Annotated in this window: 58 protein-coding genes, 1 pseudogene and 1 riboswitch (1 of these 60 only partly in view); of the genes and pseudogenes, 19 read left to right on the top strand and 40 right to left on the bottom strand. The window is 69.1% G+C overall.

Annotation, left to right across the window (positions count from 1 at the left end; translation table 11 throughout):
- The 8 genes from hppD to VNE62_05900 form a co-directional block, all read right to left on the bottom strand.
- Positions 1-792 carry the 5' portion of a 4-hydroxyphenylpyruvate dioxygenase gene (gene hppD, locus VNE62_05935; protein ID HVE91821.1) on the bottom strand. Its footprint begins 306 nt before the window's first position, so the window shows 792 of its 1,098 coding nt (coding positions 1-792); it begins with the start codon at positions 790-792; its stop codon lies beyond the left edge, outside the window.
- A 114-nt stretch (positions 793-906) separates the two neighbouring features.
- A complete protein-coding gene (purH, locus tag VNE62_05930) occupies positions 907-2,442 on the bottom strand; it encodes a bifunctional phosphoribosylaminoimidazolecarboxamide formyltransferase/IMP cyclohydrolase (protein ID HVE91820.1) in 1,536 nt (511 codons plus the stop codon).
- Positions 2,443-3,099 (bottom strand): phosphoribosylglycinamide formyltransferase, encoded by a 657-nt coding sequence (gene purN / locus VNE62_05925; protein HVE91819.1) that lies wholly within the window; start codon positions 3,097-3,099, stop codon positions 2,443-2,445.
- Positions 3,100-3,136: 37 nt separating this feature from the next.
- Positions 3,137-3,538, bottom strand: coding sequence for a VOC family protein (locus tag VNE62_05920; protein ID HVE91818.1), 402 nt, complete (start codon positions 3,536-3,538; stop codon positions 3,137-3,139).
- A gap of 1 nt (position 3,539) precedes the next feature.
- Positions 3,540-4,412, bottom strand: coding sequence for a succinate--CoA ligase subunit alpha (gene sucD / locus VNE62_05915; GenBank protein HVE91817.1), 873 nt, complete (start codon positions 4,410-4,412; stop codon positions 3,540-3,542).
- Between the two features lie 3 nt (positions 4,413-4,415).
- Positions 4,416-4,796, bottom strand: a complete 381-nt coding sequence (locus VNE62_05910; GenBank protein HVE91816.1) for a hypothetical protein — start codon at positions 4,794-4,796, stop codon at positions 4,416-4,418.
- Positions 4,789-5,925 (bottom strand): ADP-forming succinate--CoA ligase subunit beta, encoded by a 1,137-nt coding sequence (gene sucC / locus VNE62_05905; protein HVE91815.1) that lies wholly within the window; start codon positions 5,923-5,925, stop codon positions 4,789-4,791. Before sucC ends, VNE62_05910 begins: the two co-directional genes overlap by 8 nt.
- Before the next feature lies 1 nt (position 5,926).
- Complete coding sequence (locus VNE62_05900; GenBank protein HVE91814.1) at positions 5,927-6,352, bottom strand: cobalamin B12-binding domain-containing protein; 426 nt, start codon at positions 6,350-6,352, stop codon at positions 5,927-5,929.
- A gap of 92 nt (positions 6,353-6,444) precedes the next feature.
- Here VNE62_05900 and VNE62_05895 point away from each other — a divergent pair, with 92 nt between their 5' ends.
- On the top strand, positions 6,445-8,031 hold the full coding sequence (locus VNE62_05895; GenBank protein ID HVE91813.1) for a carboxyl transferase domain-containing protein: 1,587 nt from the start codon (positions 6,445-6,447) through the stop codon (positions 8,029-8,031).
- A 37-nt stretch (positions 8,032-8,068) separates the two neighbouring features.
- On the opposite strand, the gene VNE62_05890 is transcribed toward VNE62_05895, so the two are convergent.
- Entirely contained in the window at positions 8,069-9,136 is a 1,068-nt protein-coding gene (locus VNE62_05890) for a ribonucleotide-diphosphate reductase subunit beta (protein ID HVE91812.1), read from the bottom strand.
- A 181-nt stretch (positions 9,137-9,317) separates the two neighbouring features.
- On the opposite strand from VNE62_05890, the gene VNE62_05885 reads away from it, so the two are divergent.
- Complete coding sequence (locus VNE62_05885) at positions 9,318-9,884, top strand: hypothetical protein (GenBank protein HVE91811.1); 567 nt, start codon at positions 9,318-9,320, stop codon at positions 9,882-9,884.
- Positions 9,885-10,069: 185 nt separating this feature from the next.
- The gene (locus VNE62_05880) at positions 10,070-10,636 is read left to right on the top strand and encodes a hypothetical protein (GenBank protein ID HVE91810.1); all 567 of its coding nucleotides are present in this window, start codon (positions 10,070-10,072) and stop codon (positions 10,634-10,636) included.
- A gap of 47 nt (positions 10,637-10,683) precedes the next feature.
- On the opposite strand, the gene VNE62_05875 is transcribed toward VNE62_05880, so the two are convergent.
- The 8 genes from VNE62_05875 to groL all read right to left on the bottom strand — a co-directional run bounded on the left by VNE62_05875 (position 10,684) and on the right by groL (position 20,991).
- Positions 10,684-12,882 carry a UvrD-helicase domain-containing protein gene (locus VNE62_05875; GenBank protein ID HVE91809.1) on the bottom strand — a complete coding sequence of 733 codons (2,199 nt, stop codon included), beginning with the start codon at positions 12,880-12,882 and terminating at the stop codon, positions 10,684-10,686.
- Between the two features lie 58 nt (positions 12,883-12,940).
- Positions 12,941-13,759, bottom strand: coding sequence for an alpha/beta hydrolase (locus VNE62_05870; protein ID HVE91808.1), 819 nt, complete (start codon positions 13,757-13,759; stop codon positions 12,941-12,943).
- Positions 13,760-13,778: 19 nt separating this feature from the next.
- Positions 13,779-15,353, bottom strand: coding sequence for a glutamine-hydrolyzing GMP synthase (gene guaA, locus VNE62_05865; GenBank protein ID HVE91807.1), 1,575 nt, complete (start codon positions 15,351-15,353; stop codon positions 13,779-13,781).
- A 49-nt stretch (positions 15,354-15,402) separates the two neighbouring features.
- Positions 15,403-16,386: a hypothetical protein gene (locus VNE62_05860; protein ID HVE91806.1), complete on the bottom strand. Its 984-nt coding sequence runs from the start codon at positions 16,384-16,386 to the stop codon at positions 15,403-15,405.
- The gene (locus VNE62_05855; GenBank protein HVE91805.1) at positions 16,383-17,522 is read right to left on the bottom strand and encodes a GuaB3 family IMP dehydrogenase-related protein; all 1,140 of its coding nucleotides are present in this window, start codon (positions 17,520-17,522) and stop codon (positions 16,383-16,385) included. The genes VNE62_05860 and VNE62_05855 overlap by 4 nt, the downstream gene beginning before the upstream one ends.
- Before the next feature lie 95 nt (positions 17,523-17,617).
- Positions 17,618-18,085 carry a hypothetical protein gene (locus tag VNE62_05850; GenBank protein ID HVE91804.1) on the bottom strand — a complete coding sequence of 156 codons (468 nt, stop codon included), beginning with the start codon at positions 18,083-18,085 and terminating at the stop codon, positions 17,618-17,620.
- A 45-nt stretch (positions 18,086-18,130) separates the two neighbouring features.
- Positions 18,131-19,174 carry a ClpX C4-type zinc finger protein gene (locus tag VNE62_05845; protein HVE91803.1) on the bottom strand — a complete coding sequence of 348 codons (1,044 nt, stop codon included), beginning with the start codon at positions 19,172-19,174 and terminating at the stop codon, positions 18,131-18,133.
- Between the two features lie 167 nt (positions 19,175-19,341).
- On the bottom strand, positions 19,342-20,991 hold the full coding sequence (gene groL, locus VNE62_05840) for a chaperonin GroEL (protein HVE91802.1): 1,650 nt from the start codon (positions 20,989-20,991) through the stop codon (positions 19,342-19,344).
- A gap of 131 nt (positions 20,992-21,122) precedes the next feature.
- Between groL and VNE62_05835 the strand changes: the two genes are divergently transcribed.
- From VNE62_05835 to VNE62_05825, 3 genes are read left to right on the top strand one after another with little or no spacing between them, the layout of a single operon-like run.
- Positions 21,123-21,818: a hypothetical protein gene (locus VNE62_05835; protein HVE91801.1), complete on the top strand. Its 696-nt coding sequence runs from the start codon at positions 21,123-21,125 to the stop codon at positions 21,816-21,818.
- Positions 21,815-22,762 carry an ABC transporter ATP-binding protein gene (locus tag VNE62_05830; protein HVE91800.1) on the top strand — a complete coding sequence of 316 codons (948 nt, stop codon included), beginning with the start codon at positions 21,815-21,817 and terminating at the stop codon, positions 22,760-22,762. Before VNE62_05835 ends, VNE62_05830 begins: the two co-directional genes overlap by 4 nt.
- On the top strand, positions 22,759-25,308 hold the full coding sequence (locus VNE62_05825) for an FtsX-like permease family protein (GenBank protein ID HVE91799.1): 2,550 nt from the start codon (positions 22,759-22,761) through the stop codon (positions 25,306-25,308). Before VNE62_05830 ends, VNE62_05825 begins: the two co-directional genes overlap by 4 nt.
- 27 nt (positions 25,309-25,335) lie before the next feature.
- On the opposite strand, the gene VNE62_05820 is transcribed toward VNE62_05825, so the two are convergent.
- Both VNE62_05820 and VNE62_05815 read right to left on the bottom strand, forming a co-directional pair.
- A complete protein-coding gene (locus VNE62_05820) occupies positions 25,336-26,130 on the bottom strand; it encodes an ABC transporter permease (GenBank protein ID HVE91798.1) in 795 nt (264 codons plus the stop codon).
- Between the two features lies 1 nt (position 26,131).
- Entirely contained in the window at positions 26,132-26,866 is a 735-nt protein-coding gene (locus tag VNE62_05815) for an ABC transporter ATP-binding protein (protein HVE91797.1), read from the bottom strand.
- A gap of 66 nt (positions 26,867-26,932) precedes the next feature.
- Between VNE62_05815 and rpiB the strand changes: the two genes are divergently transcribed.
- From rpiB to VNE62_05780, 7 genes are all read left to right on the top strand, one after another.
- Entirely contained in the window at positions 26,933-27,382 is a 450-nt protein-coding gene (gene rpiB, locus VNE62_05810) for a ribose 5-phosphate isomerase B (protein ID HVE91796.1), read from the top strand.
- A gap of 64 nt (positions 27,383-27,446) precedes the next feature.
- A complete protein-coding gene (locus tag VNE62_05805; protein ID HVE91795.1) occupies positions 27,447-28,658 on the top strand; it encodes a putative glycoside hydrolase in 1,212 nt (403 codons plus the stop codon).
- Positions 28,659-28,747: 89 nt separating this feature from the next.
- Positions 28,748-28,900: riboswitch (cobalamin riboswitch) on the top strand.
- Positions 28,901-28,930: 30 nt separating this feature from the next.
- Positions 28,931-29,383: a hypothetical protein gene (locus tag VNE62_05800; GenBank protein ID HVE91794.1), complete on the top strand. Its 453-nt coding sequence runs from the start codon at positions 28,931-28,933 to the stop codon at positions 29,381-29,383.
- Complete coding sequence (locus VNE62_05795; protein ID HVE91793.1) at positions 29,359-30,963, top strand: prenyltransferase/squalene oxidase repeat-containing protein; 1,605 nt, start codon at positions 29,359-29,361, stop codon at positions 30,961-30,963. Before VNE62_05800 ends, VNE62_05795 begins: the two co-directional genes overlap by 25 nt.
- Complete coding sequence (locus tag VNE62_05790) at positions 30,960-31,826, top strand: energy-coupling factor transporter transmembrane component T (protein HVE91792.1); 867 nt, start codon at positions 30,960-30,962, stop codon at positions 31,824-31,826. The genes VNE62_05795 and VNE62_05790 overlap by 4 nt, the downstream gene beginning before the upstream one ends.
- On the top strand, positions 31,823-33,379 hold the full coding sequence (locus tag VNE62_05785; protein HVE91791.1) for an ATP-binding cassette domain-containing protein: 1,557 nt from the start codon (positions 31,823-31,825) through the stop codon (positions 33,377-33,379). The genes VNE62_05790 and VNE62_05785 overlap by 4 nt, the downstream gene beginning before the upstream one ends.
- Entirely contained in the window at positions 33,376-34,158 is a 783-nt protein-coding gene (locus tag VNE62_05780) for an ECF transporter S component (GenBank protein HVE91790.1), read from the top strand. The genes VNE62_05785 and VNE62_05780 overlap by 4 nt, the downstream gene beginning before the upstream one ends.
- Here VNE62_05780 and VNE62_05775 read toward each other — a convergent pair.
- Positions 34,155-34,601, bottom strand: coding sequence for an Rrf2 family transcriptional regulator (locus tag VNE62_05775; GenBank protein ID HVE91789.1), 447 nt, complete (start codon positions 34,599-34,601; stop codon positions 34,155-34,157). The genes VNE62_05780 and VNE62_05775 overlap by 4 nt on opposite strands.
- 186 nt (positions 34,602-34,787) lie before the next feature.
- Positions 34,788-36,050 (bottom strand): AI-2E family transporter, encoded by a 1,263-nt coding sequence (locus VNE62_05770; protein ID HVE91788.1) that lies wholly within the window; start codon positions 36,048-36,050, stop codon positions 34,788-34,790.
- Between the two features lie 119 nt (positions 36,051-36,169).
- On the opposite strand from VNE62_05770, the gene VNE62_05765 reads away from it, so the two are divergent.
- Both VNE62_05765 and VNE62_05760 read left to right on the top strand, forming a co-directional pair.
- The gene (locus VNE62_05765; protein ID HVE91787.1) at positions 36,170-37,420 is read left to right on the top strand and encodes a glycosyltransferase; all 1,251 of its coding nucleotides are present in this window, start codon (positions 36,170-36,172) and stop codon (positions 37,418-37,420) included.
- Positions 37,413-38,840 (top strand): trehalose-6-phosphate synthase, encoded by a 1,428-nt coding sequence (locus VNE62_05760; GenBank protein ID HVE91786.1) that lies wholly within the window; start codon positions 37,413-37,415, stop codon positions 38,838-38,840. The genes VNE62_05765 and VNE62_05760 overlap by 8 nt, the downstream gene beginning before the upstream one ends.
- Before the next feature lie 9 nt (positions 38,841-38,849).
- Here VNE62_05760 and VNE62_05755 read toward each other — a convergent pair whose 3' ends face one another.
- The 10 genes from VNE62_05755 to VNE62_05710 form a co-directional block, all read right to left on the bottom strand.
- Positions 38,850-40,163, bottom strand: a complete 1,314-nt coding sequence (locus tag VNE62_05755; protein ID HVE91785.1) for a glutamate-1-semialdehyde 2,1-aminomutase — start codon at positions 40,161-40,163, stop codon at positions 38,850-38,852.
- Positions 40,160-41,131, bottom strand: coding sequence for a porphobilinogen synthase (gene hemB, locus VNE62_05750; protein ID HVE91784.1), 972 nt, complete (start codon positions 41,129-41,131; stop codon positions 40,160-40,162). Before hemB ends, VNE62_05755 begins: the two co-directional genes overlap by 4 nt.
- 5 nt (positions 41,132-41,136) lie before the next feature.
- On the bottom strand, positions 41,137-41,889 hold the full coding sequence (locus VNE62_05745; protein HVE91783.1) for a uroporphyrinogen-III synthase: 753 nt from the start codon (positions 41,887-41,889) through the stop codon (positions 41,137-41,139).
- An 11-nt stretch (positions 41,890-41,900) separates the two neighbouring features.
- Positions 41,901-43,151, bottom strand: a complete 1,251-nt coding sequence (locus VNE62_05740; protein ID HVE91782.1) for a hypothetical protein — start codon at positions 43,149-43,151, stop codon at positions 41,901-41,903.
- A gap of 22 nt (positions 43,152-43,173) precedes the next feature.
- Positions 43,174-44,106 (bottom strand): hydroxymethylbilane synthase, encoded by a 933-nt coding sequence (hemC, locus tag VNE62_05735; protein HVE91781.1) that lies wholly within the window; start codon positions 44,104-44,106, stop codon positions 43,174-43,176.
- 31 nt (positions 44,107-44,137) lie between these two features.
- A complete protein-coding gene (locus VNE62_05730) occupies positions 44,138-44,839 on the bottom strand; it encodes a redox-sensing transcriptional repressor Rex (protein ID HVE91780.1) in 702 nt (233 codons plus the stop codon).
- A gap of 82 nt (positions 44,840-44,921) precedes the next feature.
- Positions 44,922-45,629, bottom strand: coding sequence for a cytochrome c biogenesis CcdA family protein (locus VNE62_05725; protein HVE91779.1), 708 nt, complete (start codon positions 45,627-45,629; stop codon positions 44,922-44,924).
- Positions 45,630-45,638: 9 nt separating this feature from the next.
- Positions 45,639-46,358 carry a hypothetical protein gene (locus tag VNE62_05720; GenBank protein ID HVE91778.1) on the bottom strand — a complete coding sequence of 240 codons (720 nt, stop codon included), beginning with the start codon at positions 46,356-46,358 and terminating at the stop codon, positions 45,639-45,641.
- The gene (locus VNE62_05715; protein ID HVE91777.1) at positions 46,359-47,858 is read right to left on the bottom strand and encodes a long-chain fatty acid--CoA ligase; all 1,500 of its coding nucleotides are present in this window, start codon (positions 47,856-47,858) and stop codon (positions 46,359-46,361) included.
- Positions 47,859-47,883: 25 nt separating this feature from the next.
- Entirely contained in the window at positions 47,884-48,612 is a 729-nt protein-coding gene (locus VNE62_05710) for a DUF2993 domain-containing protein (GenBank protein ID HVE91776.1), read from the bottom strand.
- A gap of 209 nt (positions 48,613-48,821) precedes the next feature.
- On the opposite strand from VNE62_05710, the gene VNE62_05705 reads away from it, so the two are divergent.
- The 3 genes from VNE62_05705 (at position 48,822) to VNE62_05695 (ending at position 50,436) form a co-directional block, all read left to right on the top strand.
- Positions 48,822-49,556 carry a sugar phosphate isomerase/epimerase family protein gene (locus VNE62_05705; GenBank protein ID HVE91775.1) on the top strand — a complete coding sequence of 245 codons (735 nt, stop codon included), beginning with the start codon at positions 48,822-48,824 and terminating at the stop codon, positions 49,554-49,556.
- Between the two features lie 65 nt (positions 49,557-49,621).
- Entirely contained in the window at positions 49,622-49,762 is a 141-nt protein-coding gene (locus VNE62_05700; GenBank protein HVE91774.1) for a hypothetical protein, read from the top strand.
- Positions 49,759-50,436 carry a Crp/Fnr family transcriptional regulator gene (locus tag VNE62_05695; GenBank protein ID HVE91773.1) on the top strand — a complete coding sequence of 226 codons (678 nt, stop codon included), beginning with the start codon at positions 49,759-49,761 and terminating at the stop codon, positions 50,434-50,436. Before VNE62_05700 ends, VNE62_05695 begins: the two co-directional genes overlap by 4 nt.
- Positions 50,437-50,441: 5 nt before the next feature.
- Here the strand turns inward: VNE62_05695 and VNE62_05690 are convergent, their stop codons facing one another.
- Complete coding sequence (locus tag VNE62_05690; protein HVE91772.1) at positions 50,442-50,633, bottom strand: hypothetical protein; 192 nt, start codon at positions 50,631-50,633, stop codon at positions 50,442-50,444.
- 179 nt (positions 50,634-50,812) lie between these two features.
- Positions 50,813-51,229: pseudogene (locus VNE62_05685) on the bottom strand (LLM class flavin-dependent oxidoreductase).
- A 109-nt stretch (positions 51,230-51,338) separates the two neighbouring features.
- Here VNE62_05685 and VNE62_05680 point away from each other — a divergent pair.
- Positions 51,339-51,836 carry a hypothetical protein gene (locus VNE62_05680; protein ID HVE91771.1) on the top strand — a complete coding sequence of 166 codons (498 nt, stop codon included), beginning with the start codon at positions 51,339-51,341 and terminating at the stop codon, positions 51,834-51,836.
- 9 nt (positions 51,837-51,845) lie between these two features.
- Here VNE62_05680 and VNE62_05675 read toward each other — a convergent pair whose 3' ends face one another.
- The 7 genes from VNE62_05675 to VNE62_05645 form a co-directional block, all read right to left on the bottom strand.
- Positions 51,846-52,853: a lysophospholipid acyltransferase family protein gene (locus VNE62_05675; protein ID HVE91770.1), complete on the bottom strand. Its 1,008-nt coding sequence runs from the start codon at positions 52,851-52,853 to the stop codon at positions 51,846-51,848.
- Entirely contained in the window at positions 52,853-53,914 is a 1,062-nt protein-coding gene (locus VNE62_05670; protein ID HVE91769.1) for an NAD-dependent epimerase/dehydratase family protein, read from the bottom strand. The genes VNE62_05675 and VNE62_05670 overlap by 1 nt, the downstream gene beginning before the upstream one ends.
- Before the next feature lie 17 nt (positions 53,915-53,931).
- Positions 53,932-54,030 carry an AURKAIP1/COX24 domain-containing protein gene (locus tag VNE62_05665; protein ID HVE91768.1) on the bottom strand — a complete coding sequence of 33 codons (99 nt, stop codon included), beginning with the start codon at positions 54,028-54,030 and terminating at the stop codon, positions 53,932-53,934.
- Between the two features lie 60 nt (positions 54,031-54,090).
- Positions 54,091-55,008: a Clp1/GlmU family protein gene (locus VNE62_05660; GenBank protein ID HVE91767.1), complete on the bottom strand. Its 918-nt coding sequence runs from the start codon at positions 55,006-55,008 to the stop codon at positions 54,091-54,093.
- A 40-nt stretch (positions 55,009-55,048) separates the two neighbouring features.
- Positions 55,049-55,243, bottom strand: coding sequence for a helix-turn-helix domain-containing protein (locus VNE62_05655; protein ID HVE91766.1), 195 nt, complete (start codon positions 55,241-55,243; stop codon positions 55,049-55,051).
- An 86-nt stretch (positions 55,244-55,329) separates the two neighbouring features.
- On the bottom strand, positions 55,330-56,160 hold the full coding sequence (locus VNE62_05650) for a phosphatase (protein HVE91765.1): 831 nt from the start codon (positions 56,158-56,160) through the stop codon (positions 55,330-55,332).
- Positions 56,157-56,415: pyrroline-5-carboxylate reductase dimerization domain-containing protein (locus VNE62_05645; protein HVE91764.1), on the bottom strand; the 259-nt coding region annotated here is incomplete at its 5' end. The genes VNE62_05645 and VNE62_05650, both read right to left, overlap by 4 nt.

Below are 56,415 nucleotides of genomic sequence, written 5' to 3'. Positions count from 1 at the left end.
CTTCACGATGTCCTCGGTCCGCATCGCGATGTGCTGGACCCCCGGCCCCCGGTAGAAGTCCAGGTACTCCTCGATCTGAGACTTGCGCTTTCCCGTCGCCGGCTCGTTGATGGGCAGGACGATCTTGCCCCCGCCGCCCTCCACGACCGTGGACATGAGAGCCGAGTACTCCGTGGATATGTCGTCGTCTGTGAACTTGGTCATCTCGCCGAAGCCCAGCACCTTTTCGTAGAAGGCCACCCACGGCTTCATGTCCTGGACGTTGGCGACGACATGATCGACGTGCTTGAGCCCCACATCCGGACCGCAGGGCCGCGTGTGCCGCGGCTCCCCGAACCCGGGGAGGAACCGGCCGGAGTAGGCGGAGCGCTCGACGAAGGTGTGGCGGGTGTCGCCGTAGGCGCATATGGAGGCCCGGACGATCTTGCCGGTGTCGTCTTCGATCACCTCGGGTTCCCGGGCCGCCGTCGCGCCCCGCTCCAAGGCGCCGCGGAATGCGGCCTCCGCATCGGTGACCAGGAAGGCTACGTCTCGCACGCCGTCGCCGTGCAGCCTGACGTGCTCGGCAATCTCCGACTCGGGGGCCATGGCGCCCGTGAACACGAACCTGATCTCTCCCTGCTCGAGCAGGTACGAAGCGCGGTCCCGAACGCCCGTCTCGGGCCCGCAGTAGGCGGCGAGGTCGAACCCGAAGTGCGAGGCCAGAAAACCGGCGCACGCGCGGGCGTTGCCCACCCAGAACTCGAGATGGTCGATTCCCTGCAGTCCGAGAGTCGTCTCAGGCGGCTTCACGGTATGTATCCCTTCCGTAGTTGAACCTGGCCATATGGTCGCAGATCGCGGCGGTCCCGGCGCCGGCGCGCCCGGTGATCAGCAGAGTCGCCCACGAAGTCCTCGGGAAGTACGTCAGTGCAGAAAGTGACGGACTCCCGTGAACACCATCGCCACGTCGGCCGCGTCCGCGGCGGCGATCGACTCCTCGTCGCGCACGGCTCCGCCAGGCTGGATGATCGCGGTGACTCCCGCCGCGGCCGCCGTCTCCACCGAGTCGCCAAAGGGGAACAGGGCATCGGACGCCGCCACGGAGCCCTTCGCGCGGTCCCCGGCGCGCCGGATCGCGATCTCCATGGACTCCACCCGGGACATCTGGCCGGCCCCCACCCCGACCGCCTGTCTGAGGTTGGCCAGGACGATCGCGTTGGACTTCACGTGCCAGCAGATCGTCCAGGCGAACAGCAGGTCCTCCCACTCGACGTCGGACGGCTCTCGCTTGGAGACCACGCGCATGTCGTCGCGGCGCTCGGAGACCTCGTCGGTGGTCTGCAGCAGAAGGCCCCCGCTGACGCTGGTTACCGACACCGGATCCAGCTTCCACTCGTCCGGGGAGACGTCGATCAACCTCGCGTTCTTCTTGCCTGACAAAAGCTCCAGCGCTGCCGGGTCATACCCAGGAGCCACCACGCACTCCAGAAGCGGGTGGTCCTTGAGCCGCCCCGCAACCTCGGCTGTACACGGCCTGTTCAACCCGACGATGCCCCCGAAGGCCGATCTGGGGTCGCACTCGAAAGCCAGGCGGTAGGCCTCCTCCGCGTCCTCGCCCACGGCCGCGCCGCAGGGGTTGGTGTGCTTCACGATGCAGGCGGCGGGCTCGCGGAACGACGCGACGATCCTCATGGCGGCATCCAGGTCCAGGTAGTTGATGAACGAAAGCTCCTTGCCCTGCAGCTGCCTGCCGGCTGCCACACCGCGTCGGGCGCCGGGGAGCCTGTATAGCGCCGCGCTTTGGTGTGGGTTCTCTCCGTACCGCAGCGTCGACACCCGCTGTGCGCTGAGCGTGAGCTGCTCCGGGAGCGGCTCCGGCCCCGACAACCATGACCCGACGGCCGCGTCGTATGCCGAAAGCCGGGTGAAAGCCTTGGCGGCCAGCCGTTTGCGCGTCTCGAGGGTCGTGCCCCCCGCGCCCGCGGCGGACGCGACCTCTCCGTAGTCCTCCGGGTCGACCACCACCGCGACCGACGAGTGGTTTTTGGCCGCCGCGCGCACCATCGTCGGTCCGCCCACATCGATGAGGGAGACCGCCTCGGCCTCCGGAGTACCAGGCCCGACCTGGATATCGAAGGGGTAGAGGTTGGAGACCACCAGGTCGATGGGCTCGATGCCGTGCTCGGCCAGGGTCCGCAGGTGCTCCGGCTTAGAGCGGTCGGCGAGGATCCCGCCGTGCACGGCGGGATGCAGCGTCTTGACCCTGCCGTCGAGCATCTCCGGAAACGATGTCAGCTCCGACACGTCGCGCACCGTCAGGCCGGCGTCGCGCAGGGCCGAAGCGGTGCCCCCGGACGAGACAAGCTCGGCCCCCGAGTCGCTCAGGGCCCGGGCGAGCTCGACCAGACCCGTCTTGTCGTAGACGGACAGCAACGCGCGCTTGATCGGGATGCGGTCCATCTAGGCGCTCCTCAGTCCGGGCGGCAGGGACCCGGCCCACGGCGGGTCCTCGACGTCTCCGCTCACCTCGACCCGCCGGCCGTCTACCCTCACCATCCCCGACGCCCACAGCTTCAGGGCCTTGGGATACAGGGCGTACTCCACGAGGTGCAGCCGGCTGGTCAGTGACTCCACCGGCTCGCCCGCGAGGACGTCCACCGCCCGCTGGAGAAGGACCGGTCCCCCATCGAGGTCGTCGGTCACCACGTGCACGGTCACCCCCGTCACCCGGACGCCGTGCTCCAGGGCCTGTCGAACCGCGTGCAGGCCGGGAAACGACGGCAGGAGGCTCGGGTGGATGTTCAGGGCCCTGTCGCGGTACTCCGAGACGAACTCCGAGGACAGGATCCTCATGTACCCGGCGTTGCACACGAGCTCGACGCCGTGCAGCTTGAGCTGCTCGAGCAGCATCCGGTCGTATTCCTCGCGGGTGGGGGCGGCCTTCGGGTCCACGAACACTCCCGGCACCCCGGCCCGGGCCGCCCTGTCCAGGACAAGGGCATCGGCCTTGTTCGTGAGCACGGCAACCACCTCGGCGGGCGCGTAGCCGCTGCGGCAGGCGTCCACCAGGGCCTGGAAGTTGGTGCCCGAACCCGTGGCAAGCACTCCGATGCGCATGGGGGCCGAGCCTATCAAGGCGATCCGACGAACTCGTTCACGCTCCCGACAGAGGAGCCATGAACTCCAACTGGATGTTGTCGGGGTCACGGAAGACCAGGACGTGGCCGTACGGCGCGTCCGCCACGGGTGAGTGCTCCACCCCGAGCTCCTCGAGCCGCTCGGCCCACTCCACGACGTCCGCTCGGGTCTCGCAGCAGAACGACAGGTGGTCCAGGCCGATCCGAAACTCGCTGAATCTGTCGCCGTCGGGGCTGTTCGGGTAGGCGTGGAGGCTAAGCAGCACCCCGCCCGGAGTCATCAGCATCGCGAGTGAAAAGTCCTCCTCTTTCATCTCCATGAACCGCGTGCCGCCGAACACTGACTCGTACCACTGCACGCTGCGGTCGATGTCCGACACCGTCAGCGCGATGTGGCTCATTCCGTTGCACGAGGGCATCTCACACCACCTCCCGAACCAGGTCCGCCACCTGCGTCGGGGTCCTGCCGACACGGACGCCCTTGGCCTCCAGCGCTGCGGCCTTGGCCTCGGCAGTCCCCGAGGAGCCGGTGATGATGGCGCCGGCGTGTCCCATCCGCTTGCCCGGCGGGGCGCTGAACCCGGCGATGTACGACACGACCGGCTTCGACATCTCGGATCCGATGAACTCGGCCGCGCGCTCCTCGGCGTCTCCGCCGATCTCGCCGATCATCACGACGGCCTTTGTCTCGGGGTCGGCCTCGAAACGCCGCAGGACGTCGATGAAGCTCGTCCCCACGATCGGGTCCCCGCCGATGCCCACGCAGGTGGACTGCCCGATTCCACGGACCGTCATCTCGTTGATGATCTGGTAGGTCAGGGTCCCCGACCTGGACACAAGTCCCACGGGGCCGGGGGTGCAGATGTCCGGCGCGATGATTCCCATGTTGCCCTTGCCAGGTGAGATCAGACCGGGACAGTTCGGGCCGATCAGGACGGCATCGCGGCCGCGAAGGTAGTCGGCCACGATCATCATCTCGCGCACCGGCACCGGGTCGGTGATGCACACGATCAGCCCGCACCCCGCCGCCTCCGCCTCCAGGACGGCGTCCGCGGCTCCGGCTCCCGGCACGAAGATCAGGCTGGCGTTGGCCCCGGTCTCCTTCGCCGCCTCGATCACCGTGTCGAAGACGGGGACCCGGTCGTCCAGCACCCGGGTGCCGCCCTTGCCCGGACGGGTCCCCGCGACGATCTTCGTCCCGTAGTCGAGGTTGCGTGTGGCGTGAAAGGTGCCTTCGCGACCGGTGATCCCCTGGACCACCACGCGCGTCGTTTCGTCGAGCAGGATCGCCATTGCCTATCGCTCCTCGGGTCTCAGTGGTTTCCATTCCTCGAGATCATCGGGCTCGGGGGGCCGGATCGACCTCGGCGGGGGCACACGGTCCTTGAGCCTGCTCCAGGGGTCCTCGCGCTCACGCCACGGCTTGCCGACCCACTGGATGACGCTGCGCCGCACCTGCGTGAGGACCGGCGTCCGGCGCTCGGTCCGGCCGACCAGGTCGACGATCACGTCGGCCCGGGAACGGCCCCCGCGCCCGGCCGCCGTCTCGATGATCGTCTCCACGTCCTCCCAGGGCGAACCAAACAGGTCCTCGAGCCGTCGCTGCACGGCCTCGAAACTACGGCCCAGCCGCTGCTCCACCTCCGCCGCGGCTGCTTCGTCGTAGCCGTCAGCCACGCGCCCGCTCGACCGACAGCTCTGCGGCCTCCCACATCGTGGGGGTCGCGGTCACGCCGGGTAGGTTCGCCTCGGCCAGGATCTTGCGGCCCTGCTCGGCGTTGGTCCCGTCAAGGCGCACGACCATCGGGACCTTGAGGTCCACCCGGCCCAAGGCATCGATGATCCCGCGCGCCACCAGGTCGCAGCGGACGATGCCCCCGAAGATGTTGACGAAAACCGACCGGACCTTCGGGTCGGACAGGACGATCTCCAGCCCGGCGGCGATCTGCTCACCGGACGCGCCTCCGCCGACGTCCAGGAAGTTGGCGGCCTGGCCCCCGGCCAGCGCCACGAGGTCCAGCGTGGACATCACCAGCCCCGCGCCGTTGCCCATGATGCCGACCTCACCGTCGAGCTTGACGTAGGCGATGCCCTTCTCCTTGGCGATCTTCTCCTGGGGATCGGTGGTCAGGATCGTGCGGTACTCGACGTACTCGGGGTGGCGAAACAGCGCGTTGTCGTCCACCGACACCTTCGAGTCCAGGGCATGGACGGTTCCGTCCGGCGTCAGCACGAGCGGGTTGATCTCCACCAGGTCGCAGTCGCCGTCCATGTAGCACCGGAACATCGACTGCAGGATCGATGACGCACCCCCGCGCGCCTCGGGGTGGAGCGTGGAGGTGAGGTAAGTCGCGTGAAAGGGCTTGAAGCCCACAAGGGGGTCGACGTGCAGCTTGAGCAGAGCGTCCGGGTCGCTGGCCGCTACCTCCTCGATGTCCACACCGCCCTTGGCGGAGACCATCGCGAGAGGCAGTCCCTCCCGGCGGTCCAGGGTGATCGACGCGTAGTACTCGTGGGCGATGTCGGTGGCTGCCTCCACCAGGACCCGCTCCACCCTGTGGCCCTTGATGTCCATCCCCAGGATCTGTCCGGCTGCCGCGCGCGCCTCGTCCGGCGAGTTGACCAGCTTGATGCCCCCGGCCTTGCCCCGGCCCCCCACCTGGACCTGGGCCTTCACCACCACCTGACGACCCACCTCCGCCGCTACGGCGTGGACCTCGTCGGGAGTCGTGCAGACGCGTCCCTGGGAAACCGGGATGCCGTGCCGGGCAAAGACCTCTTTGCCCATGTACTCGAGAAGATCCACCTCAGCCCCCCTCGCCCGCCGGTGCCTGCGCGGGCTCCTCGGACAGTGCCTCGCGAAGCCAGTCCACGATCGTCTGCGTCGTCGTCCCCGGGGTGAAGATCTCGGACATCCCCTGGGCCTTCAGCTCGTCGATGTCCGACCGGGGGATGATCCCACCTCCGAAGACGACCACCGAATCGGCCCCCTTGTCGCGCATCCCCTTCAGGATCTTCGGGAACAGCGCCATGTGGGCGCCGGACAGCGACGAAAGCCCTACCGCGTCCACGTCCTCCTGGATGGCCGCCTCGACGATCTGCTCCGGGGTCTGGTGCAGCCCCGAGTAGATGACCTCGAACCCCGCGTCGCGCAGGGCACGGGCCACCACCTTCGCGCCACGGTCGTGGCCGTCGAGTCCGGGCTTGGCGATAAGGATGCGGTGGCGCTTCACGGGGCCACATGCTACCGGCCCCCGTTGCGGACGGGCGACCCGCGCCGCGGACCGTGCGTCACACGGTACCGGCGGGGGCCGATACTACTGCCGTGTCATCACACGACGGGGCCTGCCCCAGGTGCGGGCGCGAGACCGACGAGTTTCTGGTCTGCGGCTCGTGCGGCCACCACTCGCGAATGGACGCGCGGTCGCGCATCGAGCTGCTGACAAGCGCCTTCAACGAGCAGGACGGGCTCCTGGAAGGCCGCGACCCGCTCGGGTTCGACGGCTACCCGGAGGCGGTCGTCAGAGCACGTGCGGACACAGGCCTGCGTGAGGCGGTTGTGTGGGGCCGCGCCTCGATAGACCACGTCGAGTGCGCGCTGATCGTGCTTGATTTCGCCTTCTTGGGCGGGTCCATGGGGGCCGCGGCCGGCGAGAAGGTCGCCCGTGCCTTCGACGCTGCAACCGCGCGCTGCCTGCCGGTGGCCTGCGTCACGGCCTCCGGCGGGGCGCGGATGCAGGAAGGGATGGTTGCTCTGGTCCAGATGGCCAAGGTCGCGGAGGCCCGGCGGCTGCACGCAGCGACGGGCCTGGGCCAGGTGACGCTGCTGACTTCGCCGACCACCGGCGGCGTCTACGCGTCGTTCGCGTCCCTCGCGGACGTGATCCTGGCGGAGCCGGGGGCCCACGTCGGTTTCGCCGGCCCCCGCGTCATCCGCGACCTGACCGGGCAGACACCGCCCCCCGAGACCCACACGGCAGAGTGGGCCCACCGGCAGGGCCTCGTGGACGCGCTGGTTCCGAGGGCGCAGCAACGGGCGTCATTGGGGCGCGTGCTGCGCGCCTTCACCCGACGGCAGGGACCGCGCGGCGAGGGGTCGTTCCGCAGCCTCCACGGCGGACCCCACCGTTCGCCCTCGGAGCGGCTCCTGCTGGCGCGGGACCCGTCACGTCCAAAGGGGCCGGCGCTCGTGGACGCGCTCCTGGACGACCAGGTCGCGCTGCGTGGTGACCGCAGCGGCGGCGGCGACGACGAATCGGTGCTGGTCCGGATGGGATCGCTGCGGCCGACGGGACAAAGAATCACCGTCATCGCACAGGACTGCACGGGCGGCAGGCGGCTCCGTCCCGCCGGCTACCGGAAGGCGGTGCGGGCGCTGGAACTGGCGGGGCGGCTGGGCCTGCCGGTGGTGACGGTCGTGGACACGCCCGGCGCCGAGCCGCTTCCCGACTCCGAGGCCGGCGGTGTGGCTCAGGCGATAGCCGCGACCTTTGTTGCGCTGCTGTCGGCTCCCGTCCCCACGGTTGCCGTCGTCACCGGAGAAGGAGGCAGTGGAGGGGCGCTGGCCATGACCGCCGCCGACAGGGTCCTGATGTGGGAGAACTCGGTCTTTTCGGTGATCTCTCCCGAAGGAGCGGCCTCCATCCTGCACAGGGACGCTTCTCGGTCGGCCGACCTCGCTGAGCGCCTCCGGATAGAGCCCAGGGACATGGTCGAACTCGGCGTGGCCGACGCAGTCGTCGCCGAGCCGCCGCAGGGGGCCCAGTCCGAGCCGGAGCCGGCGCTTCGCGCGCTGGCCGGCGTGGTGGCGGACCACTTGCACGGCCTGGAGGCCCTGAGCCCGGACGAACGTTTATCCGCCCGCAGCCGCCGGTGGCGCGAAGCGGGAAATCGGTGGCTCACCGACGGCTGAATCAGGCTCGGTGACGCTGAGGCAAGGGCGCGGTGAATCAGGCGACGCGCGCAGGTCCCAGTGCGTGGTCCTTTTCGTACAGGCGGGCGTAGTGCGTGCCGCCGGTGCGCGCCTCCCACTCGCCCAGTGCCTTCTCGAACTCCGCCCACGCGAACTCGCCCAGCTCGTTGACCTCATCGGTGCCGAAACCGACCGCCGACAGCCGCTTGAGGATGTGCGTGAACGCGTAGCGGTGCGCCTCCTGAGGCCCGATGACGAACTCCGCCGGGATGACCTCGAGCAGCTCGAGGTTGTGATCCTGGTCCGGCGGGTGGGTGAGGCGGACGACGTCCGGGATGCTCTCGCGCATGACGTCCATGATCCGGGGGCCGAGCGACGGGTCCGCCTCCCGCAGCTCTCTCAGGACGCGCACGCCGAACCCGACGTGGCGTGACTCGTCGCGGGTGACGGCCATGAACCCCTTGTAGAACCCCGGCAGGACGCCGAGGTTGCGGCACAGGTCCAGCAGGAATCGCTGTCCCAGAAGCGCCAGGCCCGCTTCCAGGACCAGGTGGTACAGCGTGACCGTCTCGACGAAAAGGCCGATGTCGGACGGATTCTTCCGCAGCGCGTCACCCCGGCCGTCCAAGCCGCGGGGCCCGAAGAACAGGTTGGTGTACCAGCGGCCGTAGTAGGGACGGAACCTCTCCAGGTGCTCCTGGGTGCCGCCCTCCAGCTTGATGACGTCGTTGAAGAACCTCCTGAAGAACACGACGTGGCGGGCCTCGTCGACCGTCTGCGTGGTCAGGAAGATCTCGTGATCGATCCGCGGAGCCGCCATCATCAGCGGCGCCAGGTTCTGAGTCACCGACTGCTCGCCCTGGTAGAAGGCCGCCATCGTGCCCAGCATCTCGTTGCGCAGGGCCTGCGGCAGCTTCGGCCACTGCTCGGCGTCCACCGAGAAGTCGATCCCGGTCGCCAGCCAGTGCTGGCTCTCCCACCGCTGGTAGAAGTCGTCGTAGGTGTAGCGACGCTCCGCGACCGTGAGAACGTTGTCCAGCAACTCGTCGGGGGTGTGGCGGGCGAGGCCCTCGATGTCCATCGACTCGAGCTCGTGCGTGTCCACGGTTCCTCCCGCCTCGAACCCCGCAACTGTCGCACGGGGGCCGGGGCAGCACAAGGTCATCCAGCGATCCAAGCGGCCGAAAGGGTCGCCGCGTGGCCTGAGCCCCAGCCGCAGGTGGCGGATGCAGGAGATTGGACGGTGCTCCAGAACCTAGAGAGCAAGTCATCCACAAAGGGGAATCATGCGGCGACTCAGAGGCTTGGCAGGCGCACTGCTCTTGCTTGGCGTGACGTTCTTGGGTGCGCCTGCGCAGGCCGCCGACGTATCCCACGAAAGCGACATACCACGCCTGGAAATGTCGGCGTACTTCAGCGACGACAACTACGAGGTCTGGTTCACCGCGTCCTCCGGGTTGGGGGTGCGTGGGTCTGCGAATCCGCCCTCGGTCACTGTTGGCAATCCCGTGAACGTCAGCTTCTCGGTGCTCCACCGCGAAACCAACACCACCACCGCCGCCCACGGCCCAGCGGTGGTGGCAATCGACCCGGCGCTCAACGCCGGTCAGGCCTCGGGAACGATCACCAACGGCTATGGAACCTTCGTCTTCTCGGTCACAGCCGCGGGGACGGGAGCTCCCAGCCCGACGATGGGAACTCACGGCAGTCCCGAGGCGGGCGCATGGGTCTACCTCACCAGGCAGGCCACGACTGCGGCGAGCATCTCGGCCCCCAACGGGACGTACACCGGCGTCGGCAGTGGCTACATGTCGAACAGAATCGGAACCTACGTCCGTCCCGAAGTCCCCTGACGCGCCACCAGCTCTAAGCCCGGGCGGCCGCCCGGCAACTGCCGCACGGGGGTCGGGCGGCGCGAGAGGAAACCGGCGGAGTGACGTGCGCCACACCGCGCAGGCTCGAGCCCCGAAACGATGGGGCAGGAGAACCGCCCCCGGCGGAGAACCTTTGAGCGGGGCATTGATGACTGGAGGCACCTATGAAGCGGGTCAGAGCAATCGCGGTGGCAGCGGCGGTGCTGTCGGCGACTTTCGTGGGCACCCCGGCGCGAGCCGCCAACGTCTCCTACGGAGCTAGCGTCCCGGCTCTCACGATGTACGGGTACTTTTCGGACGCCACCTACGACATCACCCTGACGGGGTCCTCGGGTCTCTACGTTCAGGGGTCTGGCGTGCCGCCCTCCGTCTACTCGAACCCTAGTGAGTACGTTTCGATGTGGATCCACAACAAGACGACGGGAGTCTCAGCCTATGCGGGAGGCGACGCAGCCGTCGTCATAGATCCCGCCCTGAACGCGGCCACCGCCTCGGGCCTGATCACCAACCACTACGGGACCTTCGTGTTCAGCATCGTTGCCGCGGGCACGGGAACCCCCCAGCTGTCCACGTCCAGCGGCGGCCCGCCATACACGCACGCCGGCGCCAATATTTATCGCGAGGCCACGACTGTGGCGACCGTCAGGACGCCGATCGGAGATTTCACCGGCGTCGGCACCGGCAGCCTGCGCACAAACGTTTCTACCACGGCCTCAGTGACGGCTCCCTGAGCCATCCGATCTAGAGAAAAGCCCGGCCCCCGGCCGGGCTTTTCTCTTTACCGGGCCTTGGACAGGTTCGCGTAGGCCAGCAGCAGGACCTTGTCGCCTTCGTCGTCGAACCGGACTGTGACCTCGGTATCCGAACCGGACCCCGACACCTGCAGGACCTCGCCGACACCGAATGCCTCGTGCATGACGGCATCGCCCGGCGAGACCGCCACCACGAACCTCTCGGCCCCCGGACGCGGCGCCTGCGCCTGCCTGGCGGGGGCCGGCGAGTCCCATCCCCGCAGGCGCGGCGACTCCGACTTCCCCCGGACCTCCACCAGTTCCTCGGGGATCTCGCCCACGAACCGCGACACCGGGTTGTAGTTGGTGCCGCCCCACAGCGACCGCGACCAGGCGTGGGAGATGTGGAGGCGGTCCTGCGCGCGGGTGATGCCGACGTAGGCCAGCCGCCGCTCCTCCTCGAGGTCGTCGGGGTCGTCCAGCGACCGGATATGCGGAAAGACCCCCTCTTCCATCCCCGTGAGGAACACGATCGGGTACTCGAGCCCCTTGGCGTTGTGCAGCGTCATGAGCGTGACGATCTCGTTGGCGTCGGAAAGGACGTCCACCTCCGCAATCAGCGACGTCCGCTCCAAAAAGTCGGCTAGGCGGGCGTCCCCGGCGTCCTCCCGGTTGGAGAACTCCTCGGCCACCCCGGCCAGCTCCTGCAGGTTCTCAATCCGTCCCTCGGCCTCTGGGGTCTGCTGGGCCTGGAGCTCGTCCAGCAGGCCCGACTCGGTCCAGGCCGTACGGACGATGTCCGACAGCGGGGCCCCCGCCGCGTCGCGCTCCCGAATCAACCTCAGCACCCGGGCCACCTCGGCGCAGCCGTTGCGCGCGCGTCCGGACAGTCCCGGGACCTCGTCGGCCCTCGCCAGCGACTCGCCGAGCGGGGTCTCGTGGGACCGCGACCACAGCTCGAGCTTGGCCATGGACCCGTCGCCGACACCACGCTTCGGCGAGGAGATTGCTCGCTGGACCGACACGGAGTCCGCCGGGTTGTGCGCCGCCCGCAGGTAGGCGATCGCGTCGCGGATCTCCTTGCGTTCGTAGAACTTGAGGCCACCCACGACCCGGTACGTGATGCCGTATCGGAAGAAAATCTCCTCCAGGACCCGGGACTGCGCGTTGGTGCGGTAGAACACGGCCACGTCCTTGCCCGAATAGCCCTCGGGGGCCAGCTTCCCGATCTCGCCGGCGACAAAATGCGCCTCGTCGTGCTCGTCGTCGGCGCGGTACCGGACGATTCCCGCTCCGCCCCCGCGCTCGGTGAACAGACGCTTGTCCTTGCGTTGCCGGTTGTTGCGAATCAGGCCGTTGGCCGCATCCAGGATCGTCTGGGTGGACCGGTAGTTCTGCTCGAGCTTGAACACGCGCGCATCGGGGTAGTCGCGCTCGAACTCAAGGATGTTGCGGATGGTCGCTCCCCGGAACTTGTAGACCGACTGGTCCTCGTCGCCGACCACGCACAGGTTGCGGTGCTTGCCGGAAAGAAGCGCCAAGACCCTGTACTGCGCGTGGTTTGTGTCCTGGTACTCGTCCACCACTACGTACCGGAAGCGGTTCTGCCAGCGCGCCAGGGCCTCCGGGTGCTCCTCCAGCAGCCGGACGGCCTCGGCGATCAGGTCGTCGAAGTCCAGGGCGTTGGCCCGCCGCAACGCTGCGGCGTAGCCCTTGTACACGTCAGCCGCCACCCGCTCGGGAAACGACGCCGCCGCCGACGCAAAGGCTTCCGGTCCCAGACAGGCGTTTTTGGCGTTTGAGATGACCGCCGACATGGACCTGGGAGTCCACCGCTTGGCGTCGAGGTTCAGCTCCTTCAGGCAGGCGGAGATGACCCGCTGCGAGTCCCCGTCGTCGTAGATCGTGAAGTTCTTGCCCAGCCCCAGGCGCTCGGCCTCCATGCGCAGGATGCGGGCGCAGGCGGCGTGAAAGGTCATCACCCACATCTCGCGCGCAAGGCCCGTGCCCACCAGGCGCTCGATCCGTTCCCGCATCTCACCGGCTGCCTTGTTCGTGAACGTGATGGCCAGGACGTTGCGCGGCGACACCCCGTGGCGCAGCAGGTTGGCTACTCGGTGCGTTATGACGCGGGTCTTGCCCGACCCGGCCCCCGCGACGATCAGGACCGGGCCGTCGAGCGCCTCGACGGCCTCCCGCTGGACGGGGTTCAGCCCCGATACGACGTCGGCGAGGGAATCCTGCACCCCCTCAGTATGTGGCGGGGGCCGACGGACCACAGCGGCGACGACACGGGGGGGCCGCCTAGGACAGAGCGCGCGCCTCCACCGACAACAAATGCTCGAGGATGGCCTCGTTGACCTCGTCGGACCGCTCGTGGATGAGCGCGTGCCCCGCGTCCGCCCACACCCGCAGCTTTGCGTCCGGGATGCGGTCGGCGATCATCTCCGCGTTGCGGACCGGACTCATCTCGTCCGCGTCGCCGTGGAGAACGAGAGCCGGCTTTCTCATGGACGACAACCCCTCGCCTGAACTGTCCTCGGCCAGCCACGACGCGCACCCGCCGAGCTGGCTGAAAACGGACAGCGACCGCGGGGGGTTGGCCAACGCGAAAGCGACAAAGCCCTCGAACAGGTCGGGGTTGCGTTCGCGGTAGGTCCGCCCGAAGGTCGCCTCGGCCCCCGCGCGGATCCTGGCCGCCGGCTCTCCGTCCACGAAAAGCCGGGCCGCGACGTCTTCGTCCATAAAGGCGCGGTCCGGGCCTCCGCAGTACGTGGAGATGAGGGTCAGGCTCCGGACCCGTTCCGGATGCTGCATGGCGATGGCCTGGGAGATGATGCCGCCCATCGACACACCGACCAGGTGGGCGTTCGTGTAACCCACGGCGTCCATGATCCCCAGGGTGTCGGAGACCATCTCGGGCATGCTCCACCAGTCACCCGGGACTTCGCTTTCGCCGATGCCGCGGTTGTCGAAACAGGTGACGTCGAAGTGGCGCGCCAGGACCGGCATCTGGTTGACCCATGACAGTCGGGGGGTGGCCAGCCCCGGCACCAGCAGGACCGGCTCGCCGGACCCGGCCCGGTCGTAGCCGAACTCCAGTCCGTTTACACGGACCTTCATGCGGACGGCTCGGGGCCGTCTACTCCCACTCGATGGTGCCGGGGGGCTTGGAGGTGATGTCGTAGACGACCCGGTTGACTCCCGGGACCTCCGAGGTGATGCGCGAGGAAATTTTCTCCAGCACCTCGTGCGGCAGCCGCGCCCAGTCGGCAGTCATGGCGTCCTCGGACGTGACGGCCCGGACGACGATCGGATAGGCGTACGTCCGCTCGTCTCCCTGGACACCCACGGACTTCACGGCCGGCAGGACGGCGAGCGCCTGCCAGATCTCCCTGTCGAGGCCGGCCTTGTGAAGCTCCGTCCGCACGATCTGGTCCGCGCGCCGCAGTATGGACAGCCTCTCCGGCGTCACCTCGCCGAGGATCCGCACAGCCAGTCCGGGCCCCGGAAACGGCTGACGCCACACAATCTCCTCCGGCAGGCCGAGCTCCATGCCGACGCTGCGGACCTCGTCCTTGAACAGATTGCGCAGCGGCTCGACCAAAGAAAGTCCCATCCGCTCCGGCAGGCCTCCTACGTTGTGATGGGTCTTGATGGTCGCCGCGGTGGACGAGCCGGACTCGATGACGTCGGGGTACAGCGTCCCCTGGACCAGGTACTTCGCATGCCCGACCCCGCGGGCGACGTCTTCGAAGACGCGGAAATAGTGCTCGCCGATGATCCGGCGCTTTTGCTCGGGGTCGTCGACTCCTTTGAGCGCGTCCAGGAACCGCTCCGTGGCGTCGACGTGGATCAGCTCCACGTGGAAGTGGCTCTTGAATGTCTCCACCACCTGCTGCGCCTCGCCCTCGCGCATGAGCCCTGGGTCCACGAAGATGCACGTCAGCTGGTCCCCTACCGCCTTGTGGACGAGCAGAGCGGCGACCGCCGAGTCCACCCCCCCGGACAGCCCGCACACGACCTTCTCCGTGCCCACCTGCTGCCGGATCGCGTCCAGCGCCTCGTCGATGATCGAAAGCGGCGTCCACGACGGCAGGACCTCGCACGCGTGATACAGGAAGTTCTTGAGGAGTTCCGTGCCCCGCGGGGTGTGTGCGACCTCCGGGTGGAACTGAACTCCGAACAGCCCGTCGTCCGGATCCTCCATCGCCGCGACCGGCGACTCGGGCGTTGCCGCCGTCACGGTGAACCCGGGGGGCGGCGACACCACCGCGTCGCGGTGGGACATCCAGACCTCGGTGCGCTCCGGGAGCCCCGCGAACAGAAGCGAATCCGAGGAGCGGACCGACAGCTCCGCGCGTCCGTACTCCGCAGCGTCCGTGCGGGCGACCTCCCCACCCAGCACCGACGTCATCAGTTGCTGGCCGTAGCAGATGCCGAGCACCGGGACGCCGAGCCGGAACAGCCGGATGTCGCACTGGGGGGCGCCCGGTGCGTAAACCGACGCAGGGCCCCCGGACAGGATCAGGCCGCCGGGGTTGCGTCTCGCCAGCTCGGACGGGTCGATGGTGTGCGGCACGATCTCGGAGTAGACGTGGCATTCGCGTACACGCCGGGCGATCAGCTGCGAGTACTGGGCACCGAAATCGACGACAAAGACAGGCTGGGTCACGGAAGACCTCCTGTGGGCGGGGTCACGCCGACAACAATGCAGAGTCCCGGCGCCGCGCGTCCAACCCGCGGGGCGCCGGGACTCGCCAAGGTCAGACGCGTCTGTGCTTGAGGTCCTCGAGGTCGGCTTTGTCGTCGGCGTCGAACTGGATGGGCTTGGTGCCCAGCGCCTGGGCGACGAGGTCCCCCTGCTCCGCCTTGTAGTACATGATCGAGTCCCTGTTCCGCGAGTGATTCGAGGGCTGCTGTGGGTCCTCGGGGTCCGTCCGCTTTCTTGGTGACTCCCATCCGATGTCGAGCAGGGCCATGATGTGACCCATCTCGTGCGTCAGCACCCCCGTCTCGATCTTGGTCCGCCCGACCGCGGGGGCATTGGCGGCGGCTCGCTTGACGGTGTCCGGGAACATCGCGATGCGGCTTCCGGAGGCGTAACCCAGCGTCCCGGGCTTCGGCCCCTGGCGGGTGCCCGGCACGTAGATGACGTACACGCTGGCCGTGTCCCCGGTGTTCTTCGTGCCCCGGTTCGTCCGCACGAACTCTTCGATCTCACCGTCCGAATAGCTGCTTTTCCCTCCGGGAATGGTCTCCCTTCGGACCTCGATGCCCCTCGGCTTGTCTGCGATCCCATCAAGGATCGCCTTGAACTGCGCCAACGCCTGCGCGTCGGGCTCGGCCTCGCCCACCACGTCGACCTCGATGACCATCTTCGGTGTGGCCTGGTTCAGGATCCGCCACGCCTGCTCCGTCGGCCCCAGGTCTCCGCCCGACAGGTCCGGCGGCACTCCCGGGTGGCTGGCGGGGGCACCGCCGCCCGCCTTCGGCTTGGCGGTGACCTTTGCCTTGGCCTGTCCCGGCTTGGCTGCGCCGCCCGGCTGCTGGCCGGGCGCCTGTGTGGCCTGCACCTCGGGGGCGGGCGTCTTCTCGGACGTGTCGACTTCCGACCCGTAACTCTTGGGCCCCTGGGAGCCCTTGGGCTTCTGGCCGCTGCGCGAAAGCCCGCACGACGACAGGACGAGGCACATGACCGCCGTCAGCGCGACGACCGTCACCTTGCGAATCGGTCTGTGGCTTTTCATGCCATCCCTACTTTCTGGGCGCGTTGCAGGTCCTTGCCCTCAGTCTTGATGGCCGGGGCCACCACGATCTCGGATTTCTGGAACTCCTTGATGGAGCCATACCCGGATGTCGCCATTGAAAAGCGCAGCGCTCCGAAAAGGTTCAGGGTTCCGTCGTTCACGGCCGCGGGCCCGGTGAGGATCTCCTTCAAAGTCGCGCCCTGGCCCGTCTCAACCCGCGCCCCTCTCGGCAGCTCCGGGTGGAACGTCGCCATGCCCCAGTGGAAGCCGCGGCCGGGCGACTCAAAGGCCCCCGCCAGCGGCGACGCGATCATGACCGCGTCGGCTCCGCACGCAATGGCCTTGGCCACCTCGCCGCCGGTGCGCATCCCTCCGTCGGCGATCACGTGGCAGTAGCGGCCCGTCTCCTCCAGATGCCGCATCCGCGCCGCGGCCGCGTCGGAGACCGCCGTGGCCTGCGGGACCCCGATCCCGAGGACCTGCCGCGAGGTGCAGGCGGCCCCCGGGCCGACGCCCACAAGGACGCCCACCGCGCCGGTGCGCATGAGGTGGTGCGCCGTGTCATACGACGCGCATCCTCCGACGATGACCGGCAGGTCGAAGGTGCGGATGAACTCCTTGAGGTTGAGCGGCTCCCGGGTCAGCGACACGTGTTCGGCGGAGACCACCGTCCCCTGGATCACCAGGATGTCCAGTTCCGCGGCGAGGATGTCTTTAGCGAACTCCTGGACCCTCTGGGGCGTCAGGGAGGCCGAGGCGACGACGCCCCCGGCCTTGATCTGCCGGATCCGCTCCTGGATCAGGTCGCCACGGACCGGCTCCGTGTACACGTCCTGGAGGACCTTTGTCGCCTCCTCGACCGGGGTTGCCGCGATCCGCTCGTACACTTCCAACGGGTCCTCGTACCTCGTCCACAGTCCCTCGAGGTTCAGGACCGCCAGGCCTCCGAGCCGCCCGATCTCGATGGCGCTTGAGGGGGAGACGACGGCGTCCATGGCCGAGGCCATCAGCGGCAGGCCGAACCGCCAGGCGTCCATCTGCCAGGAGATGTCCACGTCGTCGGGGTCGCGGGTCCGCCGGGACGGCACGATCGAGATCTCGTCGAAACCGTAGGCGCGGCGCGCCTTCTTGCCCATCCCGATGTCTATCTCCAAAGGAAGTACCTCCCGGCGCGGTCGGCTGTCTCCAAAGGATACCCGAGGCCCCGGACGCGGGTTCCCGGGCGCGAGCTCTAGGAGGCTTGGCCCAGCAGCGTCTCGGTCACGACCAGCTGCCAGGCGAAGTGACGCTGCATGATCTCGCGCACCTGCTGCGAGGCCTCAAAGCCGGTCCCTCCCTCGTGGGCGGCGGGGACGAAGAACCGGAACAGCTTTCGCATAAAAACTCCCTCCACGAAGGCGCGGTGGATCTCGGGAGGCTCGGGGGCTAGAACGCGCACGACCAGCGTCGGACAGGTGAACACGACGCGGTCGCCCGCGAGGGCGAGGACGGGATCGCGCAGTTCCTGCTTGATCTCCGTGATGAAGCCCGTCTCGACGGCGAACCGGATGTCGGGGTCCTCCAAGGCGGCGTCGAAGTAAGGGTCCGGGTCGAGGTGGCGCACGTGCACACCGCGCGACACGTGCTGGAAGTCGGCCATCTTGCGGTCGATGATCTCCCTCACGTCACCGGGTGCGACAGGCTGTGCTCCGAGGCTCATGCCTCAAGTATCGGCCCGAAACCGCCGGGGGGAAACACTTTCGCGTCAGGCCGTGGGCAGCTCCTCGGCCAGGATCTCCCCGCAGAGGTCGATGCATTCGTTGCAGATCACGGACTCGCCGGACACCGCCATGGCCTTGACCTGCTTCAGTCTCTTGCCGCAGAACCGGCACGAGTCGACGAAGCCCACGGGCGCGGAGGCGATCGACGTCCGTTCGTCCACCGCCACGGGCGCTCCGGCCAGCACCGGCCGCGTCAGCTCCACGCACTGGTCGCAAATGTAGATTCCCGGGCCCGCGATGAGCTTCTTCACGTCCTTTTGGTGTCGGGAGCAGAAGGAGCAGCCGAGCGCTTCGCCGAAACCATCGGAGCCCTTGCCGGACGAGGGCCCGGCCCCCCCGGCTTCGCGGCGGCCACCGAGCACGCCCAACAGCACGTGAACCGGCTCCACCTCCGCCGCCCCGCTCATCACCGCCTCGGTCCGGGCGGCGTCGACCACGGCCTCGTAGCGCGCATTGCCGGCCGCGGTGGTCGTCGGGTCGGTCCGGCCGATCAGGTCGGCCAGCTTCTCCCGGGCCTTCTCCAGGGACGCACCGGACTTCGCCAGGAAAGCCACCGTCTGGTCCTGTTCTTCGGTCAGGACGGCGAGCACGAGGTGTTCCGGCCCGAGGTGCCCGTGCCCGAGACCCATCGCCTCCCGGCCCGCGCGGGAGACCAGCCGCGAGAGCCTGGCGCCCGCCGCGCCCGCGCCCGGACCCGGGGCGGGACCGGCTCGGCCAATCTCATCCAAAAGCGCCCCGCGCAGGTCGCCCGGCTCCTGTGACGTCACCCGTCTCAACAGCTCCACGGCCACATCGTCTCCGACGATCTGGTGGACCCTCTGATGGCTGATGGAAAGCGCAGACGCAATCTCCCGAAGGGACCCGCCCATCGCGTTCAAGCGCCGGACGGTCCGGTGGAGTTCCAGCGTCAGCCCTTCCGCCCGGGCCTGCAGCTCGGAAGCCTCGGCTCGCAGGGCGGCAGCGGCTTTCACGAGCTTCTCGTCCAGGACCATGGGCTCCTCCCTCGTGTCAAAGCGGGTTGCTCTCATCAGAGCCTATAGACACTCTGTGAGCATGTCAAGAGGTATAGACAAGAGGCAGAACGTCTACCCGGTCGCCTAGTACAAGGAGTGCACAGGTTCGGACACGCCAGGCAAACGGAGCGGCGGGCCCCCGGAGGGGCCCGCCGCTGGAAGTGCTCGAAAGGCTGGGGAGACTAAAAGTCGTCCATCCCGCCCATGCCGCCCATGCCGCCACCCGCGCCGGCGCCGGCCATGGCCGACGCCTTTTCCGGCTTTTCGGTCACGACGGCCTCGGTGGTGAGGAACAAGGCCGCGATCGAAGCCGCGTTCTGCAGTGCCGAACGGGTGACCTTGGCCGGGTCGATGATTCCGGTCGCGACCATGTCGACGTAGTCGCCCGTGGCGGCGTTGAGTCCGAAGCCCTGCTTCTGCGACCGGACCTTCTCCACCACGACGCCGCCTTCGAGTCCGGCGTTCACCGCGATCTGGCGGACCGGCTCGTCCAGAGCCTTGCGGACGATCAGGGCACCGGTCCTCTCGTCGCCCTCGAGCGACGAGACGAGCGCGTCCACGGCCTTGGTCGTGCCGATCAGGGCCACGCCACCGCCGGCGACGATGCCCTCCTCGACGGCCGCCTTGGTGGCGCTGACGGCGTCCTCGATTCGGTGCTTCTTCTCCTTGAGCTCGACCTCGGTTGCCGCGCCGACCTTGATTACCGCGACACCGCCGGACAGCTTCGCCAGCCGCTCCTGCAGCTTCTCGCGGTCGTAGTCGGAGTCGGTACGGTCGATCTCGGCCCGGATCTGGTTGATCCGCCCCTTGATGTCGTCGGCACCGCCGGCGCCCTCCACGATGGTGGTCTCGTCCTTGGTGACCACGACCTTGCGGGCCCGACCGAGCATGTCGACCTTCACGTTCTCGAGCTTGATTCCCAGCTCCTCGGAGATGACCTGTGCGCCGGTGAGCACGGCCATGTCCTCGAGCATCGCCTTGCGGCGCTCTCCGAACCCGGGAGCCTTGACGGCAACCGAGCGGAACGTGCCGCGCATCTTGTTGACCACCAGGGTCGCCAGGGCCTCGCCCTCAACGTCCTCTGCGATCAACACGAGGCTCTTGCCGGACTGCATGACCTGCTCGAGAAGCGGGAGCAGGTCGCGCACCGACGAGATCTTCTGGTTGGCGATCAGGACGTACGGGTCGTCCAGGATCGCCTCCATGCGCTCGGCGTCGGTGACGAAGTACGGCGAGATGTAGCCCTTGTCAAAGCGCATGCCCTCGACGGTCTCCAGCTCCATGCCGAATGTCTGGGACTCCTCGACGGTGATGACGCCGTCTTTGCCGACCTTCTCGATGGCTTCGGCGATGGTGTCGCCGATCTCCGGGTCGGCGGCGGAGATTGCCGCTACGTGGGCGATCTCCTCCTTGGACTCGATCTCGCGGGACTGCTTGCGGATCGACTCCACGGCCTTCTCAACGCCCTGCTCGATGCCCCGCTTCAGAGCCATCGGGTTAGCGCCGGCGGCGACGTTGCGAAGTCCCTCACGGACCATCGCCCACGCCAGGACCGTTGCGGTCGTGGTTCCGTCACCGGCGACGTCGTTGGTCTTCTTCGCCACTTCCTTCACGAGCTCGGCCCCGATCTTCTCGTACGGGTCCTCGAGCTCAATCTCCTTGGCGATCGTGACTCCGTCGTTGGTGATCGTGGGGGCTCCCCACTTCTTCTCCAGAACGACGTTGCGTCCCTTCGGGCCGAGCGTCACGCGAACCGCGTCGGCCAGCTTGTTCATGCCCTCCTCGAGGGCGCGTCGCGCCTCTCCCGAGTAGGCGATGAGCTTGGCAGGCATTTACCCTTCCTTTCGTCTGATGATTAGCACTCTTACCCTTAGAGTGCTAGCACGCTGCCTCTCCGACTGTCAACCGCAAGGCGGCGATATCCTCCTGGTACAGGGCTTTTCGAGGCGAAAGGTGACATCTGATGAATCGACCGACGGCGGCTCTGGGCGCGGCCGGGCTCTCGCTGGTGCTGCTGCTCGGATCGTGCGCTACCACCGACGACGACGACCGCGATACGACCTCCGCCCCCCGGACCACCCCCGGTCCCCGGGGAGACTGCTCGGCCGCTTCCCTGAGCGCGAAGATCAAGGAGCAGCCCGAGGTGGACGATGCCGCGCAACTCATGCGCCGCGACATCGTCGAGGCCGCGGTCTCCTGCGACTACGGCAAGCTCGAGCAGCTGGCGCGGGGGCAGGGCGGCCGCTTCACCTACGCACAGGGGGAGCCGACCTCCGGTCCGGGCGTGCAGCCGGCCAGGTACTGGCGCACCCGCGAGACCCAGGGCGAGGACGTCCTGGCCGACCTCGTGAAGCTGCTGGACATGCGCTTCATCAAGACCGACGACGTCCTGGGCGGCGAGGGCAATGAGCAGGACGTCGTCACGACGTTCGTCTGGCCGCGCCCCTTTGACGTCGGTGAAGCCTCCGACGAGGACTGGGAGGCCCTGGAACGGGTGGCGTCGGAGGTCGAGGTGGCCGAGTGGCGGTCGTCGGGCAAATACCGGGGGCCGCGCGCAGGGATCACCGACAAGGGCAAGTGGCTGTTCTACGTCCCCGACGACGACGCCCTTCAGTCCTCCGCACGGGACCCGGACGCACCCGGCACACCCAAGCCGTGAACCCGGCGGAGCCCTCGGGTCCGATCGTCGAGCTCTCGGACGTCTACAGGTCCTACTTCCGGGGGCGGGAGGAGGTCCGGGCGCTGCGGTCGGTGTCGATGGACGTCCGCCCCGGTGAGTTCGTGGTGGTGACGGGGCCTTCCGGCGCCGGCAAGTCGACCCTGCTTCACGTGATGGCCGGACTGGACCTGCCCGACGAAGGGGCCGTCCGACTCGAGGGGACGCCCGTCGACGAGATGACGGACGACGAGCTCACGCTCTACCGTCGGCGCCGGGTCGGCTTCATCTTCCAGTTCTTCCACCTGCTGCCCACGATGAGCGCGGCGGAGAACGTGATGCTCCCGCTGCTGCTGGACGGCCACGACCCGAAGGATGCCGAGGGTCCCGCTCTGGAGACCCTGCGGCGGCTGGGCCTGGAGGCCCGGGCGGCCCATCGGCCCAGAGAGCTGTCGGGCGGGGAGCAGCAGCGGGTGGCGATAGCCAGAGCCCTCGTGACGCGTCCGGCGCTGCTCCTGGCCGACGAGCCCACCGGAAACCTGGACTCGCAGGCGGGGGCCGAGGTGTACCGGATCCTGCACGACGCCCCGAAGTCGCTGGGGACCGCCGTTGTGCTCGTGACTCACGACCCGGCGGCGGCGGGGCCTGGGGACCGCCGGCTTTACCTGCGCGACGGGCTTCTTTCGGACCAGCCTCCCGTCGACCTGCCGCAGCAGCTCGTTCGCGACGAAACCGACCGGCCAGAGTTTCGGACGTCGTTCCCCATGCCCGCGGCTCCCGGGAGAGTGGACATTCCGGCAGCTCCGGCTGCGTTCGAGAGGGTGGACATCGCGCCGGCCCCCGAAAGGGCCGCTGTTCCAGCGCCCCAGCCCCAGCCCCCGCTGACCCCCGCGGATGCCGAGGTGGCCGGCGCCCCCATTCCCCCGGAGGAGGACCCCCGGGGATGAGGTCATCCCTGCGCCTGGTCGCGGCGCTGGACGCCAGGCACCTGACGTCCCACCGCGTCCGCGCCCTGCTCGCGGTAGCCGGCGTCGCGTCGGGGGTGGCTCTGGCGGTTGCCGTCTCCGCGCTCGGGTCGTCCATCAACCGCTCACTCCACGGGATATCGGAGGCCGCCGCCAGCACGGCGAATCTGGAGGTAAGGGGCAACACGCACCTGGGACTGCCCCACGCGCTGATAAACGAGATCTCGAAGGTGAAGGGGGTCCAGGAAGTCGGGGCGACCGTGGAGTCCTACACGAAGCTCCGGTCCGGGAAGGGCGAGGAGCGGGCCCTTCTGGTGGGGCTGGACTCGGGCGTCCTGAAGATGGCGCCGGAGGCCATCCAGCCCAAGGACTTCCGGCGCGTCAGCCCGCTGTCGCTCGTGCTGCCCAAGGGACTGGCGCAGGACCTCGACGTGGGGGCCGGCGATCACGTGGATGTGGCTACGGCCAATGGGTGGCAGCGCCGTCCGATCGGGGCGATCATCCGCGGCGACGGCGCCGGTGGCCGCATCGCGGTGGGGTCGCTGAACCTGGTCCAGTCCCTGGTCGGGCGCTCCGGCGGGGTCGACGCGTTCTACATCAGGGCCGCCGACCCGGACGCCGTCCAAAAGCGGCTGGCCGACGTGGTTGGCGACCTCGGCCGTGTCGGGCCGGTGGCACTTCGGACCGGGGACGTCGGCGAGATGCTCGCCAGCACCACCGCCAGCCTCAACGTCGCGTCGATCGTCGCTTTGTTCGTCGGCGGCTTCCTCGTCTTCAACACGATGGCGATGGCGGCGGTGGAGCGGACGGGGGAGGCCGCGCTGCTGCGGGCCGTGGGAGCGACACGCCGCCAGGTGTTCTCGCTTTTCGTGGCCGAAGGGGCCCTTCTGGGGGTGGTCGGCAGCGCGATCGGCGTCTTCTTCGGGATCGTCCTGGCCCGGATCCTGCTGGCGACCAGAGGCGCGGCCGTCGAGGACGTGTTCCCGGTCGACATCACGACCGTCGTCCTGGACGACCTGTCGGTGCTGCTGGCCTTCGCCGCCGGAATCGCCGTGTCGGTCCTCGCTGCCTGGCTCCCGGCCCGGCGAGTCTCAAGGGTTCAGCCGGCATCCGCGCTAGCCCCGGCGGGCGCACTGGAGGAGTCCGCTGCCGGGCCTCGCGCACTGACCGCGGCGGCGGGGGTGGTGCTGTTCGCCGCCGGAGCGTCGCTGACCGTGTGGGATCTTCTCGGGCGCGCGGACAAGGCGTCCTCGGTGTCGACAGCGGGACTGGTGCTGGCGCTGTCCGGCGCGGCGTTGCTCGTGCGGGTCGGCGTCCCTCTGGTGGCGCGGCTGCTGCTCGGCCGCCTCGCCCGCGGCGGGACATCCCGCGGCGCGCCGGTGTCGCTGGCCGCCGGCGAGGTCCTGCGGTCGCCGGGACGGACCGCGTTCACCGCCGGGGCCGTCCTTCTTGCTCTGTCTCTGGTGGTGGGCTTTTCGATCGCGCTGGGCTCGTTCACACGGTCCTTCCAGTCGGGGATGGACCGCATAGTGCGCGCGGACATGTACGTCCGGACCGCCACCTGGAGGCCGTTCGGATCCGACGTGCCGCTCAACGCGTCGATGGGACAGGCCATCGAGGAGGTGCCGGGGGTTGCGGCGGCCTATCCGTTCCGGATGGTGCTCGGTAATTTCCGCAACCGCGTTGTCGTCTTCAACGCAATCGACTACCCCAACTACGGCAAGCTGCCCGGCCTCGACCCGTCCTGGCGGCGGGAGGTTCGCGAGCTGGCCCGGAAGCTCGCCAAGCAGGACACGGTCGTGATCACTCCGTCGGTGACGTCGGTGATGGGCATCAGGGTCGGCGACCGGGTGAAGATGCCCACGCCGTCGGGGGTGAAGACGCTGGAGGTGGTCGGATACTTCCCGGATCCGTCCGCGGTCACGCCGACGTTCTCGTTCGACTTCAGGCAGTTCACGTCCACCTTCCGTACGGCCACGGCCGACTCCTTCGGCGTGGGGCTTGATCCGGGCGCCGACCCGGAGCGCGTGCGGGGGGAGATCCTGAAGCGCCTCCGGGGGCCGCTGGGAATCGAAGTCGACAGCCGGGCCCAGTTCGTCGACCGGATCAACGGGATCGTGGGGTCCATCCGCGACCTGATCTCCTCAGTGCAGTTGGTGGCCGTCGTGGTCGCGGCTCTCGGATTGGCGAACACCCTTCTGATTTCGACCCTCGAACGCCGCCGCGACCTCGGCGTGCTGCGCGCCGTCGGGATGCTGCGAGGTCAGGTCAGGCGGATGGTGACGGTCGAGGCCCTGCTGGTGGGGGGCGTCGGCGTCCTGCTCGCGTGGGTCTTCGGGTCGCTGATCGGGCTTTTCATGTTCAGGGTGATGCAGGAGCAGTCCGGGATCGACCTCAGGCTCGCCTTCCCCGCCTCGGCCTACGTAGGCTCCGCAGTCCTGGGCCTGGCGGCTTCGGGCCTCGCCTCCCTGTACCCCGCCGCTCGCGCCGCCCGGATGGACGTGGTCGACGCGCTTCAGTACGAGTAGGAGCGGCGAACCACGCTCGGGGCGGACTCACTCTCCGAATTTTGTGAGCAGCCCCTTTGTGCGCACCAGATCGAACATCCACGCGAAAAACAGCGTCGCCGCCAGGACGTAGACCACGTTGAGCCCCACCGCCCAGGCAAGCTCGTCCAGTGGCAGGCCGCGCCCCGCGAGCACCGACCTCATTCCCTCGAAGACATGCGAGGCCGGGATGCCGTGCGCTATCGCCCTGAACGGCTGCGGCAGGACCGAGACGGGGTAGAAGACGGCCGACAGCGGCTGGAAGGCGAACGACAGCGCCCACGCCAGCACCTCGGCCCCCTCGCCGAAGTACAGGATCAGCGCCATCGTGACGATGCCGATCGCCCAGCCCATCACCAGCAGGTTCGCAACGAACACGAACAGGTGGAGACCGATGGACAGGATGTTGAAGCCGATCAGGCCCCAGGCGATCAGGGCCGCGACCGCCGCAGCCCCCGTGACCTTGATGATCCCGGCCACGATCCCGCCGACGACGTACTCCGCCGGGCGGATCGGCGACGCGAAGACGTTGAGCAGGTTGCGGGACCAGACGTCTTCGAGAAAGGCCATGGCCACCGACTGCTGGGAGCGGAACAGGATGTCCCACAGGATCAGCGCACCGACGATCGCCGCCCCGGCCCGCACTCCCGCTCCTGGATTCTCCAGGCGTCGCAGGTACAGCGACAGAAAGCTCCAGACCAGCACGTCGATGACCGGCCAATAGAACATCTCCGCGAGGCGGGGGCCGGACCGCCTGTACAGCAGCCCCTGGCGCAGGACGATCGCTCCCACGCGGGTCCACATCTCAGCCGCCCTCCCGTGCGAGCCGCACGAAAGCGGTTTCGAGGTCGCGTGTGCCGACTCGCCGGACGACCTCTCCCGGCTCCCCGTCGGCGACCATCCGGCCCCCGAAGACGAACCCGATGCGGGTGCAGATGCGCTCCACCTCGACCATGTTGTGGGACGTGATCACCAGAGTCGTCCCCTCGGCGCGGACCACGCGCGTGAGGATGTCGCGAGTCCGGCCGGCGACGTCCGGGTCAAGTGACGCCGTCGGCTCGTCGAGCAATAGAAGTCGCGGACGGTTGAGCACCGCCTTTGCGAGGTGGACGAGAGTCCCCTGACCGCTGGACAGCTGCCGGGCCGGACGGTCCGCCCACTGGGACGCTCCGAACAGCTCCAGCACCTCGTCGATGCGTGTCCGAGCCTGCGGCACACCGTAGAGCCCGGCGAACACGCGCAGGTTTTCGCGGACCGTGAGACGCGCCGGCAGGCTCACGTAGGAAGCGGAGAAGTTGACGTCCTTCAGGACGCGCTGGCGGTGTCTGCCCAGGTCCATCCCGAAGACCTCGATGCTGCCGGACGTCGGCTTTATCAACCCGAGCAGCATGTGCAGGGTCGTCGTCTTCCCGGCGCCGTTGGGGCCGAGCAGGCCGAAGATCTCGCCGGGCGCGACGTCAAACGAGATGCCGTCGACGGCGGTCACCGCACCGAATTGCTTGCGAAGGTCGCGCACGCGCAGGACCGGCGGATCGGACATCCGCGTATCGTACGGTGGCCCGGCTCCGGGGGAGCCGGGAACCGGCGCTGCTAGGATGCCCGCGCCATGAGAGTCGCGATAGCAGCCGACCACGCGGGGTTCGAGCTCAAAAACGAACTCGTCGGGCTGCTGAAGGCGTCAGGACACGAACCGATGGACCTCGGCACCCACTCGGCCGAGCCCGTCGACTACCCGGACCAGTCGGCCGCCGTGGCCAGGTGTGTGCTGGACGGCACAGCGGACCGGGGCATAGTCGTGTGCGGCTCGGGCGCCGGGGCCGGCATCGCGGCCAACAAGTTCGAAGGCATCCTCGCTGCGCCCGTATACGACACCTACACGGCCCGGCAGTGCGTCGAGCATGACGACGTGAACGTGCTCGCCCTGGGCGCCAGGGTCACGGGGGTCGAGCTGGCGCGGGAGATCGTCATCGCCTTTCTGGGGGCCCGGTTCAGCGGCGAGGAACGGCACGCGAGGAGGCTGTCCAAGCTGCGGGCCCTGGATCGCCGGGGCCACTGACCAGCGGTCATTCACAAGGTTTCCACAGGGCGGCCCCCGGCGGGTAGTCTTTCTGACTCGGCCCATGCTCTATCAGCGCGCCCTCGTCCTGACAGCCCTCGTGATCGCGGCCTTTATGGTCGCGCCTCCGACGTCGCCCCTGTTCTCCTCCGGACGGACGCCGGCGGCTGGGGCGCCCGACCGGGCGCCGGGTCGCCGGCCCAGCGCTTCACCGCGACCCCGCGTCCTGGCGGCGCGGGCGACTCCCAAGCCAACCCCCACCCTGAGGCGCGAGCGCCCCGCTCCCACAAAAGCCAAGGGGATCACGATGACCGGCTACTCGGCTGGGGGGGAGAACTTCAACAAGTTGCTGGGCCTCCTGGACCGCACCGAGCTCAACGCGGTCGTCATCGACATAAAAAACGAGTCCGGCGAGGTCTCCTGGATCCCGACGTCGCCGAGGGCCGTGGCAATCGGCGGGGGACGCCGGAAGATGAAGGACCCCCGGGCCACCCTGCGCACGCTCAAGGAACACGGCGTCTACGTCATCGGCCGCATCGTCACCTTCAACGACACCGTGCTGGCCAAGGCCCGGCCGGACCTGGCGGTGCAGGACCTGCGCGGGGGCGTGTGGAAGGACCGGAAAGACCTCAGCTGGGGTGACCCGTACTCCCGTGAGGTTGTGGAGTACAACCTCGAGCTCGCACGGGAGGCGGTCACACTGGGCTTTGACGAGATCCAGTTCGACTACGTCCGCTTTCCGACCGACGGGGCCGTGGACAACATGTGGTACCGGCACCGCGACGTCCGCGAGCCGCCCCAGGTCATCAGGGACGTGTTGAGACGCGCCAAGTCGGAGCTGGCGCCGATGGGAGCGTACGTGTCCGCCGACCTCTTCGGGTTCGTGACGCTGGTGGAGGACCCGGGTATCGGTCAGACGCTGAGCGTCATCGCCGCCGAGGTCGACTACGTGTCGCTGATGATCTACCCCTCCCACTACTCCCGCGGCAACTACGGCCTCAGGGACCCGGAATCCAGCCCCTACGAGACGATCAAGAACGCATTGGAGAAGGGGAAGGAGCAGATGGCGGGGACGCAGGCGCGGCAGCGCCCGTGGCTTCAGGACTTTTCCCTGCGCGTGAAGTACTCGCCCCGCCACGTCCAGGATCAGATCCGGGCCGCCGAGGAGGCCGGGGTGGACCAATGGCTGCTGTGGAACGCCGACAACGAGTACACCGAGGCTGCCCTGAAACCGGCGCCCAAAGCGTCGCGGCCCGCCTCGACCCCCGGGCGCTGACCCCCGCGAACCACTCCGCGCCCCGCCCGCGGGAGGATCAGCGGCCCACGCGTCGAACATCCTAGGCGGACGGGGCGTATCCTCGTCCGGCAGTAGAGCTGAGTGGCGGCGTTCCGGGTCCGGATGCCCGGGACGCAAGTGGCGAAGCCGGTGAGAGTCCGGCGCTGACCCGCAACTGTGAGCGGGGGACCCAGTGGTCTCCCCGCAAGCCAGGACGACCCGCCGTCACAAGGGCTCCAGTTACTCCTTCGAGGAACGAGGAGGTGGAGCGCGTGACCCGCGCATTTCGTCGTGCCCTGTCAGTTGTCACTGCTTTGTTGCTGCTTGCCGCCTTTATGGCGGCTCCCGCCCACGCGTCGTCGTCCGTCCAGATGACGGTGACGGCATCGGGACCCGGCCCCGCCACCCATGGGTCGGGCAAAGCCGCCGCGGTCTGTGCGGTGTCCGTAGCCGACGGCGCCGACGGCGTCGCGGTTCTTGACGCGGCGGTCGATTCGGGGTGTCTGGACTCCTACCGGCTGTCGGCGTTCCCCGGACTGGGCAATTTCGTCGACTGCGTCGACTCCGTCTGCGGCGGCGGCGACCCGCTGGGCGCCGGATGCTGGTACTGGGCGATGCACGAAAACGGGCTCCCGTCTGAGCAGGGTGTCGACTTTTTCCGCGCGTCCCAGGGCGACGTGCTGTCGTTCGCCTACACGCCATGGGGTCCCGGCGTCCTCTGCTGAGGATCGCGATCGCGGTCTGCTGTCTGACGGCAACGGTCCTCCAGCCGGTTCCCGCCGCCGCCTCACCCGGCTCTGAGGCGGCGGCAAGGGGCGCGGGCTACCTGTCCGCGAGACAGCAGGACAGTGGCGCGTTCTTCACGCCCGACCACCCGGCCGACGCGGTGGCGGAGGTCGTGGTCGCGCTCGCCGCGGCCGGGACATCCTCCGACTCACGGGCCCGCGCCCTGGACTATGTGGAGTCGCGGGGGCCGGAGCGCGCGACAAAGGCGGCGTACGCAGGCCGCATCGTCCTGGGGCTGGTCGCCGCCGGTCGCGATCCTGCGTCCTTCGGGGGCTTCGACTACGCGGCGCGGCTGGAGTCGTCGATCGACTCCTCCACCGGGTCCTACGACCGGGAGTCGCTGTACGGGCACGCCTTGGCGGTGCTCGCGCTGGCGGCCGCCCGGCGGCCGGTCCCCGAGCAGGCTCTGCGTTACGCGCGGGACAACCGGTGCGCGTCGGGCGGGTGGTCCCACCGGCGGGCGTGCGCGGCCGCGCCCGACGCGGACACGACGGCCACGATGCTGGCGGCGCTGCTGGCCGCCGGGCTCAGCCGGCAGGACGACGCCGTCTCCGGCGGACGTGGCCACCTCATGCGCACCCAGAACCCGTCCGGCGGCTGGGGCCTGGAGGTGGGCAAGCCGACCAACGCGAACTCGACCGCTCTCGTGCTGTCCGCCGTGGCGACCCTGGGAGAGGACCCGTCGGATGCGCCCTGGCAGGCGCCCGGAGGAGGCGACGGCGTGAAGGCGCTGCTGTCGCTGCAGCACCCGTCGGGCGGCTTCCGTTACGTCGCGGGCGAAGGCCCGAACGACTACGCCACCGTCCAGGCGGTGACGGGCGTGTCCGGCGCAGCGCTGCCGGTGAGGGGAACGGCCGGCCGGGACCAGGCCGGCGGAACCGGATCGGGGGCCGCCCCGGGCGCCCGGGCGTCCGTGGCTCCCGCGGGAGGACGCAAAGCGACAGCGAGCGCCGCCCCGGGTGCGTCGCCCACGGCAAAGGCTGCCGGCCGCAACAGGGCGGGGCTGGTCCTGCGGGACCCGGACGGCCGGGTCCGGCGGTTGTGCCTGGTGTTCGACGAGGCCGAGATCACGGGACTGGACCTGCTGTCCCGGCTGGCCCCGGACCTCGTGGTGGAGTCCGGGCAGATGGGGTCCGCGATCTGCCGAATCGGCCCCCACGGATGCTCAAAGTCGGACGGGTGCTTCTGCCGATACCCCGAGTTCTGGGGCTACTGGACCCGCGACCGTGGATCCGGCTGGACATTCTCTTCGCAGGGAGCCGCGGCCCGCGTCGTCCGCGACGGATCGGTCGACGCATGGACGTGGGGCCGCGACGGCAAGCCGGAGCCGCCGGATGCAGGTGTCGAGGAGGTCTGCTCCGGGGGCCCGGGCACGCCCCCCGCCGGCCGCGACGCACAGCCGCCACCGGAGCGTCGCTCCGCGGTCGCGCCGGTGCTGTTCGGAGGTGCGCTGGCAGCGGTGGCCGCCGGTCTGTCGGCCCGGCGCCTGCGGATCAGACGGGCCGGCGGGCACTCGTGAGGGTCCACACGCTGGCCTGGGCCGGTTGGCTCACAGCCTGCTCCGTCTACGCGTTCGCGGTCTCCAACCCCTATGCCCTGGCGACGGCGCTGAGCGCGGTCCTGCTCGTGCACCTGTCGGCCCCCGAGGATCCGGCGGCGCGAGTGCGGCCCATGAGGACGTTTCTTGTCGCGGCCATCGTCGTCCTCGGGTTCCGTCTGGTGTTCACCGCACTGCTGCCCAATCCGGGCCAGACGACACTGTTCTCGCTTCCCCGCCTCGCGCTGCCCTCGTGGGCGGGAGGCTTCGGGCTCGGGGGCCGGGTGACCGCCGAGGTGGTCGCGGAGAGCGCGCTGGAAGGACTGCGCCTGGTGCTGGTGCTGGCCGCCTTCGGGGAGTTCAACTCGCGCATCGACTTCTCGGCCGCCGTACGCGCCGTGCCGGCGGTGACCCGTGAAGCGGGGCTGGTCGTGGCGATCGCGCTGGCGTTCGTGCCGGGCGTGCTCGCCGCGGCGGCGGACGTACGCGACGCACAGAAGATGCGCGGCGAGCGGGGGCGGACCCGCCTCGCGCCGTCGCTGGCCGTCCCGATCCTTGCATTGAGCCTGGAGCGTGCCTTTCTGCTCGCGGAGTCCATGGATTCCAGGGGCTACGGACGGCGCCGCCCGCGGGTGACCCGGATGGCCCCGGCGCGGTTCAGAACCGCGGACGTCGCGATCGTCTCGGCGGCCGTAGGTGCGGTAGTCGCGGCACGCGTCGTCGCCCCCGGCGCGTGGACCGCCTATCCCCGAATCACAGCTCCAGTGTTCGCGCTCACCGCCTGCCTGCCCGCTCTGCTTTTCGCGGCACCGGTTGTGGCGGACCTCGCCCGGACCCGCCGATGATCCAACTGGAACGCGTCACCTTCTCCTACCCGGGCGGCTCACCCGTCCTGGAGGACCTGGAACTGGAGGTGGCGGACGGCGAGTTCCTCCTCGTGTCCGGAGCGTCCGGGTCGGGGAAATCGACCCTGTTGCGTGTGCTCAACGGACTCGTCCCCCACTACTCCGGCGGGCGGTTCAGCGGCAAAGTCCGGATCGGTGGCGTGGACGTGACGGGGCGGCCTCCCCGCGAGCTGGCCGACACCGTCGGCTTCGTCCCGCAGGACCCGGAGTCACACGCGACGGCCGACCGCGTGGTCCCGGAGCTGGCGTTCGCGATGGAGAACCTGGGGGTGGCCCCCATCTCGATGCGGAAGCGAATCGAGGAGGTGTGCGACGCCATGGGAATCGCACACCTGCGCGACCGAAGGCTGGACACGCTGTCCGGAGGGGAGCGCCAGCGCGTGGCCGTAGCCGCCGTCCTGGCCGCCCAGCCGAAGGTGCTGGTACTGGACGAGCCGACGTCGTCGCTGGACCCCCAGTCCGCCGAGGACGTCCTGTCGTCGCTGGTCCGGTTGCGGGACGAGTTCGGGCTCACGATCGTGTGCTCGGAGCACAGGCTGGAGCGGGTCGCGGGGTTCGCCGACCGTGTCTGCCACCTCGCCGCCGGGCGCCCTCCGCTGGTGGCGGATCCCCGCAATGCGTTCGCCCAGACGGAGTTCGCGCCGCCGGTGACGGTCCTGGGCCGGGCGCTGGGCTGGTCGCCGCTACCGCTCACCGTCCGCGAAGGGCGCCGGTTCGCAACCGCCGTCCGGACCAGGCCGGCCGCGGCACCGCACCGCTCGCCCGGCCGGACGATCCTGCGCGCCGGACGTCTGCGCGTGCGCGCCGGGGGCCGGGACGTCATCCACGACCTGTCGATTGACCTGGAACGCGGACGCATCGCCGCGCTGATTGGACGCAACGGGTCCGGCAAGACCACTTTGCTGCGGACCCTCTGCGGACTCGCGACGCCGGCCGCGGGCCGGGTCGAGGTGGACGGGCGCCCGCCGACGTTCGACCGGGTCGCCTTTCTGCCCCAGCGGGCGGAGGCTCTGCTGTTCAGGGAAACGGTGCTGGCGGAGATAGCTTCGGCGGCCGGGTCCGGCGACGCCGCCCGCGCATGGATGAGCCGCCTGGGCCTGGCCGACCTGGCCTCGCGTCATCCCTGGTCGCTGTCCTCCGGGCAGCGCCTCCGGACCGCGCTCGCCACGGTTCTCGCGCGGTCTCCCGACGTCCTGCTGCTGGACGAGCCCACCCGGGGGCTGGACCCACCGGCCAAGTCGCTGCTCGGCCAGTTGCTGGCCGAGGCCTCCGCTCGTGGGACGGCGGTGCTGCTGGTCACGCACGACGTGGAGCTGGTCGCACGGGTGGCCGACCGGGTCCTGCTGATGTCAGACGGAGCGATCGTCGCGGACGGTCCGACGGGACAGGTCCTGGGCGACTCGCTGCTGTTCAGCTCGCAGACGAGCAAGGTGATGAGCGACCCGCGGTATCTGACACCGGAGGACGTCCTGGCCGCGATGGCAGCGTCATGAGGGCCGGCGCCCAGCGGTGGGTCCGCAGACTGGCCTTTATCGTCGTGAACGCCGCGGGGGTGGCTGCCTTCTGCTGGCCGCTGCTCCTGGGAACCCGCATCAGCTCCGAGCGCGGCGCCCATGCGGGCGACGCTCCCGTCCTGCTGGCGCTCGCGGTCCCGCTATTGATCCTGGTGGCCGTGACGACCGCGCGCAGATCCGGCGACGCCCGGCTCGTGGCGCTGCTCGGCGCCCTCGTGGCCGTGAACTCGGTGCTGCGCATCCCCAAAGGCCCCAGCGGCGAAAGCCTCGTGTTCGTGCTTCCGGTGCTCGCGGGATGGACGCTCGGGGCCGGGCTGGCCTTTTTGCTGGGCGCGTTCACGATGCTGGTCTCGGGGGTGATGACGGGCGGAGTCGGACCCTGGCTGCCGTTCCAGATGTTCGCCCTGGGTTGGGTCGGGGCAGGCGCAGGAATCCTCGCCGGGGTCCTGCGGGGCCGGATGGAGCGTACGGCGCTGGGGGTGTACGCGGGGGTGTCCTCGTTCGCGTACGGCCTGGTCATGACGCTGTGGTTTTGGCCGTTCCTTGCGGATGTGGGCCCCGTCTCGTTTCAAGCGGGCGCTGGGATGGGGGAGACGCTGTCCCGGTTTCTCCGCTTCTACACCTTGACGTCGCTGCCGTGGGACGTGGGCCGGGCGATCCTCGTGAACGTTCCGCTGGTGGTCCTTCTCGCCCGGCCGGTGGGGATCTTGTTCGCACGGACCCGCGAGCGGCTCACCCCGCAGATCGCGTCCGGCTAGATCTGGAAGACGAGGTACGACGACCGGTCCAGCTCGTCCTGGCGCCGCACGAGGTCCTCAAGGGTCACCTGCGACAGGCGGTCGCGGATCGTTATCTGCAGGTCGAGCCACAGCTCCTGCACGGCCGAATGAGCCTGGACCCCCGCCCCGTCGTCAAACGGGTCGAGGCAGGCCTGCTTCACCACAGGCCCCTCCACCACATCCACCACCTCGGCCACCGTGATGAGCGCCGGGCCGCGCGAGAGCCATGCACCACCCGCGGCTCCACGCTGGCTGTTGATGAGACCGGCCCTTTTCAGCTCCTGAAGCACCTGCTCCAGGAACCGGACCGGAATCTGCTGGGCGCCGGCAATCTCGCGAGCCGTCGTGGGGCCCGTCCCTGCCTGTCGCGCCAAGTGGAGCATCGCCCTGACGGCGTACTCGGTGCGTTGCGTGAACCTCATCCTCTTTCCCGCCGTTCGCCGTATTTTGATTGTCCACAAGTTTAGGGCAATTCCACTGGAGGAATTCGTATCTCAGAGGTACAGTATTTTGGAGGCGGTTGGCTAAAACACAAGCCTCCGCACAGGTTTCTCGGGGGAGAGAGGCAGAAGGGGCCGGTTCGCCGGCCCTTTCTGCTTTTCGGGACCTCAGGGGGTCCGTGGATCAGCCGGATCCGCTAAGGGGGCGGCTGGGTCGCCGGGGGCCTGCTCCGACACCGTGAGCATCGAGCCGGCCGGCGCGCCCGCATCCTCGGCTGCCGGGGCTTCGTCCGGGTCCTTGAGGAGCGGCTGCTCCTCGGGGGGAGGCTCGGCCTCCTCGAACACCTCAGGGCCCCAGGGAACCCGCGTGTACCACAGGTGACCGGCGACCACCTTCCCCGACGCGACCAGTGGCACGGCCAGCAGCATGCCCCAGAACCCTGCAAGGGTGGCCCCGACGATGAGCGACATCATCACGGTCACCGGATGCAGCTTCACCGTCAGCCTCATGACGTTCGGCGAGATGAAGTGGTTGTCGATCTGCTGCACGACCGTCATCACGATGACGACGAACAGGATCGTGATCGGGGGGCGCAGGGCCCCCGCAATGAGGATCCCCGGGATCGCACCGATAAACGGGCCGATCAGGGGCACTATGTTGAAAAACCCCGCAATGAGCCCCACGACCAGCCAGTAGGGCAGGCCGATGAGGCGCAACCCCAGCGCCGACATGATCCCCACCACCAGAGCTACGAACAGCTGGCCCCTGAAGAACCCTCCCATGGCGCGACCGACCTCCGACGCGACCTCGACCACCTCCGGACGCCGGCGCGGGGGCACGAGGTTCAGCACCGACCTCTTCAGCCGTGGAAGATCCACCAACAGGTAGAAGGCGATGATCGGGCCGAGTGCCAGCAGCACGAACGTGTGCAGCGCGCCCTGCAGAAACGACCCCGCGCGCTTGAGGACGTCGCCCAGCAGTCCCGAGCCCCCACCCGCGATGCGGTCCCGCAGCTTTATCTGTCCGCCGAAGCGCCGCTCGATATCCGCGGACGCACGCTCGGCGAAGTCCTGGATGCGGTCTGCGTTCCTGGGGAAGTCGTGCACGAATCCCCGCCCCTGCTCGATGGCCAGCGGCACGAGGAACGCAAACGCCAGCGCCACGAGCGCGATGAAGAACGTGTACGTGAGGCAGGACCCGAACACCCGCGAGATCCCCCGGCGCTCCAGCCGCGACACGATCGGGTTCAGCAGGTAGATCGTCACGAGCGCCAGGACGAGGGGCGGAAAGATGTCCCGCACCTGCGCCAGCGCCCAAAGGGCCCCCACGGTCAGGACGACGATGCCGATGATCGACCAGGACACGACGCCCCAGTGGCGGACGCGGTCCGATACCGGGTGCTCGGGGTCGGGTCGGTTCAGGGTCTCCATCGTCGACCATCCAATCCTATCGGGGGCCGGGCGACCCGACGGACAGGTCGCGTTGTCACGCCGGCTGGGGCCCCGGAGGATCGGCGCTCACAGCGACTCCTTGGGTTACCGTCCAAGCGATGCGACTCGTGCCCGTCTCCCCGCGATCCATAGACGACTACCGGCCGATCGTCAGCGACAAGGCCGTCAACTCACTGCAGCGGGTCGCCTGGCAGATCGAGGGCTCTTCGCTGTTGAACGTCAACTCCACGGCCTACGGAGGCGGAGTCGCGGAGTTGCTGCTCGCACAGATCCCGCTGCTCCAGGACCTGGGCATCTCTGCGCAGTGGGGCGTTATCGACGGTGACGAGCGGTTCTTCGAGATAACCAAGACCATCCACAACGGGCTGCAGGGCAATCACGACCTCGAGTGGACACAGGACATGGAGCAGCACTACCTGGCGTGCGTTGGCGCCAACCTGGCGTCGCTGCCCACGGGACTGGACGTGGCGGTCATCCACGACCCGCAGCCCCTGGCGATCCTGAGTCTGCTCGGCCCCCGTGCGCGCGAGGTGGCCTCCAAGTGGGTGTGGCGGCTGCACATCGACTGCGCCGACCCCCATCCCGGGATCTGGTCGTTCGTCCGGGACCTCATCGAGCCCTACGACGCCGCGGTGTTCACCATGCGCGAGTTCGTCCAAGAGGACGTCCCGGCCGGGCGCGTGGTGATCTGTCCCCCGTCGATCGACCCGCTGTCACCGAAGAACGCGCCGCTCGCCCCGATCACCGTCACCGACATCTGCCGTCAGTACCGGATCGACCCGGAGCGGCCGATCATGGCGCAGATCTCGCGCTTCGACCGGTGGAAGGACCCGCTCGGCGTCATCGAGGCGTACAGGACCGTGAAACGCGACCTTCCCGAGGTTCAGCTGATTCTTGCCGGGTCATTGGCGCACGACGACCCCGAGGGGCTGCGGTTCTACGACGATGTCCTGCACGCCTGCGACGGCGACCCGGACATCTTTGTTCTGTCCAACTTTCAGGAGGTGGGCAACACCGCCGTCAACTGCTTTCAGCGCGCCGCGGGAGTCGTCCTGCAGAAGTCGATCCGGGAGGGATTCGGCCTCACGGTCGCCGAGGCGGGGTGGAAGGAGCGCTGCGTTGTGGGAGGCCGTGCGGGCGGCATCACGCTGCAGATCGACGACGGCCGGACCGGATACCTGGTGGAGTCGGTTGAGGAGTGCGCCGCGCGGACGGCCGAGCTGCTGGCCGACCCGCAGCGGGCCGCGCAGATGGGACGTGCGGCCCGGGAGCTGATCGGCGATCGCTTTCTGACGACGCGCGAAGTGTCCGACTGGGTGGGGCTGGCCGCAGAGCTGCTTCGTGCCTGATCTGGTCGTGTGCTCCCACAGGGGGCCCCTCCAGCACAGGCGTGTCAGGGGCCGCGTCGTCGCCGGGCGCGGCGGGGGCGGGCTCATCGGAGCGGTCCGCCCGCTGATGGAGTCTTCGGGGGGGACCTGGATTGCGGCCGCGCTGACGCCGGCGGACCGGGAGGTCGCGGCCCGGAACCCCGCCGGCTCGGAGACCGGGGGATTCCGACTGCGGCTTTTGGACCTGCCCGAGGACGTCCACGCCCTGCACTACGACCTGATGTCCAACGAGTACCTGTGGTTCGCGTTCCACTACCTGTTCGACACGCCCAACTCGCCGGTCTTCGACACGCGGTTCGCGCGCGCCTGGGACGCATACAGACAGGTGGGGGCGATCTACGCGCGCGCGGTTGCCGAAGCGGCGCCCTGCGCCGCCGTGTGGGTGCACGACTACCACCTGATGACGCTGGGACACGAGCTGCGGGCCCTGGGCGAGCCCTCCGCACCCCTGCTGTACTTCCATCACACGCCGTGGCCCGAGCCCGACTACCTGTCGATTTTCCCGGCCCCCGTCGCCGGGGAGCTTGTACGCGGGCTGCTCTCTTACGACGTGGTTGCGTTCCACTCGCGCAGGTGGGCGTCCGCGTTCGTCCGCTGCTGCGAGGCGATGGTGCCCGGAGCGCAGGTCGACGCCGGAGGCGTCACGTTCCAGGGCCGGCGGACGGCCGTGCTGGTAGCCCCCGCTCCCCTGGACGCACCATCGGTGCTGGAGGCGTCGAAGTCGCCAGCGGTGCAGTCGTGGACCGAGCGGCTGGAGGCCGAGCGGGACGGCCGCCGGGTACTCGCGCGCGTGGACAGGATCGATTTGTCGAAGAACTCCCTGCGAGGTTTTCTGGCGTTCGAGGCACTCCTGGAGCGGCGTCCGGAGCTGGCGTCGTCCGTCTGGTTTCTGGCGATGCAATACCCCTCCAGGCTGAAGGTCAGCAGCTACCGCCGCTACCTCAACGCGTGCATGAAGGTGGTCCGCCGGATCAACGACCGGCATGCCGGCGCGGGTCCGGGGGGCGAGGGTCCCGTTGGCTGGTACTTCCAGGATGACTTCGAGCGGTCACTGGCCGGGATGCGCATCTACGACGCGATGCTCGTGAACCCGGTGTTCGACGGCCTCAACCTCGTCGCCAAGGAGGGACCGGTCGTGAACGAGCGAAATGGGACGCTGATCCTCTCGACAAACGCAGGCGTCGTTGAGGAGATAGGTGAGGCGGCCATCCGGGTGAACCCATTCGACGTGACCGGCACCTGCGACGCGATCGAGCAGGCGCTGGAGATGACGCCGCAGGACCGGGCCAACACGGCGACGAAGCTCAGGGCGCTCGCCACGGCGACGACCCCCCAGCAGTGGGGGGCGTGCCAGCTGAAGGCGGCCGGCGTCGGATCCTGAGCCGGGCCTTCAGGCAGACGAGGACGAGAAGGCGATCGCCGCGGCGGCCACCGTTGCCTCGACGTCGGCGGAGGAATGGGATGCCGACGGAAACCACGCCTCGTAGGGCGAGGGCGCGATCAGCACGCCCTGCTCGCGCAGTGAAGCGTGGAACCGCGCGAAGGACTTCCGATCGCCCGCCTGAACCTCGGCGAAGTCACGGGGCGGCGATGGCGTGAAGAACACCGACAGCATCGTCGCGGCCCGAACGACGCAAGCCTGAGCCCCCGCGGAGGCCGCCGCCTCGGCCAGACCCTCCTCCAGGGCTGCGGCCGTCCGCTCCAGATCCGCGTACAAGCCTTCTGTGAGGACTTCGAGCACCGCTGTCCCGGAGGCCATCGCGTGGGGGTGGGCAGCGTAGGTCCCGCCCTGGTAGACCGGCCCGACCGGGGACAGCAGGTCCATGAGCTCCGCCCGTCCGCCCACGACGCCCACCGGCAGCCCGCCCCCGACCACCTTTCCGAACATCGTGAGGTCCGGCTGGAGGCCGAAGGCGCCCTGGGCTCCCGATCGGCCGATGCGGAACCCGGTGACCACCTCGTCGAACACGCACAGCGCGCCGTGCTGCGCGCACAGCTGCGAGATCGCCAGGAGGAAGTCCGCCTGCGGGATGACCACTCCCATGTTCGCCGCCACCGGCTCTACGAACACCGCCGCGATGTCCTGTCCGTGGACCTCGAAAGCGGACCGCAGCGAGGCCGGGTCGTTGTAGGGCAGGACGATCGTCGACGACACGCTCGAGGCGGGGACGCCGGACGTCCCGGGGATCGAGAAAGTTGCGACTCCGGACCCCGCACTGGCCAGAAACTCGTCGGCGTGGCCGTGGTAGCACCCCTCGAACTTGACGATGACCGGCCTGCCGGTGGCCCCCCTGGCTATGCGGGCGGCGGTCATCCCCGCCTCCGTGCCGCTGGCGAGGAAACGCACCCTTTCGACCGAGGCAATCGCCTCGACGATCATCTCCGCGAGCTTCACCTCGTCGGCCGTCGTCAGGCCGAAGACTGCTCCGCGACCGGCCGCTTTCTGCACCGCCGATGTGGCAAGGGGGTCTCCGTGCCCGAGGATGATCGACCCGAAGCCCTGGATGTAGTCCAGGTACTCGCGGCCGTCGGCGTCGGTCAGCCGGGAACCGGTCCCGGACGCCGCAACGACGGGGTCGCCCTCCACGGCCGCGAACGCGCGAGCCGGCGACGAAACGCCGCCGGGCAAAAGCTCCCGCGCGCGCTCGAAGATCGCCCGGCTCCCCGCCACCCCCGCGTGGGCCGGCGTCGATGGGTAGGTCAAAGGCGGTCCGCCAGGTCCTGGGCGAAGTAGGTGATCACGATGTCCGCGCCGGCCCGTCGGATCGACGTCAGATGTTCGATCGCGACGCTGTCGGCGTCCAGCCATCCGGCGGCCCCCGCCGCCTTGACCATCGAGTACTCCCCGGACACGTGATAAGCGGCGACGGGCACGGGGGACGCCTCGCTGACCGCCCTGACGACGTCCAGATAAGAAAGGGCCGGCTTGACCATCACGATGTCGGCTCCCTCCGCGACGTCCAGCGCCACCTCGCGCAGGGCCTCCCGGACGTTGGAAGGGTCCATCTGGTAGCCCGACCTGTCACCGGACCGTGGAGCGCACTCCGCGGCATCGCGGAACGGACCGTAGAGGGCCGAAGCGTACTTGGCGGAGTAGGCCATGACCGCCACCTCGGCGTGCCCCGCCGAGTCCAGGGCCCTGCGGATCGCGCCCACCTGTCCGTCCATCATCCCCGAGGGGGCCACAACGGCCGCTCCGGCCCGGGCTTGCGCGACCGCCGTCATGGCATAGGCCTCGACCGTCGCATCGTTGTCGACGCTTCCGTCCGGCCGCAGGATGCCGCAGTGTCCGTGGTCGGTGTACTCGCACAGGCACAGGTCCGCGATGCAGGTCGCGTCCGCGCCGATCTCGTCGCGCAGCGCTGCGAGAGCTCTCTGGGCGATGCCCCCCTGAGCGTGGGCCTCGGAACCCGCACCGTCCTTGCGGGAGGGGATCGCGAACAGCAGATACGCGCGCACACCCTTGGAGTAGATCTCCCGCGCCGTCTTGGTCAGCGACTCCACGGTGTGCTGGTAGTGGCCGGGCATCGAAGCCACCGGTTCCGGCTCCCTTATGCCCTCCTTGACGAACAGCGGCGCTACGAGCTGCTCCGGCGCGAGCCGCGTCTCGCGCACCATTGCCCTCAGGCTTTCCGTCCGCCGAAGCCGGCGTGGGCGCTGGACCGGATACATGGCGACTAGCCTCGCACGGCTCGCGCTATTGCGGACGCGACGGTCTCAGCGTCCGGCCGCTCGGCGACAGAGTCGACGCGCAGGCCGGCGAGCTCCGCCGCGCCGGCCGTCACGGGTCCGGCGCAGCAGACCGCCGTGCGGTCCGGAGGGCTGCCCCACAGCGCACGGAACGCGTCGACCGCTCCGGCCGAATGGAAGACGACAACGTCCACGCCGCGCTCCAGGAGGAGCCTGCCTTCGTCCGCCGACCGCTTCTCGGGAACCACCCTGTACGCCTCGACGCGGTCCACCGTCCATCCCTTGGCCTCGAGTCCCCGTTGCAGGTCGTGTGAGGCGCCGGCGGCCGCGCAGAAAAGAACCCGTCCGTCGCCGGACGGAAAGTCCTCCGCCAGACCCGCCGCCGTGGCAACCCGCGAAACCAGCGCTACCCGGCCCCCGGCTCCGCGGACGGCTGCCGCCGTGGCCGGACCTACCGCGGCGACGGGCACCTCTTCCGGGAAGCCGCCGGCTCCCGCGATACGCGTCGAGAGCGCGCCGACGGCGCCCGAACTCGTAAAAGCCACCCAGTCATAAGCCCCCGAGGTGAGATCGCACGCCGCCTGGTCCAGGGGCGTGGCGTCGCCGGCCGGCTGGACCCGGACCACCGGAACCTCGGCCACCACACCCCCCTGGCGTCGGAGCAGCCCGATCAGCGCGTCCGAGCGCCCTGCCGGACGCGTCAGCCAGACCGTCCGCCCGACCAGCATCGCCCCGGCCACGTCCGAGGCGGTCAGCTCGCCCAGGCGATCCCGCAGCCGGCCACGCGGGTCTTCAGGCGCTCGACACGCCCGCCCCCGACCTCCAGGGCGTGCATGGACCCGCCGCTGCCCGCCGCGACCAACCAGCCGCCGCCCGGGTGCCACGACGGCGCGGGATGGCAGCCCGCCGTCGAGTCGTCCGGAAGCACCCTCAGCATCACGCGGGCGCCCGAGTGGTCCAGCACCGCCAACGAGGTCGGTTGGTCGTCACCCATCCCGGGCCCGCGCAGCGTGATGGCCACCTGCCTGCCGTCTGGGGAGAAGCTGGCCGAGACCGGCCGGTGGTCAGACAGCCGCGATGGACTCAGGGTCTTCCCGTCCCACATCACGGCTTCGCCCGACACCTCGACGAGGGCCCGGTCGCCCCGCGGCGACGCCGCGAGCAGATGCGCGCCCTCCGGCAAGTCGATGGTCTTCACCGGCCCGTCCGGAGAGGACACGGCGATGTGGTGCCGTCCCTGCTCGACTCCCTCCAGGACCACTCCGGAGTGCGTCTGGCTGAGCGAAGTCCAGAACCCTTCCACCTGCTCCTGGCGACGGACCCCCGACAGCCTCCATCTCTGGACGAGGCCGCCGGGCTGCAGGACAAGCAGCGAGTCCCTCGCCTCCCACGCCGCCTCCAGGCCCTCCAGCCACTGAAGCGGAGGCGCACCAGGGGCGGTCGCCGCGATGACGGGCTTGCCCTTTCCGGTGGACAGGACCACGGCAACGCTCCCGTCAAAGGACTGGATCTGCGACGAGTACCTGTCCGGCAGAGGGTTGGGCTCCGAGGGAGGAGCCATCCTCTGGACGAGTCGCAGCTTTCCCACCCTGACGTCGTAGCGCAGAAGGGCGAGCTGTCCGGGGCCGGGAGTGCGCGCGTACGTGACGAAGGCGACCTCCCCCAGGGGAGCGGCCGCTATCGGCGCGATGCTGATGCGGTCCGCGGGAAGCCGAGGAAGCATCCCCCTGCGGCCGGTGGCCACACCCGTGGCGAATACGAGCAGCAGGACGGCCACCGTCAACAGCTGCCGCGGAGGCGCTGCGGGAGGCGCTGCGGGAGGAGCGCCGATCCGGTCGAAACCGCGTCGGAGCCTGCGCGGCATCCGCATGGGTGGAAGGACCCCCGGCTGCTCCCGCTCAGTGGACCGGACCGAACCGGCCACCTCGACGAGATCCGACCGGCACCTCGGACAGGAGGTGCCCTGCGGGAACACCTCGTCACAGTGAGGGCACCAGGGCATCGGCCCTAGAGCCTACCCCTCCTCAACCGCGGAGTTCGCCCCGCAGCTGCGCGGCCCCGGCCTCCAACAATGCGCGGGCGACTTCCAGTCCGACTCCGGCGGCTCGGTCCGACGGTCCCGAGGCCGACGCCCGCAAGGCCCTTTTCCCGTCGCCGGACGAGATGAACGCCGAGCAGTGCAACTGCACGTCGTGAATCCACGCTCGGACCCCGAGCGCAACCGTGCAGCCTCCCTCCAGCTCGGCCATGCAGGCGCGTTCCGCGGTCACCTCGCGCCGCGTCGCGGCGTGATCCGCTGCGGCGATCCACGCGAGGTCACCCGCCAGCCGGCCGGCGGCCGTCTCTATCGCGATGGCGCCCTGGCCCGGAGCCGGAACGAAATCGTGGGGGTCCAGCCACTGCGTGATCCGGTCCCGCAGGCCGAGCCGGATGAGACCGGCCCCCGCGAGGATGGCCGCGTCGACCTCGCCGGCGTCCACCTTGGCGATCCTCGTTCCGACGTTGCCCCTGAGCATCGCCGTGCGCAGGTCCGGCCGCAGGCATCCCAGTTGTGCCACGCGGCGGATGGACGATGTGCCGACGACGCTTCCCGGCGGCACGTCCTCGAGCCGGCCGAACCGGGGACACACCAGCACGTCCCTGGAGTCCTCCCGTGCGGGCACCGCGGCCACCACCAGACCGGGGGGCTCGGTGGCAGCGAGGTCCTTGAGGCTGTGGACGGCAGCGTCCACCTCGCCGGAATCCACCGCCCGCTGCAGTTCCGACGTGAAGATCCCTTTAGCTCCCATGGCCCGGAAGGGACGGTCCGTGACGCGGTCGCCGGTCGTGGCGACGGGCACGACCCGGACATCGCATTCGATCCCGTTCGATGCCGCCGCCGTCCGGATGGCCCGAGTAGCGATTTCGGACTGCGCGAGCGCAAGCGGGCTCGGACGGCTGCCCACACGCAGGATCATGGGGCGCCGATGCGGCGTCGGGGGCCGGGGGTCACGCCTGCTTGCGCCTGCGGGCGCGCCCTGCGGACCTCTGCTCGTAGAACGCCAGAATCTGAAGCTCGACGGACAGGTCCACCTGGCGCACGTGGATTCCGTCCGGCACGGTCAGGACGGCCGGAGCGAAGTTCAGGATCGACCTGACTCCGGCGGCGACCAGCCGCTCCGCCGTCTCCTGCGCGGCCCCCGCCGGCGTCGCGATGATCGCAATGGCGATGCCCTTGGTCTTGAGGGAGCTTTCGAGGTCGTCCACGTGCTCGATCTGAAGCGGGCCCAGTTCCTCGCCCACGCGACCCTCGTCGCGGTCGAACACGGCGGCGATCCGAAACCCCCGCTGGCCGAAGCCCTTGTAGCCGGCGAGCGCCTGTCCCAGGTTGCCGACTCCCACTAGAGCGACCGGCCAGTCCTGGGTCAGGCCGAGCTCCCGGAAGATCTGGTACGTGAGGTATTCGACGTCGTACCCGACGCCTCTGGTCCCGTAGCTGCCCAGGTAAGAGAGGTCCTTCCGAACCTTCGGCGGGTTGACGCCCGCCGCCTCCGCCAGCCGCTCGGAGGACACCGTTTGGATCTGCTGGTCCGCAAGCTCCTGCAGAACACGCAGGTATACCGGGAGCCGCTCGACGGTGGCCTCCGGGATGGGCCGTACGCGGACGCGAGCGCCGCTTCTGAGCGGGTCGGGGGACGGAGGCCTTCGCATGGTGGTCGCCGTGAGGCGCGCGTATCCTAGCGACCGTTCCCGCGCAGGCACAAAACTGCCGCGTTGCAGTTCCCAAGCCTCATCAGAAGCTCCAGTAGTCGAGGTTCGCCCGGGTCATCAGCCCCTGCATCCAAATGTTCAGCATCGTGAGCCTTCCCGTGAGCTGCAGGACACCGACCGCCATCAGAAGCACCCCGCCCACGGCCTGAATGGTGGCAGCCCGGCTCTTCAGCCGCCTCCCGAACGACAGGAGGCCCAGTCCGGCCAGGACGAACGGCACTCCCATCCCCAGGGAGTACGCGCCCAGCAGCGCCACTCCCGTGCCCAGGCCCGAGGAAGTGGCCGCGAGGTTGATCGCCGCTCCGAGCGTGAAGCCGATGCACGGCGTCCAGCCGAAGGCGAAGGCGGCTCCCAGCAAAAACGTCCGCAGAGGTCCTCCGCCGGGCCGCATGTGGAACCGGCGCTCGCGCATGAGGAACGGGATCCGTCCACCGAAAGCCATCAGGGCGCCCATCCCGATGATCAAAAGCCCGGCAGCCACCTCGATAGCCCTGCGGTGGGCGTTGAGCACCTGGAACACCGCCGAGGCGGCGGCTCCCAGCGAGATGAACACCAGGCTCAAGCCGCCGACGAAAGCCAGCGTCCCGGGCAGGGCCTTTCGCAGCGGGACCTGCTCGCCAGCCCCCGCCCCCGTCATGTACCCGACGTAGCCGGGAAGCAGGGGCAGCACGCACGGCGACAAAAACCCGACCACCCCCGCAAGAAAAGAGATCAGCAGCTTCGCGCCCACGGGACAACGCTATCCCCGGCCGCGCGCTGCCGCGCCGGGTCGCAAGGGCTCCGCCGGAGCAGAACTCGTCGAGGCGGGCGGGCGTTCCGCGGCGATGAACCCGGTGTGCATGGCAATCGCCGCCGCCGCCAGGCCTGCACCGAACGCAACCGCGTGACCGGTTCGGGCCAGTTCGCTCCCCGCGGCTGCAAACAGAACCCCGATCAGGATCAGGATGAGGCCGCGGCTGCGGTCGCGGTTCCGTGCGATTGACCAGGCGAGCCCGCCGGCGACCACGATCGATCCGCCTATGGAGCACCACCGGGCCAGCGCCCGCACAGACGGGGGCACGATCGACGACGACGCCGGAAACACCCCTGACCCCAGAGAGGACAGGGCCTGCGCCCCTTCCAGCAGGGGCCCCGCGCATCGCCAGGCCGCGTACCCGGACAGCGCCACAACCCCGGCCGTCGCCCCGACGGCCACCGCTCGGGTGCCGAGCAGCCACACCGTCCCCAGCGCAAGCCAGACGACGTTCAGGATCGCGCCTAACAGGTAGTACGTCCTGTAAACCCCCGGGCTCCAGCCGTTGTACGTAGCCCATGCAAGGCATCCGGCTGCCACCGCGAACTGCGTCATCGCCAGCGTCCAGCAGGCCATCGCCGGGCTCCGCCCGGCCACGCCTGCCCTGGCGGTCCGGACGGCGAGCAGGACGGCGACGACGGCGGCCACCGCCGGCAGCGCGGCCACTCAGGCTCTGAGCGTGCGTCGCAGGACCTTGCCCGCGGCGTTGCGCGGGATGCGGTCCGTGAAGTCGACGATGGAAGGAACCTTGTACGGCGCGAGCCTGGTCCGGCAGAAAGCGATCAGCTCCTCGGCGGTGGGATCGGCCCCCGGAAGGGGCGTCACGACGGCCTTCACCTGTTCGCCGTGGTACTGGTGCGGGATCCCCGCCACGGCGACGTCGGCCACCTTCTCATGGCCGGACAGGACGTCCTCCACCTCCTTGGGGTAGACGTTAAAGCCGGACACCAGGATCAGGTCCCGTTTGCGGTCCACCAGGTACAGGTCGCCGTCCTCGTCGCTGATCGCCACATCACCGGTCCTGAACCATCCGTCGGCGAAGGCGGCCGCTGTCTCCTCCGGACGGTTCCAGTAGCCACGGAACACGTTCGGCCCCCGGACGACCACCTCCCCGGGGTCGCCTTCCTCTGCGTCGTCTCCGTCCTCGGCCACGAGCCTGATCTCCACGCCGGGCAGTGGACGACCGATGGATCCGGCCTTGGCGACCCCGCCCACGGACGTGGAAGTGAGTGTCGGGGACGTCTCGGTCAACCCGTATCCCTCCCAGATGGTTACCCCGAGCCTGTCCGCGAACCCTTCCAGGACGTGGACCGGCAGCGGCGCGGCTCCCGACGCCGCCACCCGAACGGAGGCGAAGTCCACAGCTGACGCCTCTGATTCCGGCAGGGACAGCCACGCCACGTAGGCGGGAGGTGCAGCGGCCACCGAAGTGACCTTGTGTTCGCGGATCGCCCGGACCGATCCGGCCGGGTCGAACCGCTCGAGCAGCACAAGCGTCGCCCCCGTCTCCACCGCGAGGTTCACCACCACGTTCAGCCCGAAGATGTGGAACAGCGGCAGGACGCACAGCCCGACGTCGTCCTCCCGGATCGCCACGGGCAGGTGCTTCATCTGCTCAAGGTTGGAGTGCAGGTTGGAATGGGTCAACATCGCGCCCTTTGGAAGTCCGGAGGTCCCCGAGGTGTACGCAAGGAGCGCGAGTTCGTCCGGGGGCTGAGCAGCCGCCGCCGAGCCTCCGGCCGGAGCCGAAAAGGCGTCCTCGAGCGAAGTCGCCTGCCCGTCCGGCTCGTCGAGCACGACGACGTGACGAAGCTTTGGAAGCGACGCATGCAGGTCGCCCGGCAGGACAGACGCGCACGCGAGAACCGAGGCGCCCGAATCGGCAAGGATGTGCGAGGCCTCCGGCGGCGTGAGCATGGCGTGTACCGGCACGACCACGGCACCGGCACGCCAGGCGCCGTACATGGCCGAGATAAAGGAGGGGTGGTTGGGCAGCCACAGCGCCACCCGGTCACCGGCCGAGATACCGCAACCCGCGAGAAAGGAGGCAAATCCACTCGCCTGCTCATCCAGGTCCCTGTAGGAGATCTGCCGTTGGCCGAAGATGATCGCCGTCCGGTCCGGGACCCTTGCCGCCGTCGCCGCCAGCGCCTCGGACAGGTTCATGCCGGCGCCCCCGTCGCGCCGCGGATCACTGGATACCTCCCTCGCCTATCTCCATCTGCACCCTGGGGCCCGAGGCCTCGACCTGGATGACCCCGAGGCTCAGCCTGGCATCCGCCCGCAGTCCCGGGGGGACGGGCGGCAGGTCGATGAGCCTCTCCAGCCGCCTGGCGCCGTCCTGGAGCGGGCGAGGGATCTCCCCGGCCCCCGTGAGGTTCAGGACCAGGCGCCCGTCGACCATCACGGGCAGGAACCGCGCCTTTGGAAGCTCCACCCCCGCCACCGGCTCGAACTCCACCTCGACCCCGGCCCTGGTCACCCGCACGCCCCGGACCCGCGGCTCACGGTTCTTCAGGAACTCCGCCAGATCCTCCTGCGTGATGTCGATTCGTCCTATGGCCCCGCCGCCCACGACCTTGGCCCGGTCCGCGTACCTGGACCGGATCAGCGCGATGATCTTGCTCCTGTCGAACGTGACGTCGGAAGCCCGGCCTTCCAGCCGCTCCACCCGCAGACCTCCACCGGACAGCCGGTATCCGTCAACCGTCACCTGGTCGAGCCGGCCCCTCCAAAGCGACGGCAGAAACGGAAAGCTTCCGAGGTCCACCTGTACCCGTTCGGCCCCCGTGGTCCGTGCGATCTGCGCGGCGGCCCTTGACTCGGCGACCTGCAGGGACACCACGTCCGCAGCAACGAACAGTCCCGCCAGCAGGACGAGAGCGACGAACAGGTACCGGATCAGGCGTCTGCGGCGCATGTCTGCTTTCGTATCTTCAGGCCCGCCGGACGGCGGCGACGAGGACAGTATGGCGGGGGCAGGCTCGTGCCGTTGCTACGATTGAGCGGTCCATCCGCGCGGCGCGCGCCTTCCCGATCCCGACCGGGCACACGATGAGCCACAGCCGTCCAGTTCTCGCCATATCGACCGCCCCTCTTTGGCGGCACTCGCTGGAAGACGCCTTCGCCGTGATCAAGGCCGTGGGCGGCGAGGGGGCCGAGATCCTGGTTACTCAGGACCCCGACACCCAGTCGGCGGACAACATCCGCCGGCTGTCCGACCGCTTCGACCTGCCGGTGGTCGCGATCCACGCTCCCCTGCTGCTGCTCACGCGCAACGTCTACACGACAGACCCCGTGGAGAAGATCCGCCGGACGCTGGAGCTCAGCAGGGACCTGGAAGTCGGCGTGATCGTCCTTCATCCCCCCTACCTGTGGCAGGTGAAGTACTCGCTGTGGGCCATCCACGAACTCGAAGAGGCGATGGCCGGGACCCCGACGATGATCACGATGGAGAACATGTACCCGACCCACGTGGGCGCGCGCAGGGTGGGGTTCCACCGGTTCCTCACGCTTGAGTCGCTGAAGCGCTTTCCGCACGTGACCCTGGACACGTCCCACCTCGCGGTGGCCGGCGAAGACATCGTCGATGCGTACCGCCAGCTGGCCGACCGCGTCGTCCATGTGCACCTGTCGGACAACCGGGGCCGCGGCAGGGACAGTCACGCGCCCCTGGGCGACGGCATCCTGCCGATCCCGGAGTTCGTGCGGTCCCTGGACAACCCGAACCTCCGGTCGGTGGCTCTGGAGGTGAATCCGGGAGCGGCGGCGGACGACAGGGACACGCTCGAGCGGGTTCTCGGCTCGTCCCTGGAGATGCTGCGAAGCAACATCCCCACGGCACCGCATCCCGGCTCATCCTGAGGACCGGCCCTGGGTTCGGCCCGGGTCGTCTGGACCGTGAGCGCTCGATCCGCCACACTGCAGAGATGCTGGAGATCGCGCTCCTGGTCCTCGTGTTCGTGATGCTCGGCCTCGGGTCGGCCATAGGGATTTACGTCGCGGGCCGCGCCTACTTCGGGGGCCGGTCCTCGCTTCGTCCGCTGCCCCGGCGCGACAGGACTCGGTGACAGCGGAGAACCCACTCAGCCGCACACCTCTGTTCGCTTCGGTCTCGGAAGAAGTCCTCGCGGATCTGTCCGCACGCGCCGTCCGCCGCAAGTACCGCGAGGGCAGCATCGTCTTCGTCCAGGGCGAGGTGGGCAAGCGGTGCTACGCGATCATCTCGGGCTCCGTAAAGGTCAGCGCCTACAACGACGAGGGGCGCGAGGCCGTTCTGGCGGTACTCGGCGCCGGTGACGTCTTCGGCGAGCTGTCGCTCTTCGACGAGGCGCCGCGTTCGGCGGACGCGGCGGTCATCGAGCAGGCGGAGTTGCTCTCCTTGGACAAGGCAGCCATGACGAGGGCGATCGCCGACCACCCGGACCTGGCCCTGAACCTGCTTCGCGTGCTGTCGGGACGGCTCCGACAGGCGAACGACGCCCTCCAGGACGCGGTGTTCTTCGACGTCTCCGGACGCCTCGCCCGAAGACTCGCGGACCTGGCCGCCAGCCACGGCCGCGCCTGCGATGAAGGAACGCTGATCGACGTCCCGCTTTCGCAGGAGAGCCTGGCCAGCATGGTCGGATCGACCAGGGAGAGCGTGAACAAGGCGCTGGCGTCGATGTCCAAGCGCGGACTGGTGGCCAGGCGTGGCCGCCGCTACGTCATCCCCGACGTAGGACTCCTGCGCTCCCGCGCGTAACCTCGCTAGGAACCGGCGGGGGCCAGTCTCTCCAACAGGTCCGGAGACGGCGCCGAGTAAAACGACAGAACCGCGTGCTCGGCCCCCGCCTCGCGGAAGGCTTCGATCTGTCCGGGCAGTTCGCGTATCCGCGATTCGTCGTCCGGGAAGATAAAGACCTGAACCGAGCGGCGGATCTGCGCGGGGTCACGTCCCACCCTCTCGCAGTGGGAATCCAGGATCCGCGACAGGCGGGTGTACTCCGAGGGCTCCAGTCCGAGTCCCGGCGCATTCCACTCGTCGGCGTGTCTTGCAACGACCCGCAGAGTGCGGCGCTCGCCGGTCCACCGATGACCATCGGAACGTGCCGCTGCATAGGCTTGGGGTTACACATAGCCTGGGTCAGCCGCCAGTGCCTGCCCGTGTGGTCCACGCGATCCTCAGTGAGCAGGCGCCTGATCATCGAACAGGCCTCATCCAGCATGTCGATCCTGGTGGACGCCGGTGGGAACTCGTAGCCGTAAGCGGCGTGCTCGGGCTCGTGCCAGGCCGCCCCCAGTCCGAGCTCCAATCGGCCGCCCGAGATGTGGTCCACGGTCGCCGCCATGTTCGCCACGAGCGCGGGATGCCGGTATGTGATGCCGGTGACCATGCAGCCGACACGCGCCCGAGTGGTGACCGCCGCCATCGCAGCAAGCGTGGTCCACCCCTCCAGCGTCGGACGCGCCGGGTCGTCCAGCCCGTAGAAGTGGTCGTAATTCCAGATCGCGTGGTATCCGAGTGCGTCGGCGTCCCTCCAGAAGCGCTCCAGCACCGGGTAATCCACGACCGGAGCGAGCTTCGCCGACCTCAGCACCGTTCGATGATGAGCCACCGGCGGCGTCCGTGCAGCCTCCGGCTCGCTCCCGTGCTACAACCGCCCCATGACGGTAAAGGCCTGGATGACGATTTCGGCGGTTGTGCTGCTCCTGCTGACGGGGACGGCCGCCTACCGGTTCCTTGCCCCCCTGCGCCCTCCCGACCTGCTGGCTACAGCAGGTGACACGCGACTGAAGGAAAGCGCCCGGGCGTTCTGCTGGCCCGAGCGGAGCGGGGGCCGGTCCAATTGCGACCGGGAGCACCGCGAGACGGTGCGCGCTCCGGCGCTGCCGCGATCCGGCCGTATCCGCGTCGTCGCCGCATACCCGGTTTCACCCCGAAGCGGCTACGTGGAGCTCAAACACCAGGGCGGGGACGTGGTCCGGCGTGTGAACGCGTGGGACGAGCCACTGGAGTTCGACCTGGAGCCAGGCCGTTACGAACTGGTTGCGGAGGCGAGGTACTCGCGCACCGCCTTCGTCCGCTACTCGTATTCGTTCAGGACGACCACCCGTCCGGGGACGGTGCGGCGGACGCCGGCCCCCACGGCCTCGGCCCCCTGAGGCGCCGCGTCACCAGAACGCGGACCGCCGAATGCGCAGGTTCTTGACCAGCGTCTGCTGGATCGCCTGCCGCACCTGATCCGTCGTCTCGAACACCACCATCGGGTCCGACGCCGCGTCCGGACCGAGATGTTCGGTGGCGATCGGCTCCCCGAACTCCACGATCCACTTTGAGGGCAGGGGCAGCATCCCCAGGGGGCCGAGCCACGGGAACAGCGGCGTAATGGGGAAGTAGGGCAGGCCTAGAAGGCGCGCCAGGGGACGAACATCCGCGATCATCGGGTAGATCTCCTCGCTGCCTACGATCGAAACCGGGATGATCGGGGTGCCCGTCCTGATCGCGACCTCGACAAACCCTCCGCGCCCAAACCGCTGCAGCCGGTACCTCTGTCGAAACCCCTTGCCAACGCCCTTGAACCCCTCCGGGAACACGGCCACGATCTCTCCGGCATCAAGCAGGCGCTCGGCGTCCTCCGCGCAAGCCATCGTGTTGCCCGTCTTGCGAACCAGACCCGACAAAAACGGCATGGTGAAGGCGAGGTCGGCCACAAGCATCCGCAGGTGTCTGTGCGGAGGACGCTGCCACACCAGCGACCTGAGTACCACTCCGTCCACCGGCAGCGCACCCGCATGGTTGGCCGTCAGGAGCGCCGCCCCCTCGGCCGGCAGGTGGTCGTTGCCGATGACCTCCACCCGCCAGTACTTCTCAATGAGGGGGCCCAGGACGGGCAGCACCATCTCGCTGAGCTCCCTGTCGAAGCCGAACGTGTCCACCTCGTACTCGCCCCGCATGCGCCGGCGCAGAAACTCCACGAGCCCGGCAAGGTCGTCGCGACGCAGGATGTCCAGGGGCCCGCTCAGCAGGTTGGGCGACTCGCGGGCGTCGGAGGGCAGGTGGACCCGGCAGAACTGAGCCTCCTCCACCGCCTGGTTGCGGCAAGGGACCCCACGCACCGTTATCGCGCGGCAGCGCTGAGGACCACGCCTCGCCAGAGAGACGACCTGTGCCTCTGACATCAGTTCCGCCTCCTGGATCCGGATGTCACAAAGCGCTCGCGGCCCTTGCGGGTGACGAATTCCTGAAGCTCCCTCTCCCACGGCTGTGGCTGCGTCGCCCGGACCACGCGCCGAAGGCGGCGTTCGGCGTAGAACTCCCTGACCGCGTCGCGTGTCGTGTAGCGCGGGACGTACCCCAGCTGAGTGCGCAGCCTGCCGCTGTCGGCCACCCGGCCGTACTGGATGAGCCGGACCACGTGCGGAGGTATGCGCAGCCCTTGGCCGGTCAGTCTCACGACCGGAGCCAGCAGGTTCAGCGCCGCCATGGGCATGGGCAGCTCGAGCCGTCCGCCCTGACGGATCACCTGCGACAGGTACATGACGCCTTCGGCGACGGCGTTGTACGTCCCCGCCACGGGCTCCCGCAGAGCCCGGAGCAGCAGGTCCGCCGCGTCGTCTTCGTGGATAAACTGCAGCCGCGGATCGAATCCGAGCATCGTGGGCACGATGGGCATCGTCAGGTACTGCGCAAGCGGCGTGTCCGACGCCGGACCGAGGATGTTGGCGAAACGGAACGTCGTGGTCAGGACGTCCCGCCGGCGACGGGCGAAGTCTCGCGCATAGCCCTCCATCTCCGAGCAGTCACGTCCGAAGGGCTCGTTGCGCGAGGAGTGCCCCATCTCCTCTGTGAACACCGCCGGGTCTCCGGAGTCGGCTCCGTAGACCGCGGTCGAGGACCGAACGATCACACGCTTCACCGTCCCGGCCTTTTGGCAGGCCGCGAACAGGTGCATCGCCCCGATCACGTTCAGGTCGTGCATCGCGCCCCGGCCCCCCGCCTCGTCGGGAGTCGAGTACAGGCCGAGGTGGATGACGGTGTCGATGCCGGTGGCCTCGATCACCCGCGCGAGCACGGGACGGCGGATGTCCGCGCGCAGGTATTCGGTGCGCTCGAGCTCTGCTGCCGGCTCCTGCAGGTCTACCCCGAGGATGTACTCCACGTCCGGGTCCTGCTCCAGCATCTGTGCCAAGCGGGAGCTGAGGAACCAGGAAAGCCGGGTTATGAGGACGCGTCTGCCCACGCCAAGCCCTTCCGGGACTACTTGCGGTTGAGCCGCTCCCAGCGCGTCTTCTTCAGCAGCTTTTTGTGCTTTTTCTTGCGCATCTTCTTGCGCCGCTTCTTCAGGACCGAACCCAAGCGCACACCTTTCTGATCCGGATCAACTTCAAAGACGCGCCGAACGCGCCGAAGCTCCACTCACGAGGGTCTCGGGTCGATCGGACCGTCGAACATCGCCGGGATGTCGACCCGCCCGGTAATCGTACCCTGTGGCGTCACCCGGACGGAGCCCAGCCTCAGCGCCTTGACTCCCTCGGCCACAGGGGTCAGAAGTCGAAGCGAGTCCTCGCGGCACTCCAGGATCCCAAGGCCCAGACAGTCCCCGTGCCCGTTGTCGACCCCGACAAGCAGCCCTTCCAGCGCGTTCAGGTCGAAGTCCGGGGGCAGAGAGGGCATGAACACGGTTGGCTTTACGCGCCACCTGTGCACCTCGGGACCGAGAAACGCGGCCAATGCCTTTTCCTGGTAGGTCAGCCGCTCGTCCACCGGCCTGACCCTGATGTCCGGGTGGACCGTCAACGCCATCACCTGGACCGACAAAAAACGCCGCAGCACGCCGACGATCGGATCCAGCTCGCCGCCCTGGGCGATGGCGACGACGTGGTGGGGCCGGCACAGCTCCGCCTTCATGAGCTTGAGGATCTGTCCGGCCACTCCGGCGATGAGGCCCGATGTGTCCACGACGATCAGCCGGGCCCCCATCTCGATTGCGCGCATCACAAGCTTCGCCGTCCCCGTCACCAGCGGCAAAAAGTTGCCGCGGGGGGCGACTCCACCCACGAAAGCCATCGCGTCCGGACGTCCCCAGGCCTCGGGTGCGGTGTCCTCCAGCGTCCGGAAGATCCTCAGCCCGACGGTGGAAGGGGGGCCGATGGTGGACTGTGCGAGATCGGCGTCCACGACCGCGGCCACGTGCCCCGCTTGGACCGCGGCCCGCGCCACGCGCGCGCAGAAGGTCGTCTTGCCGGAGTCCATGCCCCCAACGACGAAAATCCTGCCCGGCGCGGCCACCAGCGTCTGTACCGCAGCCGCGTGCGCACGCTCGATCTCGTCCATCGGTACGGGCGGCGCGGGAAAGGACTGTCTTCGCCGACGGTCAGGTGGGTACGGCCGAGGAGGACAGGTACCTGGACAGGTCCTCCTCGTGAACCCTGTAGTTGCGTCCCACCCGCACGGCCTTGAGCGAGCCGGCGCGGATGAGCCTGTAGACCGTCATCCTCGACACCCGCATCGTCCTGGCGACCTCCGCGGCCGTCAATAGGCGGGCGAGCTGTCGTCCTGTTCGCGGCATCCCTGCTCCTTTCGCGCTGCATCCTACTGTCGGCCGCGCGGCGGCTGCCAAAGCAGCTCCGTGAAAGCTCGGGCGCAAAAGCCGGGCTAGTGCTCGGGAGCCGGGGCCAGCGGCGGAAGCCGCGAGACCAGAAACCTCGCCAGAGGCAGGTAGCTGATGGGGGTCCGGTTGTCGTCGCACAGGATCGGACAGACCGGCAGTCCGCGAGCCCATGCCAGCACGAGCGCGGGGTCGTTGGTGTCGACGATCGCCACCGCGCCTGCTCCCCTGGCCAGGGCGGCGCCGGCGAAACCGTGGTCGCCTACGACCAGGTCGGGATGCGGTCCGGTGTCCAGCAGGTACTCCATCGGGCGGGCCTGGTGGCAGTGGACGAGGTCGCCGCCGCTGCACACGCAGGCCACCCTGCCCACGTAGCGGATGTGATGACGCCTCAGGCCCTCGTCCATCTCAAACGGCTCGGCCTCCGCGAACTCCAGCACCTCGGCCCCGCGGAGGGTCATGGCCTTGGCCAGGCGCATGTACAGGTCGATCGGGCCGGCGGGATGGCCGGTCCCGAACAGGACCTTCTCGCCGCGGACACAGGCTTGGGCGAGCCGGGCGCCCGCCTTGACCGCCTGCTCGACGACGAGTTCCGGCTGCACCCACGACAGGTCATCGGTGTTGCCCTCGCGCGGGAAGGGCCGGCCCGACAGGCGCGCCAGCGCGTCCATCACTTCGCTCATCTCGACGGGCAGCAGATGGCGCAGGCCCATGAGCGCCGACGGGCGCCCCTCGGACAGCATCCGCGCCTTGCGGTAGACGTCGTGGACGGGCGTGATGATCCGACCGGCCACCCCGGACGACTCCAGAGCCGCTGCCAACTCCGCTCCGTCCGCCGCTGCGGCGGTCCCCGCGGCCGGCGATTCCGGTGTCGTCAAGCGCCCAGCTCCCCGCTCCGACGCGCGGCTGCCCGGATCGCCTCGACCAGGGAAATGCGAAATCCGCGTTCCTCCAGGACCTGTAGCGCGGCAGCGGTCGTCCCCCCGGGCGACGTGACCTGCTGGCGCAGGACCTCGGGTGGATCGTCGGCCCCCGACAGCATCGCCCCCGCGCCCTCGATCGTCGAGGCGACGAGAGTCGCCGCCACCTTCGTGGGCAGATTGAGCGTGGCGGCGGCCTCCATCATCGCCTCG

Source organism: Actinomycetota bacterium, from assembly GCA_035536535.1.
Lineage (GTDB): Bacteria > Actinomycetota > JAICYB01 > JAICYB01 > JAICYB01 > DATLNZ01.
Note: the sequence above shows the minus strand (reverse complement) of the source record. Positions and strands in the feature narration are given on the sequence as shown.

Bases quoted from the DNA above. Each gene is read 5' to 3' on its own strand.
- VNE62_05655 (HVE91766.1), bottom strand. From the start codon at position 55,243: ATGCCGCGAACAGGACGACAGCTCGCCCGCCTATTGACGGCCGCGGAG.
- VNE62_05860 (HVE91806.1), bottom strand. From the start codon at position 16,386: ATGAAAAGCCACAGACCGATTCGCAAGGTGACGGTCGTCGCGCTGACG.
- VNE62_05795 (HVE91793.1), top strand. From the start codon at position 29,359: ATGGGGTCCCGGCGTCCTCTGCTGAGGATCGCGATCGCGGTCTGCTGT.
- sucD (HVE91817.1), bottom strand. From the start codon at position 4,412: ATGGCGATCCTGCTCGACGAAACGACGCGCGTGGTGGTCCAGGGGATC.
- hemB (HVE91784.1), bottom strand. From the start codon at position 41,131: ATGTATCCGGTCCAGCGCCCACGCCGGCTTCGGCGGACGGAAAGCCTG.
- VNE62_05820 (HVE91798.1), bottom strand. From the start codon at position 26,130: ATGTGGACCCGCGTGGGAGCGATCGTCCTGCGCCAGGGGCTGCTGTAC.
- VNE62_05920 (HVE91818.1), bottom strand. From the start codon at position 3,538: ATGCCCTCGTGCAACGGAATGAGCCACATCGCGCTGACGGTGTCGGAC.
- VNE62_05780 (HVE91790.1), top strand. From the start codon at position 33,376: ATGAGGGCCGGCGCCCAGCGGTGGGTCCGCAGACTGGCCTTTATCGTC.
- VNE62_05835 (HVE91801.1), top strand. From the start codon at position 21,123: ATGAATCGACCGACGGCGGCTCTGGGCGCGGCCGGGCTCTCGCTGGTG.
- VNE62_05715 (HVE91777.1), bottom strand. From the start codon at position 47,858: ATGAACCTGTCCGAGGCGCTGGCGGCGACGGCGGCAAGGGTCCCGGAC.
- purH (HVE91820.1), bottom strand. From the start codon at position 2,442: ATGGACCGCATCCCGATCAAGCGCGCGTTGCTGTCCGTCTACGACAAG.
- rpiB (HVE91796.1), top strand. From the start codon at position 26,933: ATGAGAGTCGCGATAGCAGCCGACCACGCGGGGTTCGAGCTCAAAAAC.
- VNE62_05765 (HVE91787.1), top strand. From the start codon at position 36,170: ATGCGACTCGTGCCCGTCTCCCCGCGATCCATAGACGACTACCGGCCG.
- VNE62_05850 (HVE91804.1), bottom strand. From the start codon at position 18,085: ATGAGCCTCGGAGCACAGCCTGTCGCACCCGGTGACGTGAGGGAGATC.
- VNE62_05785 (HVE91791.1), top strand. From the start codon at position 31,823: ATGATCCAACTGGAACGCGTCACCTTCTCCTACCCGGGCGGCTCACCC.
- VNE62_05870 (HVE91808.1), bottom strand. From the start codon at position 13,759: ATGAAGGTCCGTGTAAACGGACTGGAGTTCGGCTACGACCGGGCCGGG.
- VNE62_05675 (HVE91770.1), bottom strand. From the start codon at position 52,853: ATGTCAGAGGCACAGGTCGTCTCTCTGGCGAGGCGTGGTCCTCAGCGC.
- VNE62_05680 (HVE91771.1), top strand. From the start codon at position 51,339: ATGACGGTAAAGGCCTGGATGACGATTTCGGCGGTTGTGCTGCTCCTG.
- VNE62_05885 (HVE91811.1), top strand. From the start codon at position 9,318: ATGCGGCGACTCAGAGGCTTGGCAGGCGCACTGCTCTTGCTTGGCGTG.
- VNE62_05710 (HVE91776.1), bottom strand. From the start codon at position 48,612: ATGCGCCGCAGACGCCTGATCCGGTACCTGTTCGTCGCTCTCGTCCTG.
- VNE62_05805 (HVE91795.1), top strand. From the start codon at position 27,447: ATGCTCTATCAGCGCGCCCTCGTCCTGACAGCCCTCGTGATCGCGGCC.
- VNE62_05815 (HVE91797.1), bottom strand. From the start codon at position 26,866: ATGTCCGATCCGCCGGTCCTGCGCGTGCGCGACCTTCGCAAGCAATTC.
- hemC (HVE91781.1), bottom strand. From the start codon at position 44,106: ATGATCCTGCGTGTGGGCAGCCGTCCGAGCCCGCTTGCGCTCGCGCAG.
- VNE62_05775 (HVE91789.1), bottom strand. From the start codon at position 34,601: ATGAGGTTCACGCAACGCACCGAGTACGCCGTCAGGGCGATGCTCCAC.
- VNE62_05740 (HVE91782.1), bottom strand. From the start codon at position 43,151: ATGCCCTGGTGCCCTCACTGTGACGAGGTGTTCCCGCAGGGCACCTCC.
- VNE62_05880 (HVE91810.1), top strand. From the start codon at position 10,070: ATGAAGCGGGTCAGAGCAATCGCGGTGGCAGCGGCGGTGCTGTCGGCG.
- VNE62_05825 (HVE91799.1), top strand. From the start codon at position 22,759: ATGAGGTCATCCCTGCGCCTGGTCGCGGCGCTGGACGCCAGGCACCTG.
- groL (HVE91802.1), bottom strand. From the start codon at position 20,991: ATGCCTGCCAAGCTCATCGCCTACTCGGGAGAGGCGCGACGCGCCCTC.
- VNE62_05845 (HVE91803.1), bottom strand. From the start codon at position 19,174: ATGAGAGCAACCCGCTTTGACACGAGGGAGGAGCCCATGGTCCTGGAC.
- VNE62_05660 (HVE91767.1), bottom strand. From the start codon at position 55,008: ATGGACGAGATCGAGCGTGCGCACGCGGCTGCGGTACAGACGCTGGTG.
- VNE62_05730 (HVE91780.1), bottom strand. From the start codon at position 44,839: ATGCGAAGGCCTCCGTCCCCCGACCCGCTCAGAAGCGGCGCTCGCGTC.
- VNE62_05700 (HVE91774.1), top strand. From the start codon at position 49,622: ATGCTGGAGATCGCGCTCCTGGTCCTCGTGTTCGTGATGCTCGGCCTC.
- VNE62_05855 (HVE91805.1), bottom strand. From the start codon at position 17,522: ATGGGCAAGAAGGCGCGCCGCGCCTACGGTTTCGACGAGATCTCGATC.
- VNE62_05770 (HVE91788.1), bottom strand. From the start codon at position 36,050: ATGGAGACCCTGAACCGACCCGACCCCGAGCACCCGGTATCGGACCGC.
- purN (HVE91819.1), bottom strand. From the start codon at position 3,099: ATGCGCATCGGAGTGCTTGCCACGGGTTCGGGCACCAACTTCCAGGCC.